This window comes from Nocardioides sp. URHA0032 (assembly GCF_000620645.1).
Lineage (GTDB): Bacteria > Actinomycetota > Actinomycetes > Propionibacteriales > Nocardioidaceae > Nocardioides.
The window spans coordinates 552,917-593,363 of the sequence record NZ_KK211160.1; the positions used below are offsets into that span (position 1 = coordinate 552,917).

Annotated in this window: 40 protein-coding genes and 1 riboswitch (1 of these 41 only partly in view); of the genes, 10 read left to right on the forward strand and 30 right to left on the reverse strand. The window is 70.6% G+C overall.

All coding sequences use genetic code 11. The features are described from left to right. Positions 1-55, forward strand: partial view of a hypothetical protein gene (locus N538_RS0120830; protein ID WP_028638902.1) — the 3' end only. Its footprint begins 2,051 nt before the window's first position; the window shows 55 of its 2,106 coding nt (coding positions 2,052-2,106); the start codon falls outside the window, past its left edge; its stop codon occupies positions 53-55. 496 nt (positions 56-551) lie between these two features. Here N538_RS0120830 and N538_RS27660 read toward each other — a convergent pair whose 3' ends face one another. The 6 genes from N538_RS27660 to N538_RS28700 all read right to left on the reverse strand — a co-directional run bounded on the left by N538_RS27660 (position 552) and on the right by N538_RS28700 (position 4,678). Then, entirely contained in the window at positions 552-2,147 is a 1,596-nt protein-coding gene (locus N538_RS27660) for a molybdopterin-dependent oxidoreductase (RefSeq protein ID WP_155992336.1), read from the reverse strand. A 115-nt stretch (positions 2,148-2,262) separates the two neighbouring features. Continuing rightward, the gene (locus tag N538_RS26575) at positions 2,263-2,802 is read right to left on the reverse strand and encodes a GNAT family N-acetyltransferase (RefSeq protein ID WP_036571425.1); all 540 of its coding nucleotides are present in this window, start codon (positions 2,800-2,802) and stop codon (positions 2,263-2,265) included. An 89-nt stretch (positions 2,803-2,891) separates the two neighbouring features. Then, entirely contained in the window at positions 2,892-3,590 is a 699-nt protein-coding gene (locus N538_RS0120845; RefSeq protein ID WP_036571427.1) for an aspartate/glutamate racemase family protein, read from the reverse strand. Then, positions 3,587-3,733, reverse strand: coding sequence for a hypothetical protein (locus tag N538_RS28695; RefSeq protein ID WP_155992340.1), 147 nt, complete (start codon positions 3,731-3,733; stop codon positions 3,587-3,589). The genes N538_RS0120845 and N538_RS28695 overlap by 4 nt, the downstream gene beginning before the upstream one ends. 145 nt (positions 3,734-3,878) lie before the next feature. After that, on the reverse strand, positions 3,879-4,520 hold the full coding sequence (locus N538_RS26580) for a GrpB family protein (protein WP_051549486.1): 642 nt from the start codon (positions 4,518-4,520) through the stop codon (positions 3,879-3,881). Positions 4,521-4,531: 11 nt separating this feature from the next. Next, on the reverse strand, positions 4,532-4,678 hold the full coding sequence (locus N538_RS28700; protein WP_155992342.1) for a hypothetical protein: 147 nt from the start codon (positions 4,676-4,678) through the stop codon (positions 4,532-4,534). Positions 4,679-4,991: 313 nt separating this feature from the next. On the opposite strand from N538_RS28700, the gene N538_RS0120865 reads away from it, so the two are divergent. Then, positions 4,992-5,306 carry a hypothetical protein gene (locus tag N538_RS0120865; protein ID WP_028638904.1) on the forward strand — a complete coding sequence of 105 codons (315 nt, stop codon included), beginning with the start codon at positions 4,992-4,994 and terminating at the stop codon, positions 5,304-5,306. Positions 5,307-5,492: 186 nt separating this feature from the next. Here N538_RS0120865 and N538_RS28705 read toward each other — a convergent pair whose 3' ends face one another. From N538_RS28705 to N538_RS26615, 14 genes are all read right to left on the reverse strand, one after another. Then, positions 5,493-5,657, reverse strand: coding sequence for a hypothetical protein (locus tag N538_RS28705; protein WP_155992344.1), 165 nt, complete (start codon positions 5,655-5,657; stop codon positions 5,493-5,495). A gap of 187 nt (positions 5,658-5,844) precedes the next feature. Beyond that, the gene (locus N538_RS0120875; protein ID WP_155992346.1) at positions 5,845-8,604 is read right to left on the reverse strand and encodes an ATP-binding protein; all 2,760 of its coding nucleotides are present in this window, start codon (positions 8,602-8,604) and stop codon (positions 5,845-5,847) included. Positions 8,605-8,835: 231 nt separating this feature from the next. Then, a complete protein-coding gene (locus N538_RS26585; RefSeq protein WP_036571429.1) occupies positions 8,836-9,042 on the reverse strand; it encodes a heavy-metal-associated domain-containing protein in 207 nt (68 codons plus the stop codon). A gap of 23 nt (positions 9,043-9,065) precedes the next feature. Beyond that, a complete protein-coding gene (locus N538_RS26590; RefSeq protein WP_051549487.1) occupies positions 9,066-9,623 on the reverse strand; it encodes a GNAT family N-acetyltransferase in 558 nt (185 codons plus the stop codon). Further along, positions 9,620-10,381 (reverse strand): L,D-transpeptidase family protein, encoded by a 762-nt coding sequence (locus N538_RS27665; RefSeq protein WP_051549488.1) that lies wholly within the window; start codon positions 10,379-10,381, stop codon positions 9,620-9,622. The genes N538_RS26590 and N538_RS27665 overlap by 4 nt, the downstream gene beginning before the upstream one ends. A 110-nt stretch (positions 10,382-10,491) precedes the next feature. After that, the gene (locus tag N538_RS29565; RefSeq protein ID WP_081790614.1) at positions 10,492-11,061 is read right to left on the reverse strand and encodes a GNAT family N-acetyltransferase; all 570 of its coding nucleotides are present in this window, start codon (positions 11,059-11,061) and stop codon (positions 10,492-10,494) included. 163 nt (positions 11,062-11,224) lie between these two features. After that, positions 11,225-11,470 carry an isochorismatase family protein gene (locus N538_RS29570; protein ID WP_269320365.1) on the reverse strand — a complete coding sequence of 82 codons (246 nt, stop codon included), beginning with the start codon at positions 11,468-11,470 and terminating at the stop codon, positions 11,225-11,227. Positions 11,471-11,493: 23 nt separating this feature from the next. Then, complete coding sequence (locus N538_RS29575; protein WP_269320366.1) at positions 11,494-11,868, reverse strand: isochorismatase family protein; 375 nt, start codon at positions 11,866-11,868, stop codon at positions 11,494-11,496. 38 nt (positions 11,869-11,906) lie between these two features. Beyond that, on the reverse strand, positions 11,907-12,518 hold the full coding sequence (locus N538_RS0120905; protein ID WP_028638906.1) for a flavin reductase family protein: 612 nt from the start codon (positions 12,516-12,518) through the stop codon (positions 11,907-11,909). A 269-nt stretch (positions 12,519-12,787) separates the two neighbouring features. After that, entirely contained in the window at positions 12,788-15,319 is a 2,532-nt protein-coding gene (locus N538_RS0120910) for an ABC transporter permease (RefSeq protein ID WP_028638907.1), read from the reverse strand. After that, positions 15,319-16,071: an ABC transporter ATP-binding protein gene (locus N538_RS0120915; RefSeq protein WP_442937201.1), complete on the reverse strand. Its 753-nt coding sequence runs from the start codon at positions 16,069-16,071 to the stop codon at positions 15,319-15,321. The genes N538_RS0120910 and N538_RS0120915 overlap by 1 nt, the downstream gene beginning before the upstream one ends. Positions 16,072-16,238: 167 nt before the next feature. Then, positions 16,239-19,556, reverse strand: a complete 3,318-nt coding sequence (locus N538_RS26610; RefSeq protein ID WP_051549489.1) for a heavy metal translocating P-type ATPase — start codon at positions 19,554-19,556, stop codon at positions 16,239-16,241. A 53-nt stretch (positions 19,557-19,609) separates the two neighbouring features. Next, positions 19,610-19,828 carry a heavy-metal-associated domain-containing protein gene (locus N538_RS0120925; RefSeq protein WP_028638909.1) on the reverse strand — a complete coding sequence of 73 codons (219 nt, stop codon included), beginning with the start codon at positions 19,826-19,828 and terminating at the stop codon, positions 19,610-19,612. Between the two features lie 179 nt (positions 19,829-20,007). Then, positions 20,008-21,582, reverse strand: coding sequence for an MFS transporter (locus N538_RS26615; RefSeq protein ID WP_051549490.1), 1,575 nt, complete (start codon positions 21,580-21,582; stop codon positions 20,008-20,010). A 422-nt stretch (positions 21,583-22,004) separates the two neighbouring features. Between N538_RS26615 and N538_RS0120935 the strand changes: the two genes are divergently transcribed. From N538_RS0120935 to N538_RS27670, 5 genes are all read left to right on the forward strand, one after another. Then, entirely contained in the window at positions 22,005-23,165 is a 1,161-nt protein-coding gene (locus tag N538_RS0120935; protein WP_231496290.1) for a flavin-containing monooxygenase, read from the forward strand. Between the two features lie 244 nt (positions 23,166-23,409). Further along, positions 23,410-24,840 (forward strand): MFS transporter, encoded by a 1,431-nt coding sequence (locus tag N538_RS26620; RefSeq protein ID WP_051549491.1) that lies wholly within the window; start codon positions 23,410-23,412, stop codon positions 24,838-24,840. 51 nt (positions 24,841-24,891) lie between these two features. After that, a complete protein-coding gene (locus tag N538_RS26625; RefSeq protein ID WP_051549492.1) occupies positions 24,892-25,587 on the forward strand; it encodes a nucleotidyltransferase domain-containing protein in 696 nt (231 codons plus the stop codon). A gap of 173 nt (positions 25,588-25,760) precedes the next feature. Further along, entirely contained in the window at positions 25,761-26,135 is a 375-nt protein-coding gene (locus N538_RS0120950) for a VOC family protein (protein WP_028638911.1), read from the forward strand. Positions 26,136-26,259: 124 nt separating this feature from the next. Continuing rightward, positions 26,260-26,730: a hypothetical protein gene (locus N538_RS27670; protein WP_051549493.1), complete on the forward strand. Its 471-nt coding sequence runs from the start codon at positions 26,260-26,262 to the stop codon at positions 26,728-26,730. Positions 26,731-26,823: 93 nt separating this feature from the next. Here the strand turns inward: N538_RS27670 and N538_RS26635 are convergent, their stop codons facing one another. The 6 genes from N538_RS26635 to N538_RS28710 form a co-directional block, all read right to left on the reverse strand. After that, a complete protein-coding gene (locus N538_RS26635; protein ID WP_051549494.1) occupies positions 26,824-27,228 on the reverse strand; it encodes an ester cyclase in 405 nt (134 codons plus the stop codon). Between the two features lie 100 nt (positions 27,229-27,328). Further along, entirely contained in the window at positions 27,329-27,583 is a 255-nt protein-coding gene (locus tag N538_RS29740) for a FitA-like ribbon-helix-helix domain-containing protein (RefSeq protein ID WP_442937198.1), read from the reverse strand. A 1,259-nt stretch (positions 27,584-28,842) separates the two neighbouring features. Then, a complete protein-coding gene (locus N538_RS26640) occupies positions 28,843-30,879 on the reverse strand; it encodes a spermidine synthase (RefSeq protein ID WP_051549495.1) in 2,037 nt (678 codons plus the stop codon). A gap of 874 nt (positions 30,880-31,753) precedes the next feature. After that, on the reverse strand, positions 31,754-32,545 hold the full coding sequence (locus N538_RS27675; RefSeq protein WP_028638912.1) for an SRPBCC family protein: 792 nt from the start codon (positions 32,543-32,545) through the stop codon (positions 31,754-31,756). Next, positions 32,542-33,120 carry an ArsR/SmtB family transcription factor gene (locus N538_RS0120975; RefSeq protein ID WP_028638913.1) on the reverse strand — a complete coding sequence of 193 codons (579 nt, stop codon included), beginning with the start codon at positions 33,118-33,120 and terminating at the stop codon, positions 32,542-32,544. Before N538_RS0120975 ends, N538_RS27675 begins: the two co-directional genes overlap by 4 nt. 150 nt (positions 33,121-33,270) lie before the next feature. Next, the gene (locus N538_RS28710; RefSeq protein WP_155992350.1) at positions 33,271-33,537 is read right to left on the reverse strand and encodes a hypothetical protein; all 267 of its coding nucleotides are present in this window, start codon (positions 33,535-33,537) and stop codon (positions 33,271-33,273) included. A 12-nt stretch (positions 33,538-33,549) separates the two neighbouring features. Then, a riboswitch (guanidine-III (ykkC-III) riboswitch) is annotated at positions 33,550-33,612 on the reverse strand. Between the two features lie 343 nt (positions 33,613-33,955). Between N538_RS28710 and N538_RS26650 the strand changes: the two genes are divergently transcribed. Continuing rightward, entirely contained in the window at positions 33,956-34,996 is a 1,041-nt protein-coding gene (locus tag N538_RS26650; RefSeq protein WP_036571435.1) for an endo-1,4-beta-xylanase, read from the forward strand. A gap of 163 nt (positions 34,997-35,159) precedes the next feature. On the opposite strand, the gene N538_RS0120985 is transcribed toward N538_RS26650, so the two are convergent. Genes N538_RS0120985 through N538_RS0120995 form a run of 3 tightly spaced genes read right to left on the reverse strand, consistent with a single transcriptional unit; the run spans position 35,160 to position 37,450 of the window. Further along, complete coding sequence (locus N538_RS0120985; protein ID WP_028638914.1) at positions 35,160-35,618, reverse strand: hypothetical protein; 459 nt, start codon at positions 35,616-35,618, stop codon at positions 35,160-35,162. A gap of 3 nt (positions 35,619-35,621) precedes the next feature. Continuing rightward, positions 35,622-36,494: an ABC transporter permease gene (locus tag N538_RS0120990; protein WP_028638915.1), complete on the reverse strand. Its 873-nt coding sequence runs from the start codon at positions 36,492-36,494 to the stop codon at positions 35,622-35,624. Continuing rightward, complete coding sequence (locus N538_RS0120995) at positions 36,491-37,450, reverse strand: ABC transporter ATP-binding protein (RefSeq protein ID WP_028638916.1); 960 nt, start codon at positions 37,448-37,450, stop codon at positions 36,491-36,493. The genes N538_RS0120990 and N538_RS0120995 overlap by 4 nt, the downstream gene beginning before the upstream one ends. A gap of 170 nt (positions 37,451-37,620) precedes the next feature. Here N538_RS0120995 and N538_RS26655 point away from each other — a divergent pair, with 170 nt between their 5' ends. Then, complete coding sequence (locus tag N538_RS26655) at positions 37,621-38,295, forward strand: DedA family protein (protein ID WP_051549496.1); 675 nt, start codon at positions 37,621-37,623, stop codon at positions 38,293-38,295. A 529-nt stretch (positions 38,296-38,824) separates the two neighbouring features. Further along, complete coding sequence (locus N538_RS27680; protein WP_081790617.1) at positions 38,825-39,988, forward strand: HNH endonuclease signature motif containing protein; 1,164 nt, start codon at positions 38,825-38,827, stop codon at positions 39,986-39,988. Between the two features lie 107 nt (positions 39,989-40,095). On the opposite strand, the gene N538_RS0121010 is transcribed toward N538_RS27680, so the two are convergent. Further along, the coding region (locus tag N538_RS0121010; protein ID WP_028638917.1) for an IS30 family transposase at positions 40,096-40,447 on the reverse strand (352 nt) is incomplete at its 5' end.

Below are 40,447 nucleotides of genomic sequence, written 5' to 3' on the forward strand. Positions count from 1 at the left end.
CCTCAGCGACGGCAAGCCAGTGCGAATTGATGGCGTGGCGGTACGCCGCAACTGACCCGCGGCGAACGGGACGGCCTTCGCAGAGACTGCCGGCCGGATCAGGAGCGCCGGCGCCGGGGATGTCGACCGCGGCGACGACGTCCCCGCGCTCCTGACCCCCGAGACCCTGGTAGTTCTCATCGAAGACCCCGACGTCGCACTCCACGCCATGCAGGCCCTACGCCGGGTGCTCGGTGCCCAGCGGGCCTTTCCCCACATGGAACCGTCGAGCGCGAACACCGATGCACACGCGTCGGAGATCACGCCGCCCGTGAGGCGAACCGGGCGCGTAAGACCCCCCTATTCTGGGGGGCCCCAATTGCCCAACGTCAGCGCGTGGAACCGTCTGGAGGTGGCCGATCACCTCACCGTCGCCGGCCTGGGCGACCCACCCGACGCCCAGGTCGATGTAGGCGTCGAGCGCCTGGTCGGAATCCTCGGCAAGCCGGAACGACCGCTCCAGACAACGGTGCGGCCCGGTGTACCGCTCGATGGTGATTCCCAACGATCAGCTACCTGCCGTGGGCGGCTTGCTGTCCGGCGCCGGTGCGCCAGGCGGCCACGCTGCGTACGCCCCAGCTCATCCTGGTGGCGGCCTCGTCGGCCACGCGGCGGGTGGCGGCTGCGGCGGCGCTGCCGCCAACGTGCACGGTGACCGTGTGGATGCCGCGCACACCGTGCGGGTAGGGCGTCGCGTCGGTGTCGTCCTGCCAGTCGCCACCGATCGGACGGCACCGCACCCGGAGCCGGTGGCGGCCCGGGGTCGCCTGCCAGGTCAACGACCACGGCCGCCACGCATCGGGACCGAGGTCGACGCCGAGGGTGGCGTCGAGCCACGGCCCGCCATCGACCTGCACCTGAACCGCGTCGACCCCGACCGGCGGTGCCCACGCATAGCCGTGAATACCCGTCTCGCCGGCGGCCAGCCGGCTGTGGGGGCCGGGGACGTCGATGCGGGCCGACGGATGCACCGGGTAGGTGCCATCGAGCCAGCCGCGCTGGCCCCAGTACGACAACGGCGCGGTGCCGGTCACGGTAAGCCGTCGCACCCATTTGGTCTGCCCGTCCTGTCCGGTGCGCCCCGGCACCAGCAGCCGGGCCGGGCTGCCGTGCTCACGCGGCAGGGGCTCGCCGGCCATCCCGACCGCCAGGAACGCTCGTTCGCGGGCCTCGGCGAGCGGCAGCACGTTGGAGTACCCGTCGACCGACTCGACGACCAGCCAGCCGTCGCCCTCGCCCGCACCGACCGTGGCGCCGGCCCGGTCGAGCAGGTCCGCGACCGGGATCCCGGTCCAGCGCGTGCAGCCCATTCGGTCCCCGCCGACCGGGTTGTGGACGCAGATCATCAGCAGGTCGCGCTCCTCCAGCGGCAGCTCGAGGAGCTCAGGCAACGTCATCGCGAACGGCGCGGCGACCTCGCCATCGACCTCGAGCCGCCACAAGTCGAGGTCCACGCGGGGCTCGGGCACGGTGATGTCGATGACCGGGAACTGGCCGGGCTTGAAGAGCAGAGGCGCGACCCCTGCCGGTCGGGTCATCTCGCCGGCTGGCACCGGCGCTAGCGGTCGTGCCGGCTGGGGCAGCTTCGCGCGGTCGCGGAGCTCGGTGGCGGCGCGACGTCGGGCACGCCGGTCGGCGGCGACTGCGGCGGCACCCGCGGCCGCGACCGCGGCGAACGCGACCCGCGTCCTCGGCCGCACGGGGGCGACCGCCGCCGTCGCTACGAAGACGCCGGCGCCGGTCGCGGCGGCAGTGCCGGACACCGACGCGTCACCGTGACGCAGCGCCAGCAGCCCGCCCAGCGCGTGTGGCGCGGCGGCCGTCGCGGCGCCCACCGTGACGCTGCGGGCGGCGAGGGCAGCGCCGGCGGCCGCGGCCGCTGCGCTGACGCCGGTCGCGATAACGATCAGCCCGGGCTTGTCGGCCTGCCCGACCACGGCAACGCCGCCATCGACGAACATCGCCGGCGAGACGTCGACCATGCCACGAGCCAGCCCTGAGGCCGGGGACCGGCCTCGGCGGCTGGCAGAGGCGGCGATCTCACCGGCCGCGGCCGCGAGCAGCCCGGCCCAGACGCCGGCGCGGGCGCTGGAGAGACGATCTTTCATCCCAGAGACCCCCTTCGGTTGCGCATACGGGTGCCCCGCATGATGCGACCACCGGGCGCATATCGGCATCCCCTAGACCGGGGGTTCACGAGGAACGCAAGACTCTGGCAGCGGCTCACGGGTCGGTCCGGTTGTGCAGGATCCGCTGGAACATGACGTGGTCTTGCCAGGCACCGGCGATGAGCAGGTACTGCGGAGCGCGGCCGTACTCGATGAACCCACAACGGCGCAGCACCACCTGAGACGGTTCGTTGTGGGCGAGGGTGCCCGCCTCTAGCCGGTGCAACCCCAGGTCGGTGGCGCGGGCAACGGCGAACATGACCGCGGCGGTGGCGAGCCCGCGCCCGGTGTGGCGGTGGTCGACCCAGTAGCCCAGGGAGGCGTTCTGGAACGGTCCGCGGGCGACGTTGGTCAGATTCACGCGGGCGACCACCTCGCCGTCGTGCCAGATGAGCCACGGGTCCTGCTGGCCGGCTGCTGCGGCTGCAACCTTCGCTTCGGCGTCGCCGCGCTGGGTTGCCTCGGTGAAGAACTCGGGGCGCCGGGTTGGCTCCCAGGGTGCGAGGTGCTCGCGGTTGCGGATGTAGGCGTCGGCGACCGCGGCCGCATCGCCGATGGACAGCGGTCGCGCCTCGTAGCCCGACAGCAGCTCCATGGCCGTCACGGGGTCTGTCGAGGCGTCCGCGTTGCCGGGTCGATGTAAGGTCATCTGGCGGGGGTCCTCCCTAGCGAGTCGTGCAGATATCAGCTGAGCGCAGCGTCCACGGCTGCGGCGGCGTGCAGGGCGGTGGTGGCCAGCACCGGCACCGGGCTGTCGCCGGGCTTGATGAGCAGCTCGATCTCGGTGCAGCCGAGGATGACTCCGTCTGCACCGCGAGCGACCAGGTCGTCGATGACGGCCCGCATCCGCTGGCGGGAGTCGTCGGTGACCATGCCGCGGCACAGTTCGTCGTAGATGATCCGGTGCACGAGCTCGCGGTCGTCGCTGTCGGGGATGATGGTCTCGAGTCCGTGGGTGCCGATCCGGTCGCGGTAGAACGGCTGTCCCATGGTGAAGCCGGTGGCGAGCAGTCCCAGTCGGCGAAGGCCCTGACTGCGCGCGGCGTCGGCGGTGATGTCGATGATGTGCAGCAGCGGGATACCGACCGCGGCCTCGATCGCCGGAGCGACCTTGTGCATCGTGTTGGTGCACAAAAGCAGCAGGTCGGCACCGGCCGCTTCGAGGGTGCGGGCCTTCTCGGCGAGGAGATCACCGGCTTCGTCCCACCGGTCCTCGGCCTGGAGCTCGGCGACGGTCGCGAAGTCGACCGAGGCGAGCAGACAGTCGGCCGAGTGCAGGCCCCCAAGCCGCTCGGCGACGCCCTGGTTGATGAGCTGGTAGTACAGCGCGGTGCTCTCCCAGCTCATCCCGCCGATCAGCCCGATCCGTTTCGTCGACCTCATCGACACATCGTGCCAGCGTCGGCGCGGTGGGTGCGGCGCAACGAGCGGCGGGCCAGTCGGCGCTGACGCTCGTCGTCGGCGGCGCGGAGCCGGCGGCTCATCTCGTGGTGGGCGGCCTCGAGGGACCTCGGGTAGGTGCTCATGAGGGGTCTCCTGGGAGGTGCTGTCCGGATCGTGGGTGATCGGGAGTGGAGGTCCATCGTGTCCGCCGGATACCCGGGGTGGCGCCGGGAAAATCGCCAGGATCGCGCCGGGTTGAACGCCCTGGTGCGTCGGCATGCCGTCCACTCATTGCGGCCCAGCGCCGCCCGAGCGGGGATGCGGGTCGTGGTCGTGGTCGGGGTCGGCGACGAAGATGTTCTCGTAGATGTCGTAGACGACCCACGCCTTGGCGTTGTTGTAGAGCATGGCGTCGCTGAAGCCCTGACCGGCGACCTGTCGTTTGATGGTGGCGTAGCGCTCGCGGTCCTCGGCGTGGGTCAGGAGCCAGTCGCGGAAGAGCACGTGGCGCCGCGGTTCCCGCGCGCCGGGACCGAACACGTGCAGGTTGGTCGCGGGTCGTGCGCCGCGGAGCATGCGGTGCTGTTCCCAGTCCGGTTCCCGGACCCGGAGCTTGAAACCGGCGCGTTCGAGGTCGGGCAGCCAGGCGGCTTCATCGGCCGGGTCGGCCACCGTGAGGTCGACATCGATGACCGGCTTCGCCCAGAGCCCGGGGACCGCGGTGGAGCCGACGTGCTCGACGGCGAGCACTCGGTCGCCGAGCGCGTCGACGATGCGTGTGCGTACGACCGTGTACCAGTCGGCCCAGGCCGGGTCGGGTGGGACGACCTCGACCGGCGCGGGAGCCGCGGCGGCCGGGTGGACGCGGGCAGCGAGGATCTCTTCTGCCGAGGGTGGGTCGTACGGGTTCCACAGCGGGTGGGTCGGCACGGGACGACTCCTCAGGCAGCGATGGTCGGGGTGCGGAACCTCGGGCGGGTCGCGGACGGGCGCCGCGCCAGGCGGCGGTGCTCGTCGTCGGCGTCGCGGAGTCGGCGGCTGACCTCGTGGCGGGCGGCTTCCAGGTACAACGGGTAGATGATGCTCATGACGCTCTCCTGGGGTGTGTTCCCGGGTCTTTGGTGACCGGGGGAAGTTCTATCGTGTTCGCCGAGTCGCCGGGGTGGCGCCGGGAGATCCGCCAGGATCGCCGAAGTCTGCCGGGATCTGGGGGCCGGCGGGGTGGCGTCCAAGCGGCCGGGTGTCCTGACGGCGTCCGCGTTGGTGCACGGGCCGGCCGCGGCTCCGCGGGGGGCCTTCCCCCTCGGCGCGGAGTCGGTTCGCCCAGGTGGGTGAGTCCTGCTCCCGGGGAGATCGCCAACCTCGGCACATGACGATTGCCTCGTCGAACGTCAGCGCCCGGTGGCGGTCGCGGCCATGATCGGTAACGCGATCGAGTGGTACGACTTCTTCGTCTACGGCACCAGTGCGGTGCTTGTCCTGGGTCCGCTGTTCTTGGGGACCGACGATCCGCTGGCCGCGACCCTGCTCGCGTTCTCGACGTTCGGGGTCGGATTCCTCGCGCGTCCCATCGGCGCGGCCACCTTCGGCGGGCTGGCCCTGGTCATAGGGGCGGCGAGCGCTCTGGCCGTCGGCGGTGTCGCGGTGTTGCCCAGCCTTCTCGCCGCCCAGTTCCTGGGGCAGCTGCGCTACACGGGCGTCTCAGTGTGCTTCTAGGTCCCCGCGGTGCTCGGCGGAGCGCTGCTGCCGATCGTGACCAGCTGGCTGATGGGCCGCAGCGGGGGCGCCCACTAGCCAGCCGCTGCGCTGATGGTCGCTGCCGGTGGCATCGCGACGTTGGGAGCGATCAGCTGCCGCGAGCGGCCGAGCTCGTAGCCGAGCGCTGCGGGGCGGGGCTGAGTGTCAGGAGGACGGCCTCGGCAGGGTTGTAGGACGCATCCGCATGATCGTGTCGAGTTGCTGTCGGGTGGCCATGGGCGTGCTGCTGAAGTCGCCGGCGTAGTAGCCGTTGTGGCGGTGCCGGGTTCCGGTGTAGGTGCCGGTCTCTTCCTCGATGATGTACGACATTAAACTCATCTCCTTCGATGGGCTGACCTTCTGGTCCTTGGTCAGCTGGTGATGAGTCCACGCTGTCGCGTTCGGCTCCTCGTCGAACCGGGAGATTCGCCAGGGTTCACAGCCACGTTCGGCTGATGCGGGCTCGTGGGTCGCGTCCGGAGCGGAGTCGGGACCCGAATCTGACCGGGTAGTGCGGTCAGGCCGGGTCGAGCGCGAGGGCGGCGAGCTCGGTGCGCGAGGAGATGCCGAGCTTGGTGTAGACGTTGCGCAGGTGGAAGTCGACCGTGCGGGGGCTGACGAACAGCCGTCCTGCGACGTCCTTGTTCGATAGTCCCTGTCGCACGAGCGCCGCGATCTGCGCTTCGGACGGCGTCAGCTGGGTAGCGACGAGGTCGTGGCCTCGGCGCGCGGTTTCCCCGGACGCCCGCAGTTCTTGGCGGGCCCGCTCGGCCCAGAAGGTGGCACCGAGGCTCTCGAAGGTCTCCAGCGCTTCCCGCAAGGGCACCCGTGCGTCGGTGCGGCGGCGGTGTCGGCGCAGGAACTCGCCGAACGCGAGCTGCGTGCGGGCCTTGGCCGGCAGTCTCGAGGAGCGGGCGTGCCACTCCAGGGCCCGACGGAAGTGCTCCTCGGCGTCGGGGCCACCGACGATGGCTTCGCAGTGGTGGACTGCGGCCCACGCCCACGCCATCTCCGTGCCTTCAGCGAATGCGCGCAGCTCCTCGAGCCACCTGTCCGCCAGGTCGCGTCGGTCGGCGCGGACGGCGGTCTCGATCCGGTCCAGCGCCGACAGCCACCGGGCGGCGGGCAGGTCGATCTGCTCGAGGTGGTGCAGGGCGGTCGCGGATGCGACGCCGGCCTGTCGGGCCGCCGCCCAGTGGGTGAGTCCGGTGACGAGCCCGGCGATCGTCCCGTGCGGCGGGTGTTGCTCGAGGGCCTGCTCCAGCGTCTTCAGGCGCTCCGGCGCCTGCGGGTCGCCGCGGAGTGCGGCGATCACGGCGAGCTGGGCGAGCGGGAAGGTGATTAGCTCGTCGAGCGCGAGATTGCGGTCCAGCAGCACCGCCTCCTCGGCGTAGGAGGCGGCATCGGCCCACGCGCCGGTCGCGATCCGGGACACGGCGCCGCGGGTGAGGGCGTGCTCGATCATGTTGACGGCGCTGGCGTCGCGGGCCTGCTGCAGTTGCAGGTCGTGCAGCGCGGTGGCGCGGTCGTCGTCGCCGAGGTGCATGGTGGCGATGGCGAGGTTGTGATGCAGCATCGGAGGCGCATCCGGTCCGAGCGGGGTGTCCCATGCACGGCGGAATGCGCTGGCGGCCGTGGCCCAGTCATCGCGGAGCACCGCTGAGAAGCCCTCGAGGAGCCAGCCGGCCACTCGCTGCTCCAGCGGGGCGTCGGGGCCGGGAGGCGCGGTGATCGTGGTCGGGTCCGGGGCGTCGGCCGAGCGGGCACCGAAGGAGGCGAGGGCGGCCGCGAGCATGGCGAGCACCCGGGCTCGTCCGCGGTCGTGCGGGGCGGCGGTGGTGGCGGCTTGGCACACGACCCGGTAGCCGTCGTCCAGAGAGCCGGTGTTCCACTCGATCCGGCCCTGCAGCAGCAGGATGTCGGAACGCAGCAACGGGTCGACGGCGTCGAGAAGGGCGGTGCGGGCGAGCCGGTCGCCGTCAGCGGGCCGGCCGGCGGCGACGCTGGCACCGGCCGCGGCGAACAGCCGGACCGCGCGTGCCTGCGGGTCGAGGGTGAGCTCGGCGGCGCGGACTGAAGCCGACGCCGCCGCCTCGTGGCCACCACGTCGCCGTGCCCGCTCAGCGGCCTCGTCGAGCGCCTCGACGACCTCTTCGTCGGGGCCGTCCACGGAGGCAGCCAGATGCCACGCCCGGCGATCCTCGTCCGGGGTCCCGGCGAGCGCATCGGCCAGCGCCCTGTGGGCCTGGCGACGACGGCTGCTGGTCGCGGCGGCGTAGATGGCCGAGCGGACCAGCGGGTGTCGCAGTGTCAGCACACGGTCACCGACGTGCACTAGGCCGGATTCCTCGGCCGCGTCGAGGGCCTCTGATCCGGCGCCGAGATGGCTGGCGGCTCGGGTGACGGCGGCGGTGCGTCCGGAGTCGTCAGCCGCGGCGACCAGCAGCAACGTCTGGGCGGTGGCTGGCAGCCGGCGGTACCGGTCCAGGAAGGCGCGCTCGACCCCCTCAGTCAGCGGGAGCCGGTCGGGCAGCGGTTCCGCGCCCGAGAGCTGGGCGGGGCTCAGCGCCCGGGTGAGCTCCACGAGTCCGAGCGGGTTTCCGCCGGTGGCTTCGAGGAGCTCGGCACGGACGTTCTCGGCGACTGTGTCGCCGACGTGGTCGGCGATCAGCGCCTCGGCGGCGACCTCGTCAACCCCGGCGACGGTCAGGACCGTCAGGTCGCGTGGGTCGAACTGTCCGGTCTCCTGGTCCCGGACCGCGAACAGGATGGCGACCGCCTCACCCTCGAGCCGACGGGCCGCGAACTGCAGCGCCGCGGCGGAGGCGTCATCGAGCCAGTGGGCGTCGTCTACGACCGCGAGGATCGGCTGGTCCTCGGCCACGACGGAGAGCAGGTTCAAGGTGGCGAGGAAGACCAGGTGACGGTCTTCGACGTTGTCGCCGCTCTCGCCGAACGCGGCACGCAGGGCGTCTGCCTGCCGAGTCGGGACGCGGTCGAGATGGGTCAGGGTGGGGCGCAGCAACCGGTGCAGTGCAGCGAACGGCAGGGGAGCTTCGGACTCCACGCCGCGGGTGCGCAGCACCGCCATGCCGTCGGCGGCGGCGATGGCGTCCTCGAGCAGCGCGGACTTCCCCACACCTGGCTGACCCTGCAACAGCAGCGCGGAACCGTGGCCGGCTCTTGCTCGGCCCACCATGTCTGCGAGCGCGGCTTGTTCGCGTTCCCTGCCCCGCAGCACCCCCGGCACACCGGAGACGCCCTCCGCGATCGACACGCTTGTCACCCTAGTGACAGCGCTGGACGGTCGGGGAGGGTTCGCGACGACTTCCCCCGCATTCGCGACGTGGGGCACCGACGGCCGCGGTTGGGCTGGGTTCACGAGTCGGGAATCGTGCCGGCTCACCACGCGGACCGCCAGCAGGTGGAACGGTCACCTCGGTCACCAGTCCCCGGCCGGTGTGCGGGCCGACGGCGAGGGCCGGACGCGGAGATGGCTCGCGGATGGTCATGCCCGGACCGGGCAGCCGGCGGTGCGCAGCACGTCGAGGACCTCGGCGCGGTCGACGGGCGCTTCGGCGGTCACGAGCAGGAGCCGAGCGGGGATGTCGAGCTCGCAGCCACTGATGCCGGGCATCGCACCGATCCGGGTGCGGACGTCGTCGGCGATGTGGACGCAGACGGGGCCGTCGAGGGTGAACACGGTCGGGCCCACGAAGGTTCGTGGCGTGTCTCGCATCATCGGGTCCTCCGTGGGGGCTGATCCGGGTGCGGAGTGGGGTTGGAGCCGTGAGCAGACCGGGTCCAGGCGGTGACGTCGGTGGTGGTGGCACCAGCCTGGTACGGCCTGGGCGTGCCGGTGGGCTGGTAGCCAAGCGCGGCCCAGAAGGGTTCGGCTTCGGCGGCGTTGGTACCGACGATCGCGGCGCGCAGCGTGGTGACTTCGGCCCAGTCCGCGACGTGGGCCAGGAGTAGGTCGTGGGCACGCCGACCGACGCCTTGCCGTTTGCGTGACGGGTGGACCTGCAGCAACCCGATGTGGGCGGTCGTGCGGTTGGGCCAGCCGCGCAAGACGTCGATGACCGCGGCCAGCCCGTCGTCATCGAACGCGCCCAGGACGATCTTCTGGTTCGCGGGCAGGTCCGGCGGCCGGTCGACGACCAGGTCGACGGCACCGCCGGGCTCCGGTGCCTCGCCGGTCACCCGCAACGCGTATCCGGGGTCTGCGTCGAGCAGCTCTTGGAGGGCGGGAAGGTCGCGATCGGTCAGCGGTCGCAGGCGCAGCATGCCGGTCATGACCAGGCTCCGTGCACGTGGACGGCCAGGCGCACCTTGGAGGTGAGGTGCCACAGCTGGCGGGCGTCCTCGATGTACATGTTGATGCAGCCGTGGCTGTGGCCGGTGAACGGGTCAATCATGGTCGCCGAGCCGTGGAACGCCTCGCCGCCGGAGAAGAATTGGCTGAAGGGCATGGGGCTGTTGTACAGGCTGCTGACGTGGTCGATGTCGCGGTAGTAGACGCGGAAGTCGCCGGTGCGGGTCTGGTGATCCGACGCGCCGCCGCGGACGAGCCAGGCGTTGATGAGGGTGCCGCCGTGCCAGAGCGTGACCTCGTGCCGGGTGCGGTCGTAGCAGACGTCCCACCCGGTGCCGTCGTCGCAGGCGGCGGGGATGTCGGCGCGTCCGCGGATGGTGGCGGCGATCAGCCGCTTCCACGTTGCGCGGTCCGCGGTGCCGGTGACGGGCAGGTGGGTGCGGCGCTGGTAGCGCTGGACGGCTGCCTTGGTGAGGTCGCCGAAGTAGCCGGTGACAGGTCCGTCGTAGACCCCGGCCCACGTCAGCCGGTACTGCAACTCGTGGACGTGCGCGATCTGGGAGACCGACTTGTCCTGGTCGCCGTAGGCGACGGTCTCCCGGACGAGCTTCGGCGGGCCTGCGGGCCGAGCCGCCGACGGCGTCGCCGCGGCCGGGGTGGCCGAGAGCGCGACCGGGGCAAGGGTGACGCTCAGGGTCATGAGGGCCGCCGCGAAGGCGGCGGCGAACGGGATGCGCATGAGGGGGTCTTCCTGGGTCTGGTGAGGGCTGGAGGGGCTGTGGCTGAAGCGGCCAGCGGGCCTGGACGCCGGGAGCGGGTGCGGCGGGGCCGTGCGGCCGTTCGGGTGTGTCAGGGTCGGGCCGTGAGGTAGGCCCGGTAGGCGTGGGGCTGCCAGGAGGCGACGACCTTGGTGCGCAGCGCGGCGCCGAGGCGCCGGTAGAAGCGGTGGCCGGCGTCGTTGTCCTCTCGGACGCCCCAGGTGACGAGGAGGTTGCTTTCGGCGGCGTGTTGGGCGAGCGCAGCCATCAGTCGGCTGCCGATGCCGCGGTCTCTGGCCTCGGCGCGGACGTAGAGGTCGTCCATCGCGAAGATGTCCTCGCCGACCCAGAGGTTGAGCTGGTGGATGCCGCTGACGTAGCCGACGGGCTGGTCGTCGAGGTAGGCGATGAGGACCACCACTGCGGGGTTGGCGAGCATCCGCTGCCAGTCCTCGACGCCTGCGTGGACGGCGTGTGCGGAGTTCTCGTGGGTGGCGAGCTCGATCAGCATGGTGCGTACGAGGGCGGCGTCCTCGACGCCGGCGCGCCGGACGGTGGCCTCGGTGGTGGTCCTCGTGGTGGTGCTGGTGATGTCGGTCGTGTCAGCGGCGGTGGCCGGGGGCGTGCTGCGACTGACGGCGGTGTCGAGCTGTTGAGCCATGACTCTCCTTGATGGTGCGGTCTGGGCGTACGGCCAGGCTTGGGGCGGGTGTCGGGCGGGTGAACCAACTGAGGTCAACCCTCGCGGAGGCGGGCCGGGCTGGCACCGGGTAAACCGCCGGGATGGGCGGCCCCGGGGCGACGGGGAACTGAGGGCCGCCTGCTCAGTTCGAGCTAGTGCCCGGCGGGGCGGCCAGCAGCTGGTCGACGGTGACTACCGTGGCGAACTCGCCGTGCAGGTTGGTGGCGGTTGCTTGGGCGAGCTGGTCGGCGGTGAGCACTGTTCCGTCGGGCCCTTGGCGGTCGAAGGTGTGGGTGGCGTCGAGGGCGAACAGCACCCGGTAGCCGAGGTTGCCCCCGACTCGAGCGGTGGTCTCGCAGCAGTGGTTGGTGGTGATGCCGCAGACCACGATCCCGTCGATGTCGGCCGCGGTCAGCCAGGCGTGCAGGTCGGGTATCCGTGGAAGGCGGAGTTGACCTGCTTGGTGACCACCAGGTCGGGCTCGGCGGGCAGGTAGGGCTTGAGCTGATTGCCCGGGTTGTCGGGGTGGAGCGGCGAGTCGAGTTCCTCGGAGTCGTGGCGGACGTAGACCAGGGGTGTTTCCTGTTGGTGCCAGGCGGTGACGAGACGTTCGATGTTGTCGTCGCAGTCGGGGTTGTTGCGCTGGCCCCACCAGGGGGCGTCGAATCCGGCCTGAACGTCGACCACGACGAGCGCGTACCGGTCGGTGTCGGCGTGGTCGACGTGGTCGGGGTGGCGTTCGGCTTTTCTGGGCGGGAGTTCAACGCTCGCCGGGGTGGTGTTCATGGGGTGCCCTTCTGGTAGGTGGGGGTCGGTCGTCCGGGCTACTGGTCGGCACGGAAGTTGCGGCCGCGTCGGCGGCCGAGCTCGAAGTAGTGCCGGAACACGTACATGAGTGGGCGCCAGTGGTTGGTGTCGACGTACTGGGTTCCGGGAATGACCAGGTCGGTGGCGACGTGCACGCGGACCACGCGGGCCTCGACGATCGCGAAGTTGTCGTCCGCGGGTTCGTGGATGGCCGCGACGGTCGCCTCCAGGTGCACCGGGAACTCCGCGACGCGGGCCGGTCGTACGAACTCGCTGGGTGTGCACGTGAGTCCCGCGGCGGTGAACTTGTCCGGCTCGTAGCGGTACTGCTGCCGCTTCACAGGGGGCACGGGGTCACATCCGGTCAGCGGCGCGAGGCGTTCGACGGCTTGTTGGTGTTCGGCGGCGGGCAGGTTGATGACGCAGGAGCGTTCGCGGGCCAGGTTGGGCAGGGTCTGGCCGTCGGTTCCGATCCCGAGCACCACGGTGTGGCCGAGGTACCAGGAGGAGGAGATCGGCGCGATGTTGGTGGTGCCGTCGGGGTTGAGGCTGCTGATCACCGTGACCGGTGTGCCGAAATAGAGAACCTTGGGTTCGATGACGGTGTGGGTGGTCGGGGCGCTGGACAAGCTGGGAACCTCCGGTGCTGTGTGAATTGGGGGCTGGGACTTGGTGGTGACTGGCCGGTGCCTCTCGGCGCAGGGTCGGCGTTGCTGTGGACAGGTGGCTGTGGGTGGCTGTGCGTCTGGCTCGAGTGGCCTGTCTCGCCCACGGGGTGCTCGGTCGGGTGGTGGACCGGTTGGGGCAGGCGCCGGGGCGCCGTGACGGCCGGTCCAGGAGCGCTGGGTGGGCCGGCCATCGCCGAGTCGGTGCTCGGGATGCCTTCTACGCTCGCTCCTCAGGTCGCGCTGATGGCGTCGAGAACGTCGAGCCGTCCCGCTCGGCGGGCAGGGAGGGCGGCGGCGACGAGCCCGATGAGGCCGCCGAGGGCCAGCTCGAGGACCAGCTGCGGGACCGGGACGGCGGTCGCAACGAGGCCTTGGCTGTGCAGCACTGTGGTGAGCGCCAGACCGAGGACGGTGCCGAGGCCGATGCCGAGCGCGGCACCGTACAGGGAGATGACGATCGCCTCGAGGCGCACCATGCGGCGGACCTGGCGCCGGTTCATGCCGAGGGCTCGTAGGAGCCCGAGCTCGCGGGTCCGCTCGATCACGGACAGCACGAGGGTGTTGACCACTACGAGGACCGCGATGAGGACCGAGAGGGCGAGGAGCGCGTTGATCAGCGTGAGGAGCTGGTCGATGCCGGCGCGCTTGTCCTGCTTGTAGCCCTCGGCGTCGCGCAACTGCACCACCGGGTAGTCCGCGACGACCCGGTCCAGCGCCTCGTGGACCGCGGCCGTGTCGGCGTCGGGGTCGAGGGTGACGTAGACGTTTTGGTCGAGCGGGACGCCGCCGGTGGCGGTGTAGGTGTCCAGGGCGATGACGTAGGGGCCGAGGGCGTTGTCGTCGCCGTAGACGCCTGCGACCGTCAGGCGGCGGCTCTGCCCGTTCGCGACTTCGAAGCTCACCGGGTCACCCACCTCGAGCCCTGCCGACGTCGCTTCCTTCGCCGAGACCAGGATCGTGTCCCCGGCCAGGGCGCTCAGCTTCCCGTCGGTCATGTGGATCGCGAGTGCGTCACCGACGACGGCGGGGTCGTAGGCGGAGAAGTACCCCTGGTGGCCATTGATCTGTGCGGTGCCGTACCGCTCGACGGCCACCGAACGGACGCCGTCGATGCCGCGGACCTGGTCGGCGACCTTCGTGGTGAACGGCTGACCCATCGCAGCCGACATCACGTAGTCGGCGCGGAGCACGTCGTCGACGGTCCGGTCGATCGAGGCGCGAGCGGAGGCGCCGATGATGCTGAACCCGGTGACCAGCGCCAGCCCGATCATCAGCGCCGAGGAGGTCGCCGCGGTGCGGCGCGGGTTCCGGAGCGCGTTCTCCTTCGCGAGCCGGCCGGTGGTGCCGGCGAGCCGGGGCAGCACGGCGCCGAGGCCGCGGACGAACGGCACCGCCAGCACCGGGCTGAGCACGATGACGGCGACGAGCAACCCCACCGCACCCATCGCCACCAGCGGCGGCGTTCCGCCGGCGGTCCCCGCGGCGAGGCCGACGCCGGACAGCGCGGCGGTGACGCCTCCGGTGATCGTGCGGACCCGCAGCGGGCGCGGGGTGGTGACGAGGTCGGCGCGCATGGCTGCGACCGGCGGGACCTTCGCCGCTCGACGGGCCGGGAGGTAGGCGGCGACGAGCGTGACCGCGACTCCGATGGCGTAGGACCAGGTGATGGTGGCGCCGGTAAGGGTCAGGTTGCTGTCGATGGTGAGGCCGAACTGTCCGAACAGCCCCTTGAGGGCGTATGCGAGGGCGTACCCGCCGCCGAGTCCGACGGTGGCGCCCACGAGGCCGAGCAGCAACGCCTCGATCAGGACCGCGCGGGTCACCTGGCGGCGGCTGGCGCCGAGCGCCCGGAGCAGCGCGAGCTCACGGGTGCGTTGGGCGACCAGCATCGAGAACGTGTTGAGGATGAGGAAGCTGCCGACGAACAGCGCGACGCCGGCGAACACGAGCAGGAAGGTGTTGATGAACTTCAGCGAGTCCTCGAGGGAGGCGGCCTGGTCGGCGGCCTTCTGCTCCTTGGTGTTCACCTGGTAGCTGGCCCCGAGGGCGTCGGCGAGGCGGCCGGCGAGCACGGTGTGGCTGGTGCCGTCGGCGGCGGCGATCCCGATCTCGCTGAACCGGCCCGGCGCGAGCAGCAGCCGCTGGGCGGTGGCGGTGTCGAACGCGGTCATCGACGCACCGGCCAGGCCGCCGTCCTGTCCGTACCGGAAGATGCCGACCAGGGTGGCGTGCATGCGCGGGCCGGTGGTCAGGACGGTGATCGTGTCGCCAACGTGGTAGCCGAGGTCGTCGGCGGTGGCGCTGTCGATGGCGACCTCATCGGATGAGGTGGGCGCGTGGCCGTCGATCAGGGAGGCGGAGTTCAGCTCCGGGTCCGTAGTCCAGCTGATCCCGATGCCGGGAGCGCCGCCGGTGTCGGCGACGTGACCGTCGGCGTCGAGGACGTAGACGCCGTTGGCCTGCACGTAGCCGGCGGCCGCGGCGACGCCGTCGACGCCCGTGACCTTCTCGACCAGGGCTGCGGGCAGCGAGGAGGAGGCGGAGTTCATGTCCATCCCGGCCATGCCGGTGTCGAACGCCGCCTTGGGTTCGACGCTGACGTCGGCGGCGGCGTCCTTGAACAGGTCGGTGAAGGTCTTGTTCAGCGCGTCGGTGAAGGTCAGGGTGCCGGCGACGAACGCGACGCCGAGGATGACAGCGAGCCCGCTCATCGTCAGCCGCGCCTTGTGCGCGAGCAGGTTGCGGATCGCGGTGCGCAGCATCACGCGGCTCCGTTCCGGTCGGTGAGCTCGGTGCCGTCGAAGGACTTCATCCGCTCCAGCACCCGGTCGGCGGTGGGGGAGTCGATCTCGTCGACGATGCGGCCGTCGGCGAGGAACACGACGCGGTCGGCGTAGGACGCGGCGACCGGGTCGTGGGTGACCATCACGATGGTCTGCCCCAGGGTGCGGGCCGAGGACTGGAGAAAGCCGAGGATCTCGGCGCCGGTGCGGGAGTCGAGGTTGCCGGTGGGCTCGTCGGCGAACACGATGTCGGGGCGGCTGGCCAGCGCGCGGGCGCACGCGACCCGCTGCTGCTGGCCGCCGGACAGCTCCGCGGGCCGGTGCGAGAGCCGGGGGCGCAGGCCGACGGTGTCGATGACCTGGTCCAGCCACGCCTGGTCGGGTTTGCGGCCCGCGATGTCCATGGGCAGCGTGATGTTCTCCAGCGCCGACAGCGTCGGGACCAGGTTGAACGCCTGGAAGATGAACCCGATCCGGTCCCGGCGGAGCCGGGTCAGGCCCTTGTCGCCTAGGCCGCTGAGCTCGGCGTCGCCGATCCAGGCGCGGCCGTACGTCGGGGCGTCGAGGCCGGCCATGACGTGCATCAAGGTCGACTTCCCGGAGCCGGACGGTCCCATGATGGCGGTGAACTGGCCGGGGTGGAACTTGACCGAGACGCCGTCGAGGGCCACGACGCGGGCCTCGCCGTCGCCGTAGACCTTCGTCAGAGCCTCGCAGCGAGCGACGGGCAGGGTGGTGGGCAGGGTGGTGGGCAGGGTGGCTCGGGCGTCGGTGGCTGTGGCGACGGGGTAGGGGGCTGCGTTGCCCTGCTCGAGTGCGGACACGGTGTGCTCCTGGGCTTGAGTGCGGTGTCGGTGTGCGGTGAAGCGGTTGCCGGGGCGGTGTTCGGGTGGCGATTTCAGCCGGCGTTCGTGGTCACGACCTCCGGAGTGGCGTGGTGGTCGGCGACGTGGACGACGAACGGGGCGGTGATGACGGTGCCGTCGCCGAGTCGGAACTGCGCCCACAGGCGGTAGGCGCCGGGCCGGTCGAAGTTCACGTGCAGGTTCAGCTCGGGGCCGAAGGTCGTGCCGGGGAGGGCGAAGACGGGGCGGCCCTGGTCGTCGAAGGTCTCCGCGTGCCGGTGTGCGAAGGTCGACCCGTCGGCGCGCATCACGACCACGTGGCCGGCAGCGCCGAGGTAGGGCTGGAGGTCGGCGACCGGTCGTCCGGCGGTGTCGGTGAACCGCAGTGTGAAGTCGCTGGTCTCGCCGAGGTGCGCGTCGCCGTCGAGCGTCACGCGGATACCGTGGCTGGTCGAGCTGCGAACGTCCCCGGCTGGGATGGTTGAGGGCGCCGGGGCGGGTCCGGTGATGGTGACCCGGTGGGTGTCGAGGACGTCGGCCATCTGGCCCTGCCGGCGGAACTCGGTGTGCAGCGTGTAGGTGCCAGCCGTTGGGAAGGTGGCCCGGACGGCGTAGGTGCCGGGGGTGCCGGTGGGTTCGGGGTGGATGTGTGCGAAGGTCCCGAGGTCGTCGCGGGTGATGATCATGTGCATCCACACCTGGTGGGTGCGGACGAGGTCGTCGACCAGGTCGCCGGTGGCAGCGTCACGGACGGTGACGGTCAGCGTGGCCGGCCGGCCCGGCGCCGGGGTGTGGTCCGCGGCGATGGCGACGTCGAGGCCGGCGTCGTGGGTGCTGATCGGCGGGACGTCGGTCTCCTCCATCGTGCTCATCGTCGGGCGCATCGGCATGCCCATGCCCTCGGACCAGGCGAGCGTGCCATTCATGCCGCGTTCGGCCTGGTCGGTGCGGGACAGCCAGGTGAACCCGGCGCCGAGCGCCAGGGCGACGACGGCGATCGCGGCGAGGTAGGACCAGCGGCCGAGCCGGGCGGCGAAGGTGTGGGTGTCGGCGCCGGGACGGAACCGGCGTAGCCGCAGAGCGTTCGTGACGACGCTGACCGAGCTCATCGCCATCGCGGCGCTGGCCAGGACCGGGTCCAGCAGGAGCCCGTTCCACCAGTAGAGGGCACCGGCGGCGACGGGGATCAAAAGCACGTTGTACGCGAACGCCCAAGCCAGGCCTTGCTTGATGGTGAGCACGGTCTCGCGGGAGAGCGCGATCGCGTTCACCAGGCCGTTCAGGTCGCCACCGACGAGCGTGATGTCGGAGGCGGCGATGGCGACGTCGGTGCCGGTGCCGATCGCGACACCCAGGTCGGCGCGCGCCAGCGCCGGGGCGTCATTGATCCCGTCGCCCGCGACTGAGACGACGTGTCCCGCGGCCTGTAGTTCGGCGACCCGGTCGGCCTTCTCGCTGGGGAGGACTTCGGCGAGGACGTGGTCAATGCCGACCTCGGCGGCGACCGCGCGGGCGGTCGCGACGTTGTCGCCGGTCAGCATCCACACCTCCAGGCCGAGCGTCTTCAGGGCGGCGACGGCCTCGGCGGACGTCGACTTGACCGGGTCGGCGACCTCGATCAGGCCGGCAGGAGTGGCGTCGACGGCGACGTACATCGGGGTGCGCGCCAGGTGCGCGGACCGGCCCGCAGCCGCAGCCAGGGCGGTGACGTCGACGCCGTGGCGATTCATGAGCGCCTGGTTGCCCACCAGCACCTGTCGTCCGTCGACGAGGGCCGCGATGCCGTGTCCTGGGATCGCCTCGAACCCGGTCGCCTGGGGAAGCCTCAGGTTGCGGTCGCGGGCGGCAGTGACGATCGCCTCGCCGACCGGGTGCTCGCTGCCGAGCTCGGCCGCGGCCACAAGCGCGAGCAGCTCAGCCTGGGACCAGCCGGGGAGAACCGTGACGCCAACGACCTCGGGGCGACCGGCGGTGATGGTGCCGGTCTTGTCCAGCGCGACGGCGGTGATCCGGCGGGCGGTCTCCAGCGCCTGGCCGTCACCGATGAGGATGCCGAGCTCGGCGGCCTTGCCGGTGCCGACCATGACGGCGGTCGGTGTGGCCAGCCCAAGGGCGCAGGGGCAGGCGATGATGAGCACGGCGATCGCAGTGCCGACCGCGTTCACCAGGGCGTCCTGCTCCGGGCCCAGGAATAGCCACGCGGTGAAGGTGAGGGCCGCGGCGACGAGCACGGCGGGGACGAACCACGCCGAGACCCGGTCGGCGAGCCGCTGCATCGGCGCCTGGGCGCCTTGGGCCTCCTCGACGAGGCGGATGATCTGCGCGAGTGTGCTGTCGTCACCGACCGCGGTGACCTGGACGAGCAGGGTGCCGGTGCGGTTGAGCGTGGCGCCGATGACCTCGTCGCCGGCGCGCTTCGCGACGGGGGCGCTCTCGCCGGTCAGCATGGACTCGTCCACGGCGGAGGAGCCGTCGGTAACGACGCCGTCGACGGGGACCTTCTCGCCGGGGCGGACTCGGACGATGTCGCCGGCGACGACCTGCTCGACCGGCACGTCGACCTCGGTCTCGCCGCGGACGACGCGGGCGGTGGTGGGCGCGAGCCCGACGAGGGCCTTGATGGAGCCGGCGGTGCGCTTCTTGGCCTTGAGCTCGAGCCAGCGGCCCATCAGCACGAGGGCGATGACGACCAGGGCGGTCTCGAAGTACAGGTGCAGGGGGAGGCCCCAGGCCTGCGCCTGGCCGGGCCAGAGGGTGACGAACGCGCTGTATCCGTAGGCGACGCCGGTGCCGAGCGCGACCAGGGTGTCCATGGTGGTGGCGCGGTTGCGGGCGGCGGCCCAGGCGTGGCGGTAGATGTCGCCGCCGGCCCAGATCTGGACGGCCGTGGCGATGACCATGAGCAGCGGCATCAGCCAATCCATGGTGTCCAGGTGCAAGGGCAGGTACATGACTCCCATCAGTGACAGGCCGGCGACAAGCGCGACGCGCCAGCGGCGGGCGAGACGGGCGATTTCGTGGTCGCGCCGCGCGTCCAAATCGTCGGCGGGCGGCTTCCCAGGAACGGTGGGTCCGGTGGGCAGGGTGAGATCGGGGGTCCGAGGCGGCTTGGGGGTGGCGGTGTAGCCGACCCGGTCGACGGCGGCGGTCAGGTCGGTGACCGGCACTAGGGACGGGTCGTGGGTGACGGTGGCCGTCTCGGTGGCGAGGTTCACCGAGGCCGCGACCACACCCTCGACGCGGTTGAGCGCCTTGGTGACGCGCCCGACGCAGGAGGCGCAGGTCATGCCGCCGATGGTCAGGGTCGTCTCGACCTCGGCGCCGCTCGCCTCGGGGGCGGTGGTGCCGGTCAGGGTGGTGGTCGCGGTCATCTCGGTCTCCTCGGTGCGGGCTGCGGTGGGAGGGGTGCTGTGGGAGAGGGTGGTCAGGAGGCGAGCTGGTAGCCGGCCTCGTCGATCGCGGCGGTCATCTGGTCGTCGGCGATGGGCTGGGTGCTGGTGACGGTGACGGCGCCGGTGGTGAGGTCGACGGTGACGTCGGTGACGCAGTCGATGGCGCCGACCTCCTGCTGGACGGCGTTGACGCAGTGGCCGCAGGTCATGCCGGTGACCTGGTAGGTGCGGGTCGTCTGGGTGGTGGACATCGGGTGCTCCTTCGGGTGAGTGCAGCGGGTTGTGGATTCGCTGGGGGAGGGGGAGGTGGGTGTTGCTGGGGACGGGTAACAGCGTCGTCGCCGGTCATGGGGTTGGCACCGGGGAAATCGCCGGGATTGTCGCCGGGCTGTCGGCTGGGGTTGCCGTCAGCCCGGCGGAGCTTCCGCCGCTAGTGCCCGTGCCCGTGGCCGTGTCCGTGGCCCGCGGCGGCGGCGTTCGGGTCGTGAGCGGGCAGCAGGGCGGCGGGGAGCAGAAGCCCGACCAAGCCGACGGCGACGGCGAGGAACGCGTCGTGGGTGCCGGTGACGATGCCGGCGCGGGTGGTGAGGTCGCCGGCGATCGCGGTGAGCGCGGCGACACCCAGGGCGGCGCCGATCTCGTGGCCGGTCATCATCAGACCGGACGCCATGCCGGACTGCTCGTGCGGGACGTCGCTCATCGCGGCGACCGAGATCGCCACGAACATTGGGCCAACGCCCAGGCCGAGGAGCGCGAAGCCGGGCAGCACGTCGGTGAGGTAGCTGGGGTCGGTGTCGATCGAGGCGAGCACCAGGGCGCCGGCCGCAGAGATGACGAGCCCGGCGGCGATGAGCTTCTTCGCGCCGACGTGCGGCAGCACCTTCGACGCGACGGCGGCGCTGATGGTGATGAACGCGGCGAGCGGGAGGAACTCCACGCCGGCGACGAGCGCGGAGGCGCCGAGGACCTGCTGGAGGTACAGCGAGCTGAGGAAGATGACGCCGACCACCGCGCCGGTGACACCGGCCATGACCACCGACGCGGAGACCAGGGAGCGAATGCGCCAGGTGGCGGCCGGAACGATCGGGTCGGTGACCTTCCGCTCGTTCGCGGCGAACCCGGCGAGCAGCACGGCGGCAGCGGCGGCGGCGACCAGGGTCTGGGGTGCGGTCCAGCCGTGGCTGGTGGTGGACTCGACGGCGTACACCAGGGCGAGCAGGCCGGTGACCAGGGTAAGTGCGCCGGAGACGTCGAGGCGGCGGCTGCCGCCGCTGCCGGGCATGGCCGGGACCTTCCGGAGCACGCCGGCGAGGACGGCGGCGCCGACGGGGACGTTGATGAAGAAGACCGCGCGCCAGTCGAAGACGGTGGTCAGGATGCCGCCGAACAGGACGCCGGCGGCGATGCCCATGCTGGCGACGGTGCCCCACAGGCCGAGCGCGGTGGCGCGTTGCCGTCCGGCGTAGGTGGTCATGACGATCGACATCGCCGCGGGGGTCAGCATGGCCGCGCCGGCGCCCTGGGCGCCGCGGGCGAGGATCAGCATCAACGGTGAGGCGGCGAGTCCCGAGGCCAGGGAGCCGAGGGTGAAGACGGCGAGGCCGGTGAGGAACATCCGGCGGCGGTCGAACAGGTCGGCCATCCGGCCGCCGAGCAGCAGGAACCCGCCGCTGAGGAGCACGTAGGCGCTGACCGCCCACTGGTAGTCGCCCGAGGACAGGTGCAGGTCGCTCGCGATGCTGGGCAGGGCGACGTTCACGACGCTGACGTCGAGGACGACCATCACCTGCGCGGCGAGCATCAACCCAAGCACGGTCCACGGGCGGCGCGGCCCGTTGGCCTCGTGGCCTGCAGCGCCGTGCCCGTGACCGTGCCCGTGGGCGTGGCCGTCGGCGTGGCCGTGGGCGTGGCCGTGGGCGTGGCCGTGGGCGTCTGGGGCCTCGTGCGTGGTGTGAGCCGCCGGGGGGTGGTGGAGCCCGGCGGACTCCGTGGACTTCGTGGACATCGTCTTCTCCTTCACGCGGATGGGGGCCGGCGCGGTGGCGGTGCCGGTGATGTCTCTGAGCGTTGTCGCCGGGGGACTTGGTCGCGCTGGCGAAATCGCCGGGATCTCGCGCGCCCGGGTGTCAGAAGCCTGGAGCGGCACGGCGCCGACGAGAGCGCAGGGCGCGGGCCGCAGTGCAGGGGGAGAGCGCACGCGAGTGCGCCCGGGGCGTCGCGCCTGCTGGACCCCATGGGACAGCTGTCGACGCGGCCTGCCGTCAGCCGGTCCCGCTGAACCTGGCAATTCACCCGGTGTGAGCGGCCCGGCTGCGTTCATAGCGTCTCTGGCATCGGGACGGGAGCAGTTCGCCTCAGCGGTTCTGCTCCCGACCCGCCCCAAGCCGACACCACCGATCGACCCGGACCGACATGGAGGAGACGACCGTGACCACTCCCAGCACCCGCCACGACCCCCAGCGGCCGGCGACGCCTTTTGACCACGACGCCCTCGACGTGCTCGTTATCGGCGCCGGGCAGGCCGGCCTAGCGATCGGCTACCACCTGCGACGGGCGGGCTTGCGGTTCCTCATCGTCGACGCCGCGACCGAACTAGGCTCCTCCTGGCGCAACCGGTGGGACTCCCTGCGGCTGTTCACCCCCGCTCAGTACGACGGGCTGCCCGGCATGGCGTTCCCCGCGCGGACCGGCACTTACCCGACTCGCACGGAGGTCGCGGACTACCTGACGGCGTACGCCGCCCGGTTCGAGTTGGCGGTGCTGCTCGGCACCCCGGTCACCCGGCTCGAGCGCGACCCTCGCTGGGACGGAGACGGGTTCGTCGCCCACACGCCTCAGGGACTGCTGCACGCTCGTCAGGTCGTGGTCGCGACCGGACCGTTCCAGACCCCGGTCATCCCAGCGGTCAGCCGTGGCCTCGGGTCGGAGGTGACCCAGCTGCACAGTGCCGAGTACCGCAACCCTGCCCAGATCCGGCCCGGCCGGGTCGTGGTCGTCGGTGGCGGGAACTCCGGGCGCCAGATCGCGCTCGAGCTCGCGAGCAGCCACATCGGCGTCCCCTCCGGAAGCCACGACGTGACGCTCGCGGTCGGTACCGAGGAGCCCGAGCTTCCGCAGCGCATCCTCGGCCGTGACCTGTTCTGGTGGCTGACCAAGACCCGGCTGCTTGCGAAGCCCGTCGGCTCCCGCCTTGCGCGCCGGATGCGGGCCCGGGGCGACCTTGTCATTGGCAGCCCAATGAAGCAGCTCCGCGCGGCCGGTGTCGACATCCGGCCCCGGCTCACCGCCGCGGCCGGCGACACCGTGACGTTCGCCGACCACACCGAGAGCCGCCCCGCGACGATCATCTGGGCGACCGGGTTCCGGTCGGACTACTCCTGGATCAAAATCGACGGCGCCGTCAACGAGACCGGCGTCGCCCACCACCGCGGCGTCAGCCCGGTGCCCGGCCTGTCGTTCATCGGCCTGCCGTGGCAGCACACCCGCGGCTCGGCTCTACTCGGCTTCGTCAAGGACGACGCCGCCTGGCTCGCCGAGCGCATCACCGCCCAAGTCGCCAGCCCGACCGCGGCCGAGCAGCGGGCCTGACCCGGCTCCCCGCCCCACAAGGGCCGGCCCGTCACCGCCCTCAAACCATGTTCTGTGAAGCCGGAGTGCTCGAGCAGTTAACAGAGGCCTCTCGAGCGTCGGCTAACAGGCGGCGGGTCTGAGGCGGTAAGAGCGAAGTCCTCCTCGATCCCGGTGATCTCGCCGGTGCGAGCCACACCCTCCGCACGAAACGGTGAAGGCATTACAGACCCCGCCCCGACCGTCCCATGACCAGGTGAGAGCCATGACCAGCACCGCCACCACCATCCCGACCACCAGCCCCACGAGCGCCCCGACGACGGCCGCCCCGACGAGCGCTTCGGCGGCCGGCAGCCGGCGGCGAGTGATCGGGCTCGGGCTGCTGATCTCCGCGCAGTTCGTCGTCATGCTCGACACCTCGATCGTCAACGTCGCCCTGCCGTCCATCCAGGCCGACATGTCGCTGAGCTCCACCGGGCTCAGCTGGATCGTGAACGCGTACGTGCTCACCTTCGGCGGCCTGCTGCTGCTCTTCGGCCGGGTCGCCGACCTTCTCGGTCGGCGGCGCATGTTCATCGCCGGGTCCGCGGCGTTCACCCTCGGCACTCTGGTGGCCGCGACCGCGGTCAACGAGTGGATGCTGGTCGCCGGACGCGTCATCCAGGGCGCCGGCGCCGCCGCGCTCAGCCCGGCCGCGATGTCGCTGCTGATGCTGAACTTCCCCGGCGAGCAGCGGGCCCGGGCGATGAGCCTGTGGGGCGCGTCCTCGGCGGTCGGCGGCGCCACCGGCGTCCTAGCCGGCGGACTGCTCACCGGGACGTTCGGCTGGTCGTCGGTGTTCTTCGTGACCGTCCCCGCGTCGGTTGCTGCCGTCGTCCTGGCCCGCCGGGTCCTCGACGACACTGCCGGCGGCGCCCGCCGCCGATTCGACGCCGGCGGCGCCGTCACCATCACCGGGGCGGTCGTCGCGCTGGTCCACGGCGGCCTTGGCGCCGCCGACCACGGCCTGGCTGCGCCGAGCGTGCTCATCGCGCTCGGCACCGCCGCTGCCCTCCTGGGCGCGTTCATCGCCATCGAGCGCCGCGCCACCGACCCGCTCGTCCCGCTGGAGCTATTCGGTGCCCCGGTGCTCTCCACCGGCGTCGCCCTCGCGGTGCTCGGTGGTGCGGCCCGCGCATCGACGTTCGTGCTGGTCGCGCTGTACCTGCAGAAGGCGCTCGCGATGTCCCCGGAGCACGCGGGCCTGGCGATGGTGCCGACCTCGGTGATGGGCTTCGTGGTGAACCTGGCGGTGCTCCCGCGGGTGCTTCGCGCGATCGGCCCGCGCCGCAGCATGGTCGTCGGCCTCGGCATCCTGGCGGTCGGCCACCTGTGGATCGCGTACGCACCCACCGGCGCCGGCTACCCGGTCGCGGTCCTGCCGGGGCTGCTGCTGGTCGCGACCGGCGTAGCGCTTAGCTTCACCCCGACCACCATGGTGATCGCCTCCGCTGCCCCCGACACCCACAGTGGACTCGCCTCGGGGCTCGCGAGCTCCGCGACGCAGGTCGGCGCGGCCCTGGGCACCGCAACCTTCACCGCCATCGCACTCGGCAGCGGCCAAGGCATCATCGACGGGTTCACCGCCGCGTTCACCGCTGCCGCGGTTGTCGCGGTTGCCACCGCGGGCCTAGCTATGACCATCGTCCGCCGCTGACACGAAGCCAGAGCCGCAGCGATGATGCTCGAGGAGGACTAGAGAGGACCCATGGAATCCCCGTCGCGAGAAGACACCAGCTCGACCGAGCCGCCGACCGAACAACCGCCTAGCGCGCAGCCGGCGGCGACCGGCCACCTTCCACCCGAGGAGTTCAACCGCTGGTACGGCGGCTGGGACCCCTTGACTCCAACGACGATCGCTGAATTCCTGGACGGGTTCGACCGGCCCTGGTGGATCATCGGCGGCTGGAGCATCGAGGTATTCACCGGCGTGCCCCGCGATCACGAGGACATGGACATCTCAATCCTGTCCAGCGACGCCGAGGCGTTCCGGGTTTTCCTCGGTGACCGGTGGACGCCGTGGAACGTCGACGAGGGCTGGTTCCGACCGTTCGATTCCCGGTTCACCGACGTCCGCCCGGACAGCCAGATTTGGGTCCGCCGGGACGCCAGCTCGCCGTGGATCCTCGACGTCCCGTTCACCCCCGCCACCGGCGGCCGCTGGACGAACAAGCGGCACCGCGCGCACACCGAGGACCTCGCTGATGTCACTTGGGTCGCCCCGGACGGACTGCGCTACGCCAAGCCCGAGGTCACCTTGATGTTCAAGGCCGCTCAGACGCGGGAAAAGGACCGGCGCGACGCCGAGATCGCGCTGCCGATGTTGGAAGACCATGCCCGGGACTGGCTGCGGCGCACCGTCGCGCTCCTCGACGCGCACCACTCCTGGCTACGAGACCTCTGACGGCACGAGCGCAGCTGAAGCTTCTCGGCCGATCGCATCGCGACCGCCAGTCCGCGCCCTTCGGCTGCTTCGATGAACCCGGGACCACCCTGCCCGACCCCGGCTACCCCGGGAGCCACACGGCAATCGCCCTGCACAAGTCGTGCCTGCGTGAACGCGATAGAAAGATCTCAATGCCTCACCTTGAAGCCATCACCATCCACGCCCGGCAGCCCGCCGAGCTGGCCCCGTTCTGGTCCGCCGCCCTCGGGTTGCCGATCGACCCCGCCGACGTGGCCGCGATCGCCGACGGAACCCTCGGTGACCGCGAGTCCGTGCTCCTCGGGCAACGCGACGGGCTGCACGTTTGGGTCAGCCCCGCGGATGAACTGCCGGAGCTGGGCGGACGGGTCCACCTCGACGTCCGCCTCGACGACGACTTCGGGCCACAAGATCTCCTCGACGCCGGCGCCACCCTGGTCTGGGACGAGCCGCAGGGCCGGTGGTCGGTCTACACCGATCCGGAAGACAACCGGTTCTGCGCGGTTCCTGCGACCGGCAAGCCCTGACCTCATGCGGCGGCGCTGGCGCCGGTCGAAGGGAGCACCTCCATCGAGGTGAAAAGGGCCGTCATTCGCCCAGTCAGCCGCATCGGGTGGCACCATGCCAACCACTGGAGGTAACACACACGCCATGACCGCACACCAGCCCGCGGACAACTCGACCGGTCCCGACCTGTCCACGGCCACGAGCCTGCGAGACCTCCGCGTCCCGATCCTGGCCGGAGTCGCGGTTGGCGTATTGCAGGCGCTGACCCCGTTCGCATTCTGGTGGCTGTCGGCTGCGACGGTGTACGCGATGGGCGTGGCCGTCATCGCCGCGATCTACATCGGTTTCAGCGTTGCCGACGGCCGCCCGAGGGTAATCGCGGTAGAGACGGTCGTCGCGACGGGCTTCCTCGTTGTCGCGGCCGCCGGGGTCACAGGCACCGCGTGGCTGCTCGTGGCCGGCCTCCTCGGGCACGGGCTGAAGGACTACTGGCAGCACCGCACCCAGTTCGTGGCCAACACCCGCTGGTGGCCACCGTTCTGCGCGGTTGTCGACGTCGTCGTCGCGGTCATCCTTGCGATCGCGATCCTCGCGGGAGCCGACTTCCACGGCTGACCGGTGGCTCCTGGCCAGCCGTGGAAGTCGGCGCGTACGGTGGCCATGGACCGGTCAAGAGCCTGACCGCGCGGAGTCTGCGCGCGTTGAGGGTCAGTCTCTGGGGGCCAGCTGTGCTCGCAGTCCGGCTAGGTCACCGAGCACCCAGGCGTCCGCTAGCTGGCCGTCGTGAAGAGTGAAGAATGCAGCGCCGGCGTAGGCGAACCGACGACCCGTAGGCCGCAATCCTGCGAGCGGTCCATCGTGGGTTCCGGTGTACAACAGTCGTGCCGCTGCTTGGTTGCCGTCGACGACCAGGGCCTGAATGGCGTTGTGGAAGTCGCTCGACCCCGCACGGATGAGGTCGCGGTACTGCCGCCAGCCGGCACGCCCATGCGTCTCGTTCCCTAGCGACCCGCGGAACGAGAAGTCGACGGTCAAGACGGTGTCGACCATGGTGTCGTCCCAGCGGTTCCACAGGTCGGCGTAGAAGGCGTTGACGAGTTCGGCTCCGTTCACGGGGGCTCAGCCTTCCACAGGGGCCGCCTCGCCGGCGGTACCCCTAGTCGCAATCGGACTTCCGAATCACTCCGAATCACGACCGGGTAGGTGAACCGATCTACCGTGTAGCGCGGTGGTCCCGGACCGCTTCGCTCGACGAGCGAAACGTCACCTGCCAGCCGGACCTTCCGCCGGCTCGAGCTAGCACCTCGTCCAACGTCGGCCGGGATGCCTCAGCAATGAGCCAAGACCGCAGATACTCCTGTAAAGACTGGTTCGCGGCTGCCGCGCGCTCGCGCAGCACGGTGTGAGTCTCCTCCGGCACCCCCTTGATTTGAATGCTGGGCATGGGGACATTCTGGCGCCGGAGCATCTGGTCGCAAGCTGAGTGGATGCGCGAAGCCTCCGCCGCTTGGGACTTCTACCCATCGATCACACGTTGCGGAGTTCGCCTTCGCGACCTGGGCGATGGACGAGTCAGACTCCCGGAAGACCCGGATCACGTCCTCGCGGAACTCCTTGGGGAACGCCTTCGGCATGGTGCACATCCTTCCAGCGCCGACACACATCGACGCAGATCAGATGTCACCTATCCGTGCAGCAGACCCAGATGCGCCCCGCTCGATCACATGCGTGGGCAGATCCGGCAAGTGCGGTTAGCTCGCGGTGTGGTTGTGTCTGTCCGTCGTGCTGTGATCGAGACCGGCAAGGTGACCGTTTGTCGAGCTCTTTGTCGGGATTGGTGGGTTGTGAGCGTGCGGATCTGGGGAACGACCTGGGGCAATACCTGGGTATCTGAGCGTGAATCGTGAAGACGCGTCGCAGACCTTGCTCGGGGTCAGGAAGACCACCTGCCACACGGGACAGAAGGGCCCCTGACCTGCGGAAACGCAAGTCAGGGGCCTTTCGTAACCCGGGTGGGGTAGGTTCCGCGCTTGCTTCTGGCGCCCCGCCTCGGGCTGGCGTCGCAACGCTCTGACCTGCGGAAACGCTGATCGGATCATTCGGCCGAGCTGTGGCTGTGTCGAATACGTGTCGAAGTTCGGTCGCGACTCGCGCTGCGAACGTGGTGCTCGATGTTCTGACCTGCGGCGACGGCGAGCCAGGGGTATCGATCGCCGACGGATAGTGGGTCCGTCGCCATAAGCCCTGTCCACGTTGACGACTGCGCCATTGTTCTTGGCCACAACGGAGAAGTTCCGGGCCGGATCGACGAGCGCCATCCGGCACCTTGGCCACGAGCATCGTTCCTCAGCGGAGGACTCGGTGGATCGCTAGACGGTATGGAGTGACCCCTCAGGGCTGCTGAGGGTTGCGGGCCGGGGCCCCACTCACAAATGGTTGTGGGTTACCGAGTAGGCCGCCGGCCTGCCCGTCATCGGCTCGGGCTTCTTCCCGCGTGCGCGAGTTCATCCACAGCGGCCGCGAGGTCCTGCTCGCAGGAGACGACAGGAGCATGGTCGCCTCGATGGCGCGGCTGGTCACGGACGTCGCGCTTCGCGAGGCGACCGCGATCACGACGAGCGAACCCCGATCGAGCACGACTGGCCTGCCGCGCTTCGGAGAACCGCCCGGTTGTACGAGCGCGCCGCGGAGGTCGCAGCGGCGGCACGGCCCAGCCTCCTGACGGGACTACCTCAGCGCCGGCGCCCGCGGCTTGAGCAGGAACGCCAGGAGGTAGAGCGCGCCGACCACGACCAGCAGGTTGCGGTAGCCGGTCAGCAGCGCGGCGTACTCCAGGCAGCCGCCGAGGATCGCACCGAGCAGGTTGACCCCGAACGCCGCCTGCGAGTTGTCCGACTCCGCGAATCTCTTCGCGAACGCGACGTTGGCCAGGAAGATCGGGAGGAACGCGATCGCGGTCGCCAGCAGGAGCCGCGGCCAGAACGGCAGCTGCAGTAGCCACTCCGGCTTCACGACGTACGCCAAGGCGAGCGAGGCCGCGATGAGAGCGAACACCACCGGCAACGAGGGCGTCCGGAACCTCCTCGTCGCCTCGACCGCGGCCAGCACGCTGAGGAGCACGCCGGTGAACACCATCGCGTTGACGACCCACGTGGTGCCGAAGAGGTTGGCGAAGGTCGCGATGTTCTTGGTCTCGAGCAGCAGGAACGCCGCGCCCATGCAGAACAGGTCGGCGTACGGACGCATCGACCGCAGCGGCCCGCCGATCGCCCGGACGAGGACCAGCGAGAGCAACAGGATGCCGCCCAGTGCCCACAGGTAGATTGCGGGCAGCATGCCACCGTCGTAGTAGAGGAACGGCGCGTCGTCGTGCACCGGTGCGGGGTACGACGCGGGCAGCGCGTGGTTGTCCGCCAAGCACCGCTGGTTGGCGGCATCGCGGGCGACCGAGATGACCGCGGTAGCGCCGGAGACGATGTCGATGCAGGGCGGGTGGCCGAAGGCCTCGGCCGCCGTACCGCCGAGACGATCCACGAGCCAACTCTCGCGGTAGTAGTTGTACATCGCGAAGACGCCGTCCGCGGTGAGGTGGTCGCGTGCGGCGCGTAGCGCCTCCTCGGTGAACAGGAAGGACTCCAGGCGAATCTGCGAGGCGCCGCTGACCAGCGCGAGCGAGTCGGGCAGCGCGAACAGGATCAGGTCGTACTTCTCGTCGGTGTTCTCGAGGAACGCGCGGCCGTCGTCGATGTGCCGAGTGACCCCGGGATCCTGGTAGGCGTGGTCCGGGTTGCCGTCCACGCCGATCTGCACCAGTCGCGGGTCGATGTCGACTGCGTCGACGCGCTCGGCGCCCTCGCTGAGGGCGATCGCGACGTCCGAGCCCGAGCCGGCGCCGATGATCAGCACGTCGCGCAGCGGGGCGTCGGTGCGGTGGGCGTACGGCGCGCCGTAGATCGCCGAGGAGCGGCTCAGCTTCCACGAGGCCGGCGACATCGACTGGTGCGGGACGCCGTTGACCGAGATGTACACGCGGGTGGCGCCCTGGTCGGTCTCGGTGCGGGTGGTGACCTTGTAGTAGGGCGACCACGAGACACCGGGGCTCAGGGTCTCGGAGAGCAGGGCGCCCACCACGACGACGGCAGCGCCGATCGCCACCCACCGAGCGCGGCCGCGGACCAGGACGACGAGGCCGATCGCGACCAGGATCCCCCACGCCACCGACGGCGCCCACAGGAACGACAGCACCGTGAACGTGCCGATGCCGAGCAGCGAGCCGATGAGGTCCCAGCGGTACGCCGTCAGCGGCTCCAGGTCCGCGAAGCATCGGCCCACGGCCTCGGCCGGGCCGGCCAGCACCGCCGCGGTCAGCAGGAACACCAGCGGCAGCACCAGCCAGGCCGGCGGGCCGGAGCTGTTCAGTGCCGTGAAGTAGATGAGGTCGGCTCCGGTCCGGTCGATGGTCACCGGGAACAGGTGCACGCCCAGCACCAGCAGGGCGAGCAGGACGGGCGTCCACGGCAGCACCGACCAGCTCTTGCGGGCGATGAGGAAGCCGAGTCCGACGCCCAGGAAGGACCCCAGCAGCACGAAGTTCGTGAAGTACGACAGGTGGACGATGTTCGCGCCGAGCCAGCGGATCAACGCCAGTTCGAGGAACAGCATCAAGAAGCTGCCCAGCACCAGCCGGGGCACGACGGTCCGCGGACGCGCAAGGAATCCCCGCGCGCGCCCCGCGCCTGCGGCCTCTCCTGTCGTGGCGTTCACCCGGCCTCCTCCAGCCATCGCGACGTGGCCGTGAGGCCACCTTGGTCCGCGACCGAGCCGGCTGTACAGACCCTCGCTCGACGACCCGGCGACGTTGCGTCGCGTCGCTTGGTCTGACTCGACCGGTGGGTGGCGGCGCGCAGACGTCGACGATGGGCCCTCCGCTGGAGGACCTACCGTCGGGTGGTGCGGCGTCTCGGGCGCCGCAAGGGTGACGCCAGGAGCGGCCGGTCGTGTCACTCCTGGGGTTGGGAACCTCCCCGTCGCCGTCACCTTGGATGTCGGAGGCGTCCTGGTGGCCGCCGGCGCGGGAAAGATGCCGTTCCGCGAGGTCTGCGCGCGTTTGTCCGAGGAGAGACACGATCATCCGAGCTATTCCGAAGCACTCGATCACTTCCAGAGGGTTTGGGACCCGAACCGAGGTTGGATCCGCTCGCCGAGGTCGTAGCACGGAGGCCCGGTTGGTGGCGGCCACATGCGGTCGAGGGCGGGACGACTACGCAGTGTGGACTGTAAATCCGTCGGCTTTGCCTTCGAAGGTTCGAATCCTTCACCTGCCACACGGGACAGAAGGGCTCTGACCAGCGGAAGAGCGGCCGGGGGCCCTTCGCGCGTCGAGCCAGCCGACAGGCAGGCGTGCCGCAGGTCGTAGCGGCCGCGGGCGAAGCAGAGGCAGGCGAAGTAGGCGGAAAGCGCCCAGTGGTGACGGGGCATTCACGCGACCGTCGGTGTCTGGCCGTGGACCGAAGCCCTGCACCGAGAGGTGACTCAGCGCGTCCGCTGATCGGCTCGATGCAGCCGTGCACTCGGTGCGCCGACTGGCGGAGGGCGACGCACCTGCGTCGACAGGGCCTCGCCCGGTAACGGTAGAAGATCAGGCCGGGACGGAGATTGCCTGCAGCCAGGCCTGCCAAGCCGGCTGTTCGCGCCGCACGTAGTCCGCGGCGTCGGCGGAGAACAGGTACGCCCGGACGCCCGCCGTCGCCTTGCCATCGCCCTCGTCCCACGTGAAGACGCTGAGCATTCCGGGCACCGGCGCGGTGAGCCGCACGAGTGTCTGCCGCTCGCCGACGCGCTCGACCGTACCGGTGGCGCCACGCACCTCGACCGTGGCGCCCTCGTCGCCCAGCCCGAGCGCGTCGTGCAGGATCGACCAGAGCGTCTCCGCGTCGCCGGGGTGGGAGGCGCTGGCCTCCAGGTGTGTGGCCTCCTGGCCGGGGAAGTACGACAGGTAGAGGCGCAGGTTGTCGAAGAACGGCATCCAGCCCGGACCCATGGTGTCCCAGAACTCCGACTCCCAGGCGGCGCCGGTCCCGAAGCCGCTGCTGGTGACGCGCACGATGCAGGTCCCGCCGGACTGTGCCTCGACGAGGAACTCCGACGTCAGCGGGCTGAGAGCATCGGGGTCCTTGCCCATGAGGGAGGCCCAGTCCTCCTCATAGACGAGGCGGCGCGGCGGCTCCCATGCGGTGACCTGGCCGTCCGAGCCCATCTCGGGGCCCATGGTGAAGTGAAGGGAGCCGCCCTCGCGCTCCTCCATCTCGGTCGGCGTGAACCAGGCACTCATGCCCTTCGCGGTCGCGATGGCCTGCCAGACCTGCTCGGCGGTGCCCGGAACCTCGACGCTGAACTCCAGGCGGTACGGGACGTTCGGGGTGGTGCTCATGGGTTCTCCTCAGGGAGGGGGTGGGCGGCGACGAGGAGCCGGTGCGGGCGCCCGTCGTCGTGGTGGTAGCGAGCTGCCAGGTCGACCACTGCAGCGGTCAGGTCGTCGGCGAAGGCCGCCCGGTCGGCGGCCGACCGGAAGCCGATCTGCGTGTCGATGGTCAGCGTCGGCAGGCGCTTGCCGGACGCGCCGGCCCGGCGCGCCAGGGCGCCGACCTCGCGCACCAGCCGACCGGCCAGCGCGACGAGGTACCCGGCCGACAGGTGGTCAGCGTTGGCGGCCGGGTCGGCCGCGGACGCGCTGACCGCAGCCGGCGACACGACGTACGACGCCGCTGAGGCCTGCAGCACCCGCTCGGTGATGCCCCCGTGCCGCCGCTCGTCGGACAGCTCCACCAGGCCGTGCGCCTCGAGCGCCTTGAGGTGGTAGTTGACCTTCTGGCGCGCGATCCCGACTCGAGCGGCGAGCCCGGCCGCGGAGGCTGGTCGGGCCAGCTCGGCGAGCAGCCGGGCCCGGACCGGATCCAGCGCGGCGGCGGCTGCCTCCGCGCTCTCGATGACCTCGACATCCTGCATCGCCCCACGATCGCCTTGACAATAAATCTTGTCAAGAGATGTGTGCGCTCGACATGGTGCCGAGGAGGTGCGGGAGGGCGCACCTACCGCTGCGGGCCACGGCTCACGCAGCGAGCATCAACGATCTCGGCGCTCCTCGATACCAGTGCTCTACAGCGGCGATGTGACACGGCTTGTTGAAGCCCGACGGGGTACGCGGTCGGACGCGTGACCCCCGGCATTGCTCTCGGGCAGCTCCGCCATCACCGTCAGCGGCGGCCGGTTGCGGTCGATCCACACTCGCGTGGCACCTGCTTCGAAGAGCGTCGACTCCAGGGCGTCGAGTATCAGGCCGAGGAGTCGCATCTCGAGGTGCACTGGCAGGGTTGCCACCGGCACGCCGTGCGGCGGGATGTCGTGACCTGCGGGCTTGACCATGCCGTACTCCCGGGTGCGTCGTCTTTGCTTCGGGTACGGCGCGTCTCGTCCGGAAGCCGACTACTTCAGCTTCAGTTCGCAGGATGGCACACGAGCGCGGGTTTCGCCACGGTTCAGGAAGTGACATGGCAGCGCGGAGCCGTTGGCTCAGTGCGGTTCCGCACAGGTCTTCCGGACGCCGGCCTCCGGGGTGTATGCCAGTCCTACGAGAAATCGATTTGGGCGCATGAGGCCCGTCGCGGTTCTCTCGTCGCCGGCCGGTCAACGGGGACCGGCGCGGTACTCGCGCCGCTGGCGCGGGCATCTCGGGAAGGGACAGGCAATGGCAACTGTCGGATCGACACGAAGGTCATTCCTCATCGGCAGCGGGATCGGGGCAGCTGCCGTGCTCGGCGGAAGCGCATCGACTTTCCTGGGCATGGCGCCGGCCGCCGCGGCGCCCGGCGGTTCGCTGTACCAGGCGGCGCTGGCCAAGGGCATCCGGTACGGGTCGTCGGCAGCGACCTGGCAGGTCCAGCCCGACGCGGCCTATGCCGCCTTGTACGCCCGCGAGAGCGGCTTCCTGCTGACCGAGGACGACCTGCTCTGGTACCGGCTCAAGCCGACCAAGGATTCGCCGCTCGACTTCACCTACGGCGACCAGATCGTCTCGTTCGCCACGAGCAACGCCCAACCCGTGCTGGCCGCCCACCTGGTGTGGGACGAGGGCCTCGGGGACGGGTGGGAGCAGGACGCGCTCTACAACCTCAGTACGCAGGAGGCGCGCGATCTGCTGTTCCCGACGATCCAGCAGGAAGTCGCCCACTACCGGGGCCAGGTCAAGGCGTGGGTGGTGGCCAACGAGGTGACCGACGGCCGGCGCAAGGACGCGCACGGCTTCTGGACGGTGAACCCCTGGTACCAGACCATCGGGCCGACCTACGTCGAGGAGGCCTTCAACCTGGCCCACCAGCAAGACCCCAACGCGCTGCTCCTCATCAACGACTTCGGCTTCGAGACCGGCTCGGACGCCGCATCCCGGCGGACGTCGATGCTGGCGGCGATCGACTACCTGAAGAGCAAGAACGTCCCCGTGCATGCCGTCGGCATCCAGGCGCACCTCAACGCCAACGGGTTCGCGCGCAGCTTCGACACCACCGCGTACCGGACGTTCCTGGCCATCTTCATCACCGAGCTGGACGTCCAGGACGACGGGCTCAAGGCTGACGTCGCGTCCAGGGACGCGGGCGTCGCCGACGTCTACACGAGGTACCTGTCCGTCGCGCTCCAGGAGCCCGCGGTGAAGGTCGTGCTGAACTTCGGGCTCTCGGACCGCTACACCTGGCTCCAGGAGGACTACCCGCGCAAGGACGGCGCCGCGCGCCGGCCACTGCCCTTCGACGAGAACCTGCAACCCAAGCCGGCGTACAACGCCATCCTGCAGGCCTTCCAGGGGGCGCCGACGCGCACTCCCATCTAGATCTCTCGTCATGCCTGCGCTGGTCAGTGGGGGCAGGCAAGACGCGACATCGACCGGCTGGTCATGCTGAGCCGAGGTCCGGCAGGTCTGGAGGACTGCAACGAGGCGGAGGCGGCGTTCACCGTCGACCGTGCTCCCCGCCTTGCGGTCCTGAGTGCTGGCGCTACCGGTTGCTGGTGTTCGTGCGGTTGTCGTAGACGTCGAAGCACCCGTCGAAGCCGACCTTCGGGTCCGGGAGCTGCGCCCCTGTCGAGGCGTCGGTGATCATGGCGTTGCGGTTGTCGGTGTTCGAGGCCTGGTAGCAGCCGAGCTGGTCGATGAGGACGAGGAGTGAGACGTCCTTCTTCTTCCCGTCGACGGTGTAGGAGAGGTCGCAGCCCCACGAGCCCGGTTGCGAGTCCTGCTTGGTGTTGACCGAGCTGTGGCACTCGGTGCTGGTGACATCCGGGGTCACCGGACGGTGCCCCTGGAGCTGCTCGCTGAGAGCGTAGGCGTGCGCGAACGTCGCTGGCACGTCGTTCTCGACGCGTCCGCGAGTGGTGTCCGGCGTGCAGGCGCTGGCGCCGACGACGACCGCGCCGAGAGCGACGGTCGTGGCAAGGACCTTTCTCAGGTGCCGCATGGATCAGCCCTCCTGGATGTCTCGGCGGTGGAACACGACGTAGGCGATCGTCAGCGCGACCGCCGTGTAGATCGCTGAGACCACGAGGCCCCGCAGGAACGGCTCGGCGTACGACGGATCGTCGAGCAGGCCGCGCCACGCGTTCATGGGCCAGTTCAGCAAGGCGTGCCGCACCGTGTCCCACGCGTTGAGGAACATGTACATCTGGAAGACCAGGCCGATCACGACCGGTACGACGACGCCGAGCACGCTGTTGCGGGTCAGCACGGACACGCACATGGCGATCGACGCGAACCCGATCAGGGGCGGCAGCACGCTCAGCCAGCTCTCGGCCACCATTCCGATCGCGTGGGCGGTGGACGGGACCTCGAGGTTGCCGACCGTGATGAACGGCTGGTCGCCGACCGCCACGAGCCCGGCGATCAGCGCGCTCGCGCCGATGGCGATCACGAGGCCGACGGTCGCGACGAGAGCTGCGGTCACCTTCCCCCAGAACACTGCTCGTCTGCTGACCGAGCGGGTCAAGATCGTCTTGTAGGTCCCGTAGTTGTCCTCGGAGGAGAAGATGTCGCCGGAGATGAACGCGGCGATCAGGGGGAACAGCCACTGGGTCGCGGTCACGAGGACGACCATCGGAGTCGCGAACCCGGTGGTCTTGAGGTACCGGCCGTACAGGGTCTCGAGAGGGAGCTGGTCCTGGTGGAGCACCAGCAGGATGAAGATCCACGGTGCCACCAGCAGGACGGTCGCCACGACCCTGGTCCTCGTCTGGCCGAGCAGCTTGCGCAGCTCGACGCCGAACACCGTGCCGGCGCCGGCCGTCGTCCTGGCGGTCGTGATGGGTGTCCTGGTGGTCGCGGCGCTCGTCGTCGTCATGCCGCCGCCTCCTCGTCGGTCGGCGTGCCGGTGCCGCCCTCGGTCAGGCGGAAGAACAGGGTCTCCAGTGCCGAGGTGGGGGCGTGCAGTCGGTGGATGCCGAGGCCGGCGTGCACGAGCTCGCGCGAGAGCCGTTCGACGGTCGCCTCGTCCGCGTCGAAGACGATCTGCGGCCCGTCGAGCTGGACGTGTTCGACGCCGGCGAAGCCACGGCACACCTCCACCGCGACGTGGTTGTCGGTGGTGTCCAGGTGCCGGGTCGCCCGCCCGGCCTGTGCACGCAGCTCGGTGATCGGCCCGTCGTACGCGAGACGTCCCCTGCGCATGATGGCGACGCGCGTGCAGATCTCGTCGACCTCGACCATGTGGTGGCTCGAGAGCAGGATGGTCAGCCCGGTGTCGACCAGCCGATGGATCAGGTTCCGCATGTCGCGGATCCCCGCCGGGTCCAGGCCGTTGGTCGGCTCGTCGAGCACGAGCAGGCGCGGGTCCCGCATCAGCGCTGCGGCCACCCCGAGTCGCTGCACCATCCCGTAGGAGTACTCGCGGACCCGGCTGTCGCGTCGGTCGAACAGGTCCACGACCTCCAGGACCTCGTTGATCCGTTGGGGCCGCAGACCGCCGTCGAGGCGACCGAGCAGCTCGAGGTTCTTGCGACCCGACAGGTAGGGGTAGAAGCGCGGCGCCTCGACGAACCCGGCCACCTCGGCGAGCGCGCGCCGGGGCTCGGGCTGCACCGGGACTCCGGAGACCGAGATCTCCCCGCTGTCGGGACGGATCAGGCCGAACAGCATCCGCATGAATGTCGTCTTGCCAGCCCCGTTGGGACCGAGGAGGCCGTAGACGTCGCCCGCGCCCACCTCCAGGTCGACGTGGTCGACCGCGCTCAGCGCGCCGTACGTCTTCGTCAGGCCCTGAGCCGATACGACGGGCTCTCCTTCACGTGCTCCGGTCATGCTCGCGACCGTAGGGAAGGCCCATGAAGGCGAGATGAAGTGCGGCGGCCTCTCGGCGGTGCGACCGCGGGGATCCCCCGGAGTCCGTTCGCGCCCGCGCCGACTGCCGGATGCCGTCATGGACCGCTGGGCGCAGGTTCCTCACAGGTTCACCGGGGTACAGATTGCGCATGCTGCAGGGCGCGCTGGATGCGATCCGATCCGTTCCCGCCGCGCTCGCCTACGCCATCATCGCCCTGCTCGTCTTCGCCGAGGCCGCCGTCTTCGTCGGGTTCGTCCTTCCTGGCGAGACCGCCGTGCTGCTCGGTGGCTTCATGGCGAGCCAGGGCCACCTCGACATCGTCACCTTGATCGTGGTCGTCGTGGTCAGCGCGATCCTCGGCGACACCGTCGGCTACGAGGTCGGCAAGCATCTCGGACCACGGGTGTTGCAGTTCGGCGTCCTGCGCAAGCACCAGCCGCGGCTCGCGAAGGCTCAGGAGATGCTCCGCCGGCGCGGAGGACCGGCGATCTTCCTCGGCAGATGGACCGCCTTCTTCCGAGCCGTCATGCCAGGGATCGCCGGCCTCAGTCAGATGCGCTACCGGACCTTTCTGCTCTGGAACGCCCTCGGGGGCGTCACGTGGGGCGTCGCCATGTGCCTGGTCGGCTACTTCGCCGGCGCCTCCTACGAGAAGGTCGCCTCGGCCATCGGCGAGGGGACCGCCGTCGTCATCGCCGTACTGGTGGTCACGGCGCTGGTGGTCGGGCACGTGCGACGGAGGCGGCGAGAGGAGTCAGGGGAAGCGGGGCACGTCACAACGTCGCACGACCCTGGGGAGGGCGAGGCGGACGTTCCGGAGTGAGCGGGGTTGCTGGCGAAGCGACCAAGCAGAGGGTGGGCGTCTCACCCTGCGCCTGGCGTTCGACTTCCAACCTCAGCCACGGCGTGCGTGGGCCACATCGGTCGCACGTCCGCCGAACGGGCCAGCATTTCACCGGGCGGGTTCGCAGCCGAGGCGGCAGTGCCCTGACGGTTGGGGCTGCGATGTGGAGTGAAGCACGACAGCGGCTGATGAAGCCCCTCGGTAACCGGCTGGTAGCGGTCGGGCCGTGGCATGCCAGCGTTCATGCTCTGGCCCGCGTGACGTGCTCAACCTGCCCGAGCGGCCCTCCTGTGTCCGTGGCTTTCTGGCCGTGGGTGGTTGCGACCGACAGGGCAGCTACGGGAAGGGTGGGTGGGTGGTCGTCACCGGTTCCCGGCCTGCGGGTCTCGGGGGCCGCGCGCCGCCTGTGGAAAGCGGCTCGGAATCGTGACCTTTTCGTTACCCAGATCCCTGTGGAGCAAGGGGTTCTGGGCCTCTCAGTGTCGGTGGCCGGTGCTTGAGTAGGGCCATGACAGCGATGGCCACACCTCGACACCGAGTCTCGGTGGCCGTCGCCCACGCCCACACCGAGATCGATGCGGTCGCGGACGCCTCGGTGTGGTCCATGGAGCCCGCCGAGACCACCGCGACGCTCGTGGAGATCAGCAAGCTCAAGGCGAAGGTCGCCGAGCTCGAGGCCCGGGTCGCCGAGCACGCCGACGACGAGACCGTGGACGCGTGGGCGCACCGGACCCGGCAGACCAAGCCCGCGGTGCTGGGCCGGGTCAGGCTCGGCCAGGCACTGGTGACCCGCGGCCATGTCCGGGACGCGCTTGCGGCCGGTGACCTGGTGGTCGAGCAGGCCCGGGTCATCGTCACGGCGCTGGACCGGCTGCCCGGCGACCTCGACACGACTCTGGTGGGTCGGGCGGAGCGGCACCTGGTGGCCGCTGGACGGGAGCACACCGCCCCGACCCTGCGGGTCCTGGGCAAGCGACTGATGGACGTGGTCGCACCCGACCTGGCCGACGCCTACGAAGCCCGCCAGCTCGCCCGCGAAGAACGCGACGCGCTGCTCGCCACCAAGCTGGTCATGGTCGACGACGGGCACGGCAAGTGCCACGGCCGGTTCACCGTCCCGTCCTTCCACGGTGCCGCGCTGAAGAAGATGCTGCTCGCAATCGCCGCCCCCAAACGGCTGGAACCGCAGGAACCGGGCGTCCCGCTGCGCCCCGGACCCGAACGCCGGGGCCGGGCGTTCTGCGAGCTCATCGAGCGCTACCCCGCCCACCAGCTCCCCCAGACCGGGGGCGTCTCGGCCACCATCGTGGTCACCATGACCCTGGAGGCCCTCGAAGGCCGCATCGAGCACGCCGCACTGCTGGACACCGGGGAGCGGATCACCGCGGCCACCGCCCGCCGGCTGGCCTGCGAGGCCGGGATCATCCCCGCCGTGCTCGGCGGCAACTCCGAGGTCCTCGACCTCGGCCGCACCCGCCGGTTCCACACCAGGGCCCAGCGGACCGCGATCGCGATCCGGGACCAGCACTGCACCGAACCCGGCTGCGACTGGCCCCCGGCGATGTGCCACGTCCATCACGACATCCCGTGGAGCCGCGGCGGACCCACCGACCTCGACCACGGCAGGCTCCTTTGCCCTAGACACCACACCAGATTCCACCGACGGACCTAGGCCGACCGGCCCGACGAAGCTCCACCACAGAACGGCCGATCCGCGCGGTCCTGCCTGACAAACCCCAACGCCGCGAGCCGCGCGGAATGCGGTGCGGGCTCAGGCGGTCAACGCAACATTTCGGCTAGTGCTTGTGATGGTGTCTTGAAGGCGAGGGTCTGTCGAGGACGGTCGTTGAGCTCGAGTGCGATGGCGTCGAGGTCGTCTTGTGTGAGAGTGCGGAAGTCGAGTCGTCGGGGCATGTACTGGCGCAGCAGCCCGTTGGTGTTCTCGTTGCTGCCGCGCTGCCAGGGCGACTTCGGGTCGCAGAAGTAGACGTCGATGCCGGTCTGGTTGGTGAACCGCTTGTGCTCGGCCATCTCGTGGCCCTGGTCCCAGGTCAGCGACTTCGCCAGGTGCTTGGGCAGGTGCTGCACTGCTGCGGCCAGGGCGTCGGCGACGGCGTCGGCCTTGTGGTTG

Coding starts and splice junctions, on each gene's coding strand:
- N538_RS27660 (WP_155992336.1), bottom strand. CDS start 2,147: ATGAAAGATCGTCTCTCCAGCGCCCGCGCCGGCGTCTGGGCCGGGCTG.
- N538_RS26575 (WP_036571425.1), bottom strand. CDS start 2,802: ATGGAGCTGCTGTCGGGCTACGAGGCGCGACCGCTGTCCATCGGCGAT.
- N538_RS0120845 (WP_036571427.1), bottom strand. CDS start 3,590: ATGAGGTCGACGAAACGGATCGGGCTGATCGGCGGGATGAGCTGGGAG.
- N538_RS28695 (WP_155992340.1), bottom strand. CDS start 3,733: ATGAGCACCTACCCGAGGTCCCTCGAGGCCGCCCACCACGAGATGAGC.
- N538_RS28700 (WP_155992342.1), bottom strand. CDS start 4,678: ATGAGCATCATCTACCCGTTGTACCTGGAAGCCGCCCGCCACGAGGTC.
- N538_RS28705 (WP_155992344.1), bottom strand. CDS start 5,657: ATGTCGTACATCATCGAGGAAGAGACCGGCACCTACACCGGAACCCGG.
- N538_RS26590 (WP_051549487.1), bottom strand. CDS start 9,623: ATGACCGGCATGCTGCGCCTGCGACCGCTGACCGATCGCGACCTTCCC.
- N538_RS27665 (WP_051549488.1), bottom strand. CDS start 10,381: ATGCGCATCCCGTTCGCCGCCGCCTTCGCGGCGGCCCTCATGACCCTG.
- N538_RS29565 (WP_081790614.1), bottom strand. CDS start 11,061: ATGGCTCAACAGCTCGACACCGCCGTCAGTCGCAGCACGCCCCCGGCC.
- N538_RS29575 (WP_269320366.1), bottom strand. CDS start 11,868: ATGAACACCACCCCGGCGAGCGTTGAACTCCCGCCCAGAAAAGCCGAA.
- N538_RS0120910 (WP_028638907.1), bottom strand. CDS start 15,319: ATGCTGCGCACCGCGATCCGCAACCTGCTCGCGCACAAGGCGCGGCTG.
- N538_RS26610 (WP_051549489.1), bottom strand. CDS start 19,556: ATGACCGCGACCACCACCCTGACCGGCACCACCGCCCCCGAGGCGAGC.
- N538_RS0120925 (WP_028638909.1), bottom strand. CDS start 19,828: ATGTCCACCACCCAGACGACCCGCACCTACCAGGTCACCGGCATGACC.
- N538_RS26615 (WP_051549490.1), bottom strand. CDS start 21,582: ATGTCCACGAAGTCCACGGAGTCCGCCGGGCTCCACCACCCCCCGGCG.
- N538_RS26620 (WP_051549491.1), top strand. CDS start 23,410: ATGACCAGCACCGCCACCACCATCCCGACCACCAGCCCCACGAGCGCC.
- N538_RS26625 (WP_051549492.1), top strand. CDS start 24,892: ATGGAATCCCCGTCGCGAGAAGACACCAGCTCGACCGAGCCGCCGACC.
- N538_RS0120950 (WP_028638911.1), top strand. CDS start 25,761: ATGCCTCACCTTGAAGCCATCACCATCCACGCCCGGCAGCCCGCCGAG.
- N538_RS27670 (WP_051549493.1), top strand. CDS start 26,260: ATGACCGCACACCAGCCCGCGGACAACTCGACCGGTCCCGACCTGTCC.
- N538_RS29740 (WP_442937198.1), bottom strand. CDS start 27,583: ATGCTCCGGCGCCAGAATGTCCCCATGCCCAGCATTCAAATCAAGGGG.
- N538_RS27675 (WP_028638912.1), bottom strand. CDS start 32,545: ATGAGCACCACCCCGAACGTCCCGTACCGCCTGGAGTTCAGCGTCGAG.
- N538_RS0120975 (WP_028638913.1), bottom strand. CDS start 33,120: ATGCAGGATGTCGAGGTCATCGAGAGCGCGGAGGCAGCCGCCGCCGCG.
- N538_RS28710 (WP_155992350.1), bottom strand. CDS start 33,537: ATGGTCAAGCCCGCAGGTCACGACATCCCGCCGCACGGCGTGCCGGTG.
- N538_RS26650 (WP_036571435.1), top strand. CDS start 33,956: ATGGCGCCGGCCGCCGCGGCGCCCGGCGGTTCGCTGTACCAGGCGGCG.
- N538_RS0120985 (WP_028638914.1), bottom strand. CDS start 35,618: ATGCGGCACCTGAGAAAGGTCCTTGCCACGACCGTCGCTCTCGGCGCG.
- N538_RS0120990 (WP_028638915.1), bottom strand. CDS start 36,494: ATGACGACGACGAGCGCCGCGACCACCAGGACACCCATCACGACCGCC.
- N538_RS0120995 (WP_028638916.1), bottom strand. CDS start 37,450: ATGACCGGAGCACGTGAAGGAGAGCCCGTCGTATCGGCTCAGGGCCTG.
- N538_RS26655 (WP_051549496.1), top strand. CDS start 37,621: ATGCTGCAGGGCGCGCTGGATGCGATCCGATCCGTTCCCGCCGCGCTC.
- N538_RS27680 (WP_081790617.1), top strand. CDS start 38,825: ATGACAGCGATGGCCACACCTCGACACCGAGTCTCGGTGGCCGTCGCC.